This is a genomic window from Gordonia sp. HS-NH1, assembly GCF_001418765.1.
GTDB lineage: Bacteria > Actinomycetota > Actinomycetes > Mycobacteriales > Mycobacteriaceae > Gordonia.
Genome location: NZ_LIYC01000023.1, coordinates 1 through 57,157, shown reverse-complemented (window position 1 = coordinate 57,157; position 57,157 = coordinate 1). Strand labels below are relative to the sequence as shown.

General features: G+C 67.1%; 55 protein-coding genes and 2 pseudogenes (1 of these 57 cut by a window edge). 41 read left to right on the top strand and 16 right to left on the bottom strand.

Translation table 11 applies throughout. The features are described 5' to 3' along the window. The 4 genes from AMD30_RS15875 to AMD30_RS15860 all read left to right on the top strand — a co-directional run. A protein-coding gene (locus tag AMD30_RS15875; RefSeq protein WP_055476283.1) for an aminotransferase class I/II-fold pyridoxal phosphate-dependent enzyme crosses the window boundary here: on the top strand, positions 1 to 1,172 show its 3' portion. It extends 103 nt beyond the left edge of the window; 1,172 of the gene's 1,275 nt are visible here — the last part of the coding sequence; the start codon falls outside the window, past its left edge; it ends in the stop codon at positions 1,170 to 1,172. Positions 1,173 to 1,325: 153 nt separating this feature from the next. After that, positions 1,326 to 2,819 carry a glycosyltransferase 87 family protein gene (locus AMD30_RS15870; protein ID WP_055476282.1) on the top strand — a complete coding sequence of 498 codons (1,494 nt, stop codon included), beginning with the start codon at positions 1,326 to 1,328 and terminating at the stop codon, positions 2,817 to 2,819. Positions 2,820 to 2,862: 43 nt separating this feature from the next. Continuing rightward, positions 2,863 to 5,373, top strand: a complete 2,511-nt coding sequence (locus tag AMD30_RS15865) for a DNA polymerase III subunit gamma and tau (protein WP_055476281.1) — start codon at positions 2,863 to 2,865, stop codon at positions 5,371 to 5,373. A 54-nt stretch (positions 5,374 to 5,427) separates the two neighbouring features. Continuing rightward, the gene (locus AMD30_RS15860) at positions 5,428 to 6,219 is read left to right on the top strand and encodes a M15 family metallopeptidase (protein ID WP_055476280.1); all 792 of its coding nucleotides are present in this window, start codon (positions 5,428 to 5,430) and stop codon (positions 6,217 to 6,219) included. A 246-nt stretch (positions 6,220 to 6,465) separates the two neighbouring features. Here AMD30_RS15860 and AMD30_RS15855 read toward each other — a convergent pair whose 3' ends face one another. Together AMD30_RS15855 and AMD30_RS15850 are read right to left on the bottom strand one after the other, a co-directional pair. Then, entirely contained in the window at positions 6,466 to 7,788 is a 1,323-nt protein-coding gene (locus AMD30_RS15855) for a class I SAM-dependent methyltransferase (protein ID WP_010844075.1), read from the bottom strand. After that, the gene (locus AMD30_RS15850; protein ID WP_055476300.1) at positions 7,785 to 9,167 is read right to left on the bottom strand and encodes an FAD-binding oxidoreductase; all 1,383 of its coding nucleotides are present in this window, start codon (positions 9,165 to 9,167) and stop codon (positions 7,785 to 7,787) included. The genes AMD30_RS15855 and AMD30_RS15850 overlap by 4 nt, the downstream gene beginning before the upstream one ends. 81 nt (positions 9,168 to 9,248) lie before the next feature. On the opposite strand from AMD30_RS15850, the gene AMD30_RS15845 reads away from it, so the two are divergent. From AMD30_RS15845 to AMD30_RS15810, 8 genes are all read left to right on the top strand, one after another. Beyond that, positions 9,249 to 9,686: an SRPBCC family protein gene (locus AMD30_RS15845; RefSeq protein ID WP_010844077.1), complete on the top strand. Its 438-nt coding sequence runs from the start codon at positions 9,249 to 9,251 to the stop codon at positions 9,684 to 9,686. Between the two features lie 18 nt (positions 9,687 to 9,704). Then, positions 9,705 to 10,670, top strand: coding sequence for a pseudouridine synthase (locus AMD30_RS15840; RefSeq protein WP_442902715.1), 966 nt, complete (start codon positions 9,705 to 9,707; stop codon positions 10,668 to 10,670). 26 nt (positions 10,671 to 10,696) lie between these two features. Next, positions 10,697 to 11,026, top strand: a complete 330-nt coding sequence (locus AMD30_RS15835; protein WP_010844079.1) for a hypothetical protein — start codon at positions 10,697 to 10,699, stop codon at positions 11,024 to 11,026. Beyond that, entirely contained in the window at positions 11,004 to 11,420 is a 417-nt protein-coding gene (locus AMD30_RS15830) for a YbaB/EbfC family nucleoid-associated protein (RefSeq protein ID WP_197282795.1), read from the top strand. Before AMD30_RS15835 ends, AMD30_RS15830 begins: the two co-directional genes overlap by 23 nt. Before the next feature lie 66 nt (positions 11,421 to 11,486). Further along, positions 11,487 to 12,098: a recombination mediator RecR gene (gene recR, locus AMD30_RS15825; protein ID WP_010844081.1), complete on the top strand. Its 612-nt coding sequence runs from the start codon at positions 11,487 to 11,489 to the stop codon at positions 12,096 to 12,098. 120 nt (positions 12,099 to 12,218) lie between these two features. Next, positions 12,219 to 13,772, top strand: a complete 1,554-nt coding sequence (locus tag AMD30_RS15820) for an alpha/beta fold hydrolase (protein ID WP_231632747.1) — start codon at positions 12,219 to 12,221, stop codon at positions 13,770 to 13,772. A gap of 14 nt (positions 13,773 to 13,786) precedes the next feature. Further along, positions 13,787 to 14,329 (top strand): uridine kinase family protein, encoded by a 543-nt coding sequence (locus AMD30_RS15815; protein WP_010844083.1) that lies wholly within the window; start codon positions 13,787 to 13,789, stop codon positions 14,327 to 14,329. Between the two features lie 13 nt (positions 14,330 to 14,342). Next, positions 14,343 to 15,065: a uracil-DNA glycosylase gene (locus AMD30_RS15810; protein ID WP_055476278.1), complete on the top strand. Its 723-nt coding sequence runs from the start codon at positions 14,343 to 14,345 to the stop codon at positions 15,063 to 15,065. 86 nt (positions 15,066 to 15,151) lie between these two features. Here the strand turns inward: AMD30_RS15810 and AMD30_RS15805 are convergent, their stop codons facing one another. Continuing rightward, the gene (locus tag AMD30_RS15805) at positions 15,152 to 15,874 is read right to left on the bottom strand and encodes a type 1 glutamine amidotransferase (RefSeq protein WP_010844085.1); all 723 of its coding nucleotides are present in this window, start codon (positions 15,872 to 15,874) and stop codon (positions 15,152 to 15,154) included. Continuing rightward, on the bottom strand, positions 15,871 to 17,172 hold the full coding sequence (locus AMD30_RS15800; protein WP_055476277.1) for a MurT ligase domain-containing protein: 1,302 nt from the start codon (positions 17,170 to 17,172) through the stop codon (positions 15,871 to 15,873). The genes AMD30_RS15805 and AMD30_RS15800 overlap by 4 nt, the downstream gene beginning before the upstream one ends. Before the next feature lie 75 nt (positions 17,173 to 17,247). Here AMD30_RS15800 and AMD30_RS15795 point away from each other — a divergent pair, with 75 nt between their 5' ends. Continuing rightward, positions 17,248 to 18,339 (top strand): alpha/beta hydrolase, encoded by a 1,092-nt coding sequence (locus AMD30_RS15795; protein ID WP_055476276.1) that lies wholly within the window; start codon positions 17,248 to 17,250, stop codon positions 18,337 to 18,339. Here the strand turns inward: AMD30_RS15795 and AMD30_RS15790 are convergent. Both AMD30_RS15790 and trxA read right to left on the bottom strand, forming a co-directional pair. Next, a complete protein-coding gene (locus AMD30_RS15790) occupies positions 18,328 to 19,323 on the bottom strand; it encodes an EamA family transporter (RefSeq protein ID WP_055476275.1) in 996 nt (331 codons plus the stop codon). The two genes, AMD30_RS15795 and AMD30_RS15790, sit on opposite strands and share 12 nt — an antisense overlap. Before the next feature lie 83 nt (positions 19,324 to 19,406). Beyond that, the gene (gene trxA, locus AMD30_RS15785; RefSeq protein ID WP_010844089.1) at positions 19,407 to 19,769 is read right to left on the bottom strand and encodes a thioredoxin; all 363 of its coding nucleotides are present in this window, start codon (positions 19,767 to 19,769) and stop codon (positions 19,407 to 19,409) included. A gap of 71 nt (positions 19,770 to 19,840) precedes the next feature. On the opposite strand from trxA, the gene AMD30_RS15780 reads away from it, so the two are divergent. Further along, positions 19,841 to 20,722 (top strand): LysR family transcriptional regulator, encoded by an 882-nt coding sequence (locus AMD30_RS15780; protein WP_055476274.1) that lies wholly within the window; start codon positions 19,841 to 19,843, stop codon positions 20,720 to 20,722. A gap of 82 nt (positions 20,723 to 20,804) precedes the next feature. Here AMD30_RS15780 and AMD30_RS15775 read toward each other — a convergent pair whose 3' ends face one another. The 4 genes from AMD30_RS15775 to AMD30_RS15760 all read right to left on the bottom strand — a co-directional run bounded on the left by AMD30_RS15775 (position 20,805) and on the right by AMD30_RS15760 (position 24,369). Next, positions 20,805 to 21,956 carry an acyl-CoA dehydrogenase family protein gene (locus AMD30_RS15775; RefSeq protein WP_055476273.1) on the bottom strand — a complete coding sequence of 384 codons (1,152 nt, stop codon included), beginning with the start codon at positions 21,954 to 21,956 and terminating at the stop codon, positions 20,805 to 20,807. Positions 21,957 to 22,003: 47 nt separating this feature from the next. Further along, complete coding sequence (locus tag AMD30_RS15770; protein WP_055476272.1) at positions 22,004 to 22,672, bottom strand: TetR/AcrR family transcriptional regulator; 669 nt, start codon at positions 22,670 to 22,672, stop codon at positions 22,004 to 22,006. Then, complete coding sequence (locus AMD30_RS15765) at positions 22,665 to 23,858, bottom strand: thiolase family protein (protein WP_055476299.1); 1,194 nt, start codon at positions 23,856 to 23,858, stop codon at positions 22,665 to 22,667. Before AMD30_RS15765 ends, AMD30_RS15770 begins: the two co-directional genes overlap by 8 nt. Positions 23,859 to 24,048: 190 nt before the next feature. Then, positions 24,049 to 24,369, bottom strand: coding sequence for a putative quinol monooxygenase (locus AMD30_RS15760; RefSeq protein WP_055476271.1), 321 nt, complete (start codon positions 24,367 to 24,369; stop codon positions 24,049 to 24,051). 467 nt (positions 24,370 to 24,836) lie between these two features. Between AMD30_RS15760 and AMD30_RS15755 the strand changes: the two genes are divergently transcribed. The 5 genes and pseudogenes from AMD30_RS15755 (at position 24,837) to AMD30_RS15740 (ending at position 28,355) form a co-directional block, all read left to right on the top strand. Beyond that, positions 24,837 to 25,658 (top strand): MlaE family ABC transporter permease, encoded by an 822-nt coding sequence (locus AMD30_RS15755; protein ID WP_197282794.1) that lies wholly within the window; start codon positions 24,837 to 24,839, stop codon positions 25,656 to 25,658. Positions 25,659 to 25,714: 56 nt separating this feature from the next. Continuing rightward, positions 25,715 to 26,583: pseudogene (locus tag AMD30_RS15750) on the top strand (ABC transporter permease). Between the two features lie 4 nt (positions 26,584 to 26,587). Then, entirely contained in the window at positions 26,588 to 27,046 is a 459-nt protein-coding gene (locus tag AMD30_RS25495) for an MCE family protein (RefSeq protein WP_231632741.1), read from the top strand. Then, positions 27,025 to 27,603, top strand: a complete 579-nt coding sequence (locus AMD30_RS25490; RefSeq protein ID WP_231632740.1) for a hypothetical protein — start codon at positions 27,025 to 27,027, stop codon at positions 27,601 to 27,603. The genes AMD30_RS25495 and AMD30_RS25490 overlap by 22 nt, the downstream gene beginning before the upstream one ends. Beyond that, positions 27,600 to 28,355: a hypothetical protein gene (locus AMD30_RS15740; protein ID WP_231632739.1), complete on the top strand. Its 756-nt coding sequence runs from the start codon at positions 27,600 to 27,602 to the stop codon at positions 28,353 to 28,355. Before AMD30_RS25490 ends, AMD30_RS15740 begins: the two co-directional genes overlap by 4 nt. A gap of 13 nt (positions 28,356 to 28,368) precedes the next feature. On the opposite strand, the pseudogene AMD30_RS15735 reads toward AMD30_RS15740, so the two are convergent. After that, positions 28,369 to 29,357, bottom strand: a pseudogene (locus AMD30_RS15735) (LLM class flavin-dependent oxidoreductase). A 324-nt stretch (positions 29,358 to 29,681) separates the two neighbouring features. On the opposite strand from AMD30_RS15735, the gene AMD30_RS15730 reads away from it, so the two are divergent. Genes AMD30_RS15730 through AMD30_RS15720 form a run of 3 tightly spaced genes read left to right on the top strand, consistent with a single transcriptional unit; the run spans position 29,682 to position 33,422 of the window. Beyond that, positions 29,682 to 30,623, top strand: coding sequence for a hypothetical protein (locus tag AMD30_RS15730; protein WP_231632738.1), 942 nt, complete (start codon positions 29,682 to 29,684; stop codon positions 30,621 to 30,623). 3 nt (positions 30,624 to 30,626) lie between these two features. Further along, a complete protein-coding gene (locus tag AMD30_RS25715) occupies positions 30,627 to 32,279 on the top strand; it encodes a PEP-utilizing enzyme (RefSeq protein ID WP_269432800.1) in 1,653 nt (550 codons plus the stop codon). Between the two features lie 27 nt (positions 32,280 to 32,306). Next, positions 32,307 to 33,422 (top strand): TIGR03857 family LLM class F420-dependent oxidoreductase, encoded by a 1,116-nt coding sequence (locus tag AMD30_RS15720; protein ID WP_055476269.1) that lies wholly within the window; start codon positions 32,307 to 32,309, stop codon positions 33,420 to 33,422. A 78-nt stretch (positions 33,423 to 33,500) separates the two neighbouring features. On the opposite strand, the gene AMD30_RS15715 is transcribed toward AMD30_RS15720, so the two are convergent. Genes AMD30_RS15715 through AMD30_RS15700 form a run of 4 tightly spaced genes read right to left on the bottom strand, consistent with a single transcriptional unit; the run spans position 33,501 to position 38,168 of the window. Then, positions 33,501 to 35,114, bottom strand: a complete 1,614-nt coding sequence (locus AMD30_RS15715; protein ID WP_231632737.1) for a PEP-utilizing enzyme — start codon at positions 35,112 to 35,114, stop codon at positions 33,501 to 33,503. Continuing rightward, positions 35,111 to 36,643 carry a pyruvate, phosphate dikinase gene (locus AMD30_RS15710; protein ID WP_084817293.1) on the bottom strand — a complete coding sequence of 511 codons (1,533 nt, stop codon included), beginning with the start codon at positions 36,641 to 36,643 and terminating at the stop codon, positions 35,111 to 35,113. The genes AMD30_RS15715 and AMD30_RS15710 overlap by 4 nt, the downstream gene beginning before the upstream one ends. Before the next feature lie 2 nt (positions 36,644 to 36,645). Continuing rightward, positions 36,646 to 37,260: a MarR family winged helix-turn-helix transcriptional regulator gene (locus AMD30_RS15705; RefSeq protein WP_055476267.1), complete on the bottom strand. Its 615-nt coding sequence runs from the start codon at positions 37,258 to 37,260 to the stop codon at positions 36,646 to 36,648. An 8-nt stretch (positions 37,261 to 37,268) separates the two neighbouring features. Next, entirely contained in the window at positions 37,269 to 38,168 is a 900-nt protein-coding gene (locus AMD30_RS15700; protein WP_055476266.1) for a DUF7065 domain-containing protein, read from the bottom strand. Between the two features lie 114 nt (positions 38,169 to 38,282). On the opposite strand from AMD30_RS15700, the gene AMD30_RS25710 reads away from it, so the two are divergent. Next, complete coding sequence (locus tag AMD30_RS25710) at positions 38,283 to 38,939, top strand: TetR/AcrR family transcriptional regulator (protein WP_084817290.1); 657 nt, start codon at positions 38,283 to 38,285, stop codon at positions 38,937 to 38,939. On the opposite strand, the gene AMD30_RS15690 is transcribed toward AMD30_RS25710, so the two are convergent. Further along, positions 38,928 to 39,479 carry a TetR/AcrR family transcriptional regulator gene (locus tag AMD30_RS15690; RefSeq protein WP_055476264.1) on the bottom strand — a complete coding sequence of 184 codons (552 nt, stop codon included), beginning with the start codon at positions 39,477 to 39,479 and terminating at the stop codon, positions 38,928 to 38,930. The two genes, AMD30_RS25710 and AMD30_RS15690, sit on opposite strands and share 12 nt — an antisense overlap. 167 nt (positions 39,480 to 39,646) lie before the next feature. Here AMD30_RS15690 and AMD30_RS15685 point away from each other — a divergent pair, with 167 nt between their 5' ends. The 18 genes from AMD30_RS15685 to AMD30_RS25470 form a co-directional block, all read left to right on the top strand. Continuing rightward, positions 39,647 to 40,051: an SCP2 sterol-binding domain-containing protein gene (locus AMD30_RS15685; protein ID WP_055476263.1), complete on the top strand. Its 405-nt coding sequence runs from the start codon at positions 39,647 to 39,649 to the stop codon at positions 40,049 to 40,051. Between the two features lie 48 nt (positions 40,052 to 40,099). Continuing rightward, positions 40,100 to 41,647, top strand: a complete 1,548-nt coding sequence (locus tag AMD30_RS15680) for an acyl-CoA synthetase (RefSeq protein ID WP_084817289.1) — start codon at positions 40,100 to 40,102, stop codon at positions 41,645 to 41,647. After that, positions 41,644 to 42,903: a cytochrome P450 gene (locus AMD30_RS15675; protein WP_055476262.1), complete on the top strand. Its 1,260-nt coding sequence runs from the start codon at positions 41,644 to 41,646 to the stop codon at positions 42,901 to 42,903. The genes AMD30_RS15680 and AMD30_RS15675 overlap by 4 nt, the downstream gene beginning before the upstream one ends. Positions 42,904 to 42,914: 11 nt before the next feature. Continuing rightward, complete coding sequence (locus AMD30_RS15670; protein WP_055476261.1) at positions 42,915 to 43,706, top strand: coniferyl-alcohol dehydrogenase; 792 nt, start codon at positions 42,915 to 42,917, stop codon at positions 43,704 to 43,706. An 11-nt stretch (positions 43,707 to 43,717) separates the two neighbouring features. Beyond that, positions 43,718 to 45,112: an aldehyde dehydrogenase family protein gene (locus tag AMD30_RS15665; protein WP_084817288.1), complete on the top strand. Its 1,395-nt coding sequence runs from the start codon at positions 43,718 to 43,720 to the stop codon at positions 45,110 to 45,112. A 33-nt stretch (positions 45,113 to 45,145) separates the two neighbouring features. Beyond that, positions 45,146 to 45,346 carry a ferredoxin gene (locus AMD30_RS15660; RefSeq protein WP_055476260.1) on the top strand — a complete coding sequence of 67 codons (201 nt, stop codon included), beginning with the start codon at positions 45,146 to 45,148 and terminating at the stop codon, positions 45,344 to 45,346. Beyond that, positions 45,343 to 46,206 (top strand): SDR family NAD(P)-dependent oxidoreductase, encoded by an 864-nt coding sequence (locus AMD30_RS15655; RefSeq protein ID WP_055476259.1) that lies wholly within the window; start codon positions 45,343 to 45,345, stop codon positions 46,204 to 46,206. The genes AMD30_RS15660 and AMD30_RS15655 overlap by 4 nt, the downstream gene beginning before the upstream one ends. A 67-nt stretch (positions 46,207 to 46,273) precedes the next feature. Next, entirely contained in the window at positions 46,274 to 47,971 is a 1,698-nt protein-coding gene (locus tag AMD30_RS15650; RefSeq protein ID WP_055476258.1) for a phytoene desaturase family protein, read from the top strand. Positions 47,972 to 48,422: 451 nt separating this feature from the next. Further along, complete coding sequence (locus AMD30_RS15645; RefSeq protein WP_223375313.1) at positions 48,423 to 49,175, top strand: ABC transporter permease; 753 nt, start codon at positions 48,423 to 48,425, stop codon at positions 49,173 to 49,175. 3 nt (positions 49,176 to 49,178) lie between these two features. Then, positions 49,179 to 50,045 (top strand): MlaE family ABC transporter permease, encoded by an 867-nt coding sequence (locus tag AMD30_RS15640; protein ID WP_084817286.1) that lies wholly within the window; start codon positions 49,179 to 49,181, stop codon positions 50,043 to 50,045. A gap of 82 nt (positions 50,046 to 50,127) precedes the next feature. After that, a complete protein-coding gene (locus AMD30_RS15635; RefSeq protein ID WP_156354294.1) occupies positions 50,128 to 51,102 on the top strand; it encodes a hypothetical protein in 975 nt (324 codons plus the stop codon). Then, a complete protein-coding gene (locus AMD30_RS15630) occupies positions 51,103 to 52,125 on the top strand; it encodes an MlaD family protein (RefSeq protein ID WP_055476256.1) in 1,023 nt (340 codons plus the stop codon). Next, positions 52,113 to 53,108, top strand: coding sequence for an MlaD family protein (locus tag AMD30_RS15625; RefSeq protein WP_055476255.1), 996 nt, complete (start codon positions 52,113 to 52,115; stop codon positions 53,106 to 53,108). Before AMD30_RS15630 ends, AMD30_RS15625 begins: the two co-directional genes overlap by 13 nt. 1 nt (position 53,109) lies before the next feature. Continuing rightward, on the top strand, positions 53,110 to 54,207 hold the full coding sequence (locus AMD30_RS15620) for an MlaD family protein (protein WP_055476254.1): 1,098 nt from the start codon (positions 53,110 to 53,112) through the stop codon (positions 54,205 to 54,207). Continuing rightward, positions 54,204 to 55,199, top strand: a complete 996-nt coding sequence (locus AMD30_RS15615) for an MlaD family protein (RefSeq protein ID WP_055476253.1) — start codon at positions 54,204 to 54,206, stop codon at positions 55,197 to 55,199. Before AMD30_RS15620 ends, AMD30_RS15615 begins: the two co-directional genes overlap by 4 nt. Continuing rightward, a complete protein-coding gene (locus AMD30_RS15610; RefSeq protein WP_055476252.1) occupies positions 55,196 to 56,203 on the top strand; it encodes an MlaD family protein in 1,008 nt (335 codons plus the stop codon). The genes AMD30_RS15615 and AMD30_RS15610 overlap by 4 nt, the downstream gene beginning before the upstream one ends. Positions 56,204 to 56,262: 59 nt before the next feature. Beyond that, on the top strand, positions 56,263 to 56,925 hold the full coding sequence (locus tag AMD30_RS15605; RefSeq protein WP_231632735.1) for a hypothetical protein: 663 nt from the start codon (positions 56,263 to 56,265) through the stop codon (positions 56,923 to 56,925). Positions 56,926 to 57,022: 97 nt separating this feature from the next. Further along, a partial coding sequence (locus tag AMD30_RS25470) for an ATP-binding cassette domain-containing protein (protein WP_156354292.1) occupies positions 57,023 to 57,157 on the top strand: 135 nt, incomplete at its 3' end.

Sequence of the window (57,157 nt, the reverse complement as noted above, 5' to 3'; positions counted from 1 at the left end):
CCCGCGGCAAGCCGGCCCCCGAGCAGCTCGACCTCTCCAACGGACTGCTGTCCCTGCCCGGCGACGAGTACCGCGACGGCGCGGGCACCGACACCCGCAACTACGGCGGGCTCAACGGACTCCCCGAGCTGCGCGGGATCTTCGGCGAACTCCTCGCCGTCGACCCTGACAACCTCATCGCGCTCGGCAACTCGAGCCTCGAGATCATGCACGACCTCACCGTGTTCGGGATGCTCCACGGCACGGCCGACTCCGACGAGCCGTGGGGACGTCAGCCGATCAAGTTCCTGTGTCCCTCGCCCGGTTACGACCGCCACTTCGCGATCACCGAGAGCCTCGGCGTCGAGATGATCCCGGTGCCGATGCTGCCCGACGGTCCCGACGTGCGGGTGTGCGCCGAACTCGTGGCCGCCGATCCGAGCATCAAGGGCATGTGGGCCGTGCCGACCTACTCCAACCCGACCGGTGTCACCTTCTCCGAGGAGGTCACACGGGGATTGCTCGAGATGTCCGCGGCGCCGGACTTCCGGATCTACTGGGACAATGCCTACGTCGTCCACACCCTGGTGGAGACCCCGCCGACGGCCCTGCCGATCCTCGACATGGCGGCGGAGGCCGGGCACCCGAACCGCGTGTACGTCCTCGGCTCGACGTCGAAGATCACCTTCGCGGGCGCGGGCGTCTCCTTCTTCGGATCGTCGCCGGAGAACCTGGCCTGGTTCAGCAAGTACCTGTCGCTGAAGACCATCGGGCCCGACAAGGTCAATCAGCTGCGTCACCTCAAATTTTTCGGCGACGCCGATGGCGTGCGGGCGCACATGGCCCGCCACCGGGAGATCCTGGCCCCGAAGTTCCAGCTCGTCCTCGACATCCTCGAAGATCGGCTCTCGGAGTCGAAGGTCGCGTCGTGGTCGGAGCCGGAGGGCGGCTACTTCATCAGCCTCGACGTCGTCGACGGCGCTGCACGACGCACCATCGAGCTGGCGAAAGAGGCGGGTATCGCGCTCACCGGTGCCGGCTCGGCATTCCCGTACAAGACCGATCCGCGCGATCAGAACATCCGCCTCGCGCCGACGTTCCCGAACACCGACGACCTGCGTGCCGCCATGGACGGGGTGTCCACCTGCGTCCTGCTGGCCGCCGCGGAGACCCTGCTCGCCCGGTCCAGCTGACCTCTCGCCCGCACCGCGGCCGCCGACATCGCGGCCGCGGGCGGCGCGGACGACGCCGACACACCGGCAACGCGCCGACTGCGGCGTTAGATTGCTCTCATTCTCCGGCGAGTGCGCTGGCGTGCACGCCACTTTGTGACAGGCTTTCAAATCGTGAATCTGCCCAGGCCGGTTCTTCTCGCAACCGGTTTCGCCGTCGTGGGGGTCATCGCACTGGCACTCCAGGATGTCGTCGTACCCTTGGGCGCCCAATTCTGGGGTTTGCTGAACAATCAGATCGACCTCGCCGTGTACCAGGCGGGTGCGCGGTCGGTGACCAACGGCGTCAGCCTGTACGACGTCAAGATGGTCGGCGACCTGGACTACACCTACTCGCCGTTCTCGGCACTGCTCTTCACCCCGCTGGCCTGGATGTCCTTCGACCTCGCGCGGCCGCTGTGGACCGCGGGCGTCGTCGTGGCGCTCTACCTGGTGATCATGCTGAGCTTCCGCAGCCTGGGCCGGCCGGTGACCTGGCCGCTGCGGGTGATCGCGGCGTCGCTGGTGGCGGTGGCGATGCTCTTCGAGCCGGTGCGCACGACCATCTGGTACGGCCAGATCAATGTCTTCCTGATGCTCGTGATCCTGGCCGACCTGACGCGTCCGGACGGTGGACGCCTCAAGGGGTTCTGGACCGGCGTCGCGGCCGGTATCAAGCTCACCCCGCTGATCTTCGCCGGGTATTTCCTCGTGCAGCGGAACTGGCGTGCTCTTGCCGGTGTCGTCGGCGGTTTCGCGACCACCGTGCTCGTCGGGTTCGTGGTGTTGCCGGGGGACTCGTGGTCGTACTGGACGGGCAAACTGTTCGAGTCCGACCGGGTGGGGTCGGCGCAGTTGCGCGGCAACCAGTCCCTCCGGGGCATGCTCGCCAACCATCTCGACACCGACAGTCCGCCGACGCTGCTGTGGCTGGTGGTGGTGCTGGCGGTGCTCGCGGTCGGCTTCGCGGTGGCGACGTACGCACATCGACATGGCCACGAACTCCTGGCCGTCAGCATCGTCGGCATGACCGCGTGCGTGGTGTCGCCGATGTCGTGGGGCCATCACTGGGTCTGGTTCATCCCGATCCTGGTCATCGGGGTCCACCTAATCCTTGACGTACGGCGCCCGCGCGCGCCGAGGCTGTGGGCAGGCGCGGGTGTGGCGGCGCTGGTGCTCCTCGCGTTCCCGTGGCCGACGCATGTGCCCGCCCTGATCCCCGACGGCTACTACACGGGGTTGTACGTCAAGACGCACATCACGTGGCTCAACTGGTTCACCGTCAGCCCGTATCTCTGGGCGTATCTCGGGGTGCTGGTCGCCACGATCGTCGGCCTGCGGATGGTCGGCAGCCGCGAGACGTCGTCGACGTCCTCCGACCCGATCATCCCGGCCGGCGTGGCGGCCGCTGTCATCGCCGACGGGGGCCTGCCGACCGGCGACGCGGGCACCTCCGGGGGCGAGGACCGGCGGCAGGCGGAGGCAGACGGGGACGGGTCCGGACCACGCGAGGCCGAGGGTGCGTCCGACCGAACCGACCACGCCCACGGTATGGCCGATGACCTGGTCGGAACCGATGGCGAACCCGTCAACGAGACACCGGATCAGGGGCCCCCGCCGCCAGTGTGAGGCACACTCATCGAGTGTCACTGGTCGCCGGTAGTCTCGACGCGTGGCTCTGTATCGCACCTATCGCCCGGCTACCTTCGCCGACGTCGTGGGGCAGGAGCATGTCACCGATCCGTTGAGCCGCGCCCTGGATTCCGGACGCATCAATCACGCGTATCTCTTCTCCGGTCCCCGGGGGTGTGGCAAGACGTCGTCGGCGCGAATCCTGGCTCGTTCGCTGAACTGCGTGGAGGGGCCCACCTCCACGCCGTGCGGAACCTGCATCTCGTGCGTGGCCCTCGCGCCGGGCGGCCCGGGCAACCTCGACGTCATCGAACTCGACGCCGCGAGTCACGGCGGTGTCGACGACACCCGCGAGCTCCGCGACCGCGCGTTCTATGCACCCGCCGAGTCGCGCTACCGCGTCTTCATCGTCGACGAGGCGCACATGGTGACGAACGCGGGCTTCAACGCGCTCCTCAAGATCGTCGAGGAGCCGCCCGAGCATCTGATCTTCGTCTTCGCGACCACCGAACCCGAGAAGGTGCTCCCGACCATCAGGTCGCGGACCCACCACTACCCGTTCCGGCTGCTCGCGCCGCCGGTCATGCGCGGCCTGCTGGAGAAGATCTGCGAGCGCGAGGGCGTGACGGTGGCCCCCGAGGTGTACCCGCTCGTCATCCGGGCGGGCGGCGGGTCCCCGCGCGACTCGCTGTCGATCCTCGATCAACTGCTGGCCGGGGCCGACGATCAGGGGGTCGCCTACGAGCGCGCTCTGGCCCTCCTCGGCGTCACCGACGTCGCGCTGATCGACACCGCCGTCGACGCACTCGCCGACGCCGACGGGTCGGCACTGTTCGGCACCGTGGAGAAGGTGGTGGACGCCGGACACGACCCGCGGCGGTTCGCCGTCGACCTGCTCGAGCGTCTCCGCGATCTGATTCTGCTGCAAGCGGTTCCGGATGCCGCGGACCGAGGGCTCGTCGAAGCGCCAGGTGACCAGCTCGCCCGGATGCGCACCCAGATCGAGACCCTCGGCCCGGCGTCGTTGACCAGGTTCGCCGAGATCGTGCACAACGCGCTCGGGGAGATGCGGGGTACCACATCGCCACGACTGCTGCTCGAGGTGATGTGCGCGCGGATGCTGCTACCCGCGGTCTCCGCCGACGACGCGGCGCTGCTGCAGCGACTCGAACGGCTCGAGTCGGGAATCGGTACGACGTCGATCCCGATACCCGCGAAACCGGCTGAGCCGGAACCGGAGCCGAAGTTCGTGCGGCCGTCGCAACGCAAGGCGATGGAAGACGCCAAGGCCGCAGAGAACTCCGACCGCGCGGCTGCCGAGGCAGTGGAGGCCGACACCGCTCAGCCCGCGCCCCGTCGCGAGGAGGACGCGCCGGCTGCGGTAGCCGCTCCTGTCGTCGAGAAGCCCGAGGTCCCGGAATCGGTTGTCCCGGAACCGGTTGCCGCAGAAGCGGTTGTCCCGGAGCCGGTTACAGCGGAGCCTGTTGCATCGGAACCTGAACCATCCGAACCGGTGGCGGACGAGGGAACGTCCCTCGACGGTGCGGTCGTCGACTCGGTTCCCACCGAGGACCTGGCGGTCGGTGAACCGGCCGAAGGCCCTGCCGACGACGAATCGATGTTCGACGAGCTGATCGCGGAACCGCCGTCTGACGAGGCGGTCGAGGTCGATCCGGCGGCGGCCGACGGCACCACGTCGGACGAGGAGGCGCCGACTCTGGTCGAGATCCCGGCCCAGGAGACGCCCGCGCAGCCCCGTTCGCGGGCCGAGCGGACTCCATCCGCCCCCGAGCCACCGTCGCGCCCTCGGGAGGCGCCCTCGCCGGAACCGGCCGCCGAACCCGCGTCGACGTCCCCGTACGACGACATCCCGCTGCCCGACGAGCCCGTCGACGAGTACGAGGTCCCGCCGCCGGACGTGACGCCGGTACGCGCCCGCCCGCCCGAACCCACGCCGGAACCGGAGCCCGAACCCGAACCCGAGGCGCCTGCGGGACTCGACGCCGACTCCGTTCGCAAGCGGTATCAGGAATTCCGGGCCGCGGTGCGGGAACGTTCCAAGAGCCTGGAGCCGATGCTGTCGGCGGCGGTCATCGCCGACGTCGACGGAACGACCGTGGTGCTCTCGCACCCGGTGGAGGTGCTGGTCGGGCGGTTGTCCGCGCCACACGCGGTCACCATCATCCGAGAGGCGCTGACCGAGGTCTTCGGTACCGAACTCGACGTACGGACGGTGCACCAGGCGCCGGGTGCCGCAGCTCCCACGGGTACGGCCACCGCACCGCCGTCGAAGCAGCCGGCCAAGGCGCGGCAGTCGTACTCACGTCCGAGTCGCGCACGAGACCAGTCGGCGACACCGGCGCCCGCGCCGGAACCGGTTGCCGAACCGGAGGAGCCCGAGCCGCCACGTGCCGACGAGGACATCCCGCCCGACGAGCGCGCGGAGATGGTGGCCGATGCGCGTACCGGTAACCCCGAGCAGCGGCTCGACCCGGACCAGGTGGCGCTGGAACTGCTCAAGTCGGAGCTGGGGGCCCGGCCGCTCGAGTGAGCGGACGCTCCGCGCACGACGGTCGTGCACTGCTCATCGTGGTAGAACGCACAGATGCGACGAGTAGCGGTACGCATCGGATTGTCACTGATGTCGGTGACGGCAGCACTCACGATGTCGATGGCGTGCGCGGCGGCGACCCCGACCGGGGCAACGGTGGAAGGTGCGTCGCCCGGCGGCGGCACATCGGGATCGATGGTGGATGCACCCGCGCCCAGGCCCGCCCCGTCGGTACGGATGCCCGTCGACCGGCGGGTCAGCGCGGTCGGTTTCGTCGATGTGCGGACCGCGGTTCCCGATGCCGTTCTCGACCTGCGGTATGCGACGACCGACAACTTCGTCGGTGAGCGGCTGTACCCGCCGAACGCCCGCTGCCTCGTCCACGAATCGATGATCCCGGGTCTCCGGACCGCCGCGCGGATGCTGCGGGCCGGCGGCGAAGTCTTGGTGTTCTGGGACTGCTATCGACCACACTCGGTGCAGGAGAGGATGTTCGAGAAGGTGCCCGATCCGGCGTGGGTGGCCCGGCCGGGGCCGTATTCGACCAGTCACGAGGCCGGGCGTTCGGTCGACGTGACACTGGCCGCGCGCCGCCCGAATTGCCCGCCGCAGCGCATCGTCGGCGATCATTGTCGACTCGACATGGGGACCGACTTCGACTCGTTCACCCCGCGGGCCACCGCGTATGCGACGGACGGGGTGGCGGCGCCGGCGCGGGCCGCGCGAGCCCGCCTGCGCGACGCGATGGCTGCCGGTGGGCTGACGGTCTACGCGGGGGAGTGGTGGCACTTCGACGGCCCCGGCGCCGACGTGCGCCGCCCGGTCATCGACGTGCCGGTCGCCTGAGCGTCGGGACCCTTCGAGGCTCGTCGCTTGCGCTCCTCGCACCTCAGGGAGCGGGGGCTGTCGCTTGCGCTCCTCGCACCTCAGGGAGCGGGGGCGGGCCAGTGGGTCTGTGGTTCCTTCGGACCGGGGCGGGCAAACGCGTGCCACCGGCCCGCTTCGTGACAGGCAGACTTCAACTCGACTCCCAGACTTCGATCGAAGTCCATCGGTCGAGTTGAGGTCTGGGAGTCGCGGGCCGGGTCTCCGTCAGGCGTCCCACCACGGGCGCAGCGGGACCTGATGAGTGCCGTCTTCGTCGAGCTTGGTGGCGAGGACGTGGTGGAGCTGGATGATGTTGCGGTCGAAGCCGATTCGGCAACCGGCCATGTAGAGGCCCCAGAGCAGCGCGGTGCCCTCGCCGACCTCGGCGACTGCTTCGTCCCAGTGCTCGACCAGGTTGACGTTCCAGTCGCGCAGCGTCATCGCGTAGTGCTCGCGGAAGTTCTCCTCGTGGATGACCTCCATGCCGCCGATGTCCTGCAGCTTCGAGATGATCTTGCCCGAGCCGGTGAGCTCGCCGTCGGGGAATACATAGCGGTCGATGAACGATCCCGCCTTGGTGCGGCTCGCGTTGTCGGGCCGGGTGATGCAGTGGTTCAGCAGCATGCCGCCTGGGCGGAGCTTGTCGCGCATGAAACCGAAATACGCCGGGTAGTTGTGGACGCCGATGTGTTCGGTGAGGCCGATGGACGACACTGCGTCGAATCCGCTCTCGGTGACGTCGCGGTAGTCGCTGTGGCGGACCTCGGCGAACTCACCGAGCCCCTCGTCGGCGATGGCCTTCTGTGCCCATTGCGCCTGCTCGGCGGACAGCGTCGCCCCGATCGCGTGGACGCCACGCCGTGCGGCATAACGGACCATTCCGCCCCAACCGCAACCGATGTCGAGGAGACGGTCGCCGGGTTTGAGGCGGAGCTTCTCGAAGATGAGGCGGTACTTGTTCTCCTGCGCGGTCTCCAGCGATGCCTCGCGCTCCGGGTACACCGCGCACGTGTAGGTCATCGACGGCCCGAGAACCCACTCGTAGAACGTGTTCGATACGTCGTAGTGGTGGTGGATGACCTCGGCATCGCGAGACTTGCTGTGCCGCAGGCCCTCCGCGAATCGACGCCAACGCGGCACGGCCTCCTGCGGAGGCGGCGCGATCGGCTTGAAGTGGTCGATGCCGAGTGAGCGGGCGATGTGCGCGAGTGCCAGCGGGGACGGGCGGTGGAACTGCAGATTGCTGGCGATGGCCTTCAGCGCGGGATACGGGTCGCCCGGGTGCGCGCCGATGAGTTCGAGATCGCCTGCGATGTAGGCGCGCGCGAGCCCGAGGTCGCCGGGCGCGGTGACGAGGTAGGTCGTCCCGCGGGGAGTCTTCAGGTTGAGGCCGTACTGTGCGTCGGCAGGTCCGGCGGTGCTGCCGTCATAAGCGGTGACCCGGATCGAGAGATTTCCGCCGAGGAGTGTCTCGAAGATCTCCGCCAGGGTCATCCTGCCGGCGTGTGAGTCCACACTCGACGGCGTGCTGTCCTTGAACGTGGTCATTGGCGTTTCACCGCTTTCGCATAGAGGTCCAGCAGACGGCCGCGCGGGTCGTACCGCTTCTTGAGGAGCCGATAACTCTCTCCGCCGTAGAGTTCGTCGAACTCCTCCGGCGTGTAGAAACTCTCTGAGTACAACGACTTGTGGCCGTCGAGTTCGGCGACCTTGCGTTCGATGATCTTGTTGGTGTGCCCGGGATCGCCCGGGGTGGCCGGCACGGCCGACCAGAAGCCGACGTTGACGTAGGTGCGTTGCGGGGCAAGGGGATACAGCGGCCAGGGGCGTACCGGATCGGCACCCGGAAGCGCCGGCTCCCGAAGTCTCAGTGGGCACAGCCAGATCGGCTCGATGGGAATGTCGGCGAGGAACCACTCCACGTACTCGGCGGTGCGTTCGATGGGCACCTCGATGTCCTGTACGACCCGCTCGCCCGGAGGCAGACCCTTGCGGGCGTTGAGCCGGTCGCCGATGTCGAACCGCTGGTCGAGGCCGATCAGCTTCCAGTAGAAACTGCTGCGCAGGTACCGCTTCGGCCACCAGCGACGGATCTTGGGATTCTGTGCGCCGAATGCGCGCGAGCACCAGAACCAGTCGGTGTCCCAGCGCCAGAGATAGTCGTGGATCGTGAGCCGGTCGGTCGTCTTCTGTTGGATGGATCGGTAGAAGACGTCCATCCCGGTGTAGTCGCTGACCGGGCCCTCGTCGTCGGTCTGGCGACCGAGCGTGAGGTAGGACTCGTTGGCGGAGAACACGACTCCGTCGAGATAGTCGACCGGCTCGCCGTCGTGGTTTCTCGTGGTGACGATCGCGTCCATCGTCGACTGCAGCTCGGCGATCGACGAGAACCGGATGTGACGCAACGCCACGTAGGGCTTCACCGGCTCCAGCTCGATGCGGAGGCGGACCGAATATCCGAGCGTGCCATAGGAATTCGGGAAACCGAAGAAGAGATCAGCGTGTTCGTTGGTCGGCGTCGCGGTCAGGATCTCGCCGTCGCCGGTGAGGATGTCGATCTCGAGTACCGACTCGTGGGGCAGGCCCGAGCGGAACGACGTGCTCTCGATGCCGAGCCCGGTGACCGCGCCGCCGAGGGTGATCGTCTTGAGCTGCGGGACGACCAGGGGTGCGAGACCGTACGGCAGGGTGGCCGCGACGAGGTTCTCGTAGGTGCACATCCCGGCGACATCGGCGGTCCGCGCATCCGGGTTCACCGAGATGACCCGGTCGAGTCCGGAGACGTCCAGTCCGGGATGTGGATTGGCGGCGCGCTTGCGGAAGAGGTTGGACGTCTTCTTCGCAAGGCGCACGGTTGCCTGCGGTGGAATGGCACGATAGCTGGCCAGAAGGTCGGACACCCCCTGGTCGAATGCCGCTCCCCCCATCTCCAGCCGGTTGCTCACCCGGTTAGCCTAGGACTTGATCAGTTCGCCCGCCAATCGTTTCGTACTGAGGAGTGTCCAATCGTGGGTCAGGTTTCCGCATCGCAGTCGCTCGACATCGCCGCCGCCCCGGACGCCGTGGTCGGAGCTCTCGCCGACTACAACGAGGTGCGCCCGGCCATTCTCCCGGAGCAGTACCGCGACTACCGGGTGATCAGCGGCGGCAACGGCGACGGCACCGTCGTGCACTGGATTCTGCAGGCCACGTCGAAGCGGCAACGCGACGTGCAGGCGACCGTCAGTGTCACCCCGGACACCGTCACCGAGCGCGACGCCAACTCGACGATGGTGACCACGTACACCGTCGCCGCGTCGGGAAGCGGTTCGCGCGTCACGACCACCACCACGTGGCAGGGTGCCGGGGGCATCGGCGGCTTCTTCGAAAAGACGTTTGCGCCGAAGGGTCTCAATCGAATTCAGGCCGAGGTGCTCGGCAACCTGAAGAAGCGCCTCGAGAGCTGACGCGTCCCGGCCGGACCGATGAACGATGCGGGGCGCCCGGATCGGGCCCGCCGCCGCCGTGGCCGGGCGCGACAGTCGCCCTTGCCCATCCGCGACGGAGTCGACGCAACGCGCGTGGTCCTGCGGTCGGGCCCGGAGGTGACGGTGGGCCAGGCGCTGCTGGCAGCGCCCAGTCTGGCCGGACTGACCACCGAGGACCTGCGTCGACGGTCCGCCGCCGGTGAGATCGTCGACGCCGACGGCCGCCCCGCGGATCTCGATTCGCCGTCGCGGCCCAACATCTCGCTGTACCTCTACCGTGACCTCGACGACGAGGTGCCGGTTCCGTTCGACCTGCCGGTGCTCTACCGCGACGAGAACATCGTCGTCGTGGACAAACCGCACTTCCTCGCCACGATGCCCCGGGGTCGGCACGTGACCGAGACCGCGCTCGTCCGGCTGCGCCGGGAGTTGGGCTCCGACATCGTGTCGCCGGCCCACCGGCTGGACCGGCTCACCGCCGGAGTGCTGCTGTTCACCCTCCGGCCGGAAGTGCGGGCGGCCTATCAGCACCTGTTCGCAGCCCGGACCGCTCGCAAGGAATACCTCGCGCTCGCACCGGCCGACGAGGCGCTCGCCACGAGCGTGACCGTCCGGGACCGGATCGAGAAGACCGCGGGCGACCTGCGTGCTCTCGTCGTCGACGGGCCCGTCAACGCCATCAGTGACATCACGCTCGTCGACGGCGCAGGCCACCACGGCGTCTACCGTCTGGTGCCGCACACCGGCCGCACGCATCAGCTCCGGCTGCACATGGCGTCGCTCGGAGTACCCATCGTCGACGACCCGCTGTACCCCGACGTGCGTCCGGATCTCGCGGCGCGCCCCGATCACGGGGATTTCTCGCGGCCGTTGCGGCTTCTGGCACGGGTCCTGGAGTTCACCGACCCGCTGACCGGTGAGCACCGCAGGTTCGAGAGCATGCGGACGGTGTCGGAGGGGTAGGAAGCCCCGCGATCTACCCTGGCCGCATGACCATCCGAGCGTCCTACGAGCGGCATCCCGACCTGGGTTGCGAGGCCGTGGTCTTCATCGACGACGAGTCGCTGGCGTGTTTCCAGATCCAGCGCGACCTCGTCGGGGGACCGCGCGCCGACGAGTACTGCGTCACGACGGGGGCGAGTGCGCCGGTCTACGGTGCGATCACGCAGTGGCGCCGCGTCGACGACCGGTTCGAGTTCGCGCTGACGGCGCGAGCGGGTCGGCTGTTCGGCGACGATGTCCTGTCCTTCGAGGTCGCGGCCGCCGACGAGTCGACCGTCGACGACATCGCCGCGCATGTCGATCGGTTGCTGCGCTGACGCGGCGACTACCCTGGGCCGGGTGACGCAACCATTCGATCCCAGCGCGTTGTTCGGCGGCGGTCAGGGCGGGGAGAACCCGATGGCCGGACTACTTGCTCAGGCGCAGCAGATGCAGGAGAAGCTCCTGTCCGCGCAGAACGAGATCGCGGCGACGGAGGTGGTCGGCAGCGCGGGCAACGGACTCGTCACCGTGACCGGCAACGGCACGGGCGAGGTGACCGCGGTGACGATCGATCCGAAGGTCGTCGATCCCGACGACGTGGAAACCCTGCAGGACCTGCTGCTCGGGGCGCTCGCCGACCTGTCGGAGAAACGGGAGCAGCTGGCCAGCGAGAAGATGGGCCCGCTCGCCGGTGGTCTCGGTGGTGGCCTCCCCGGACTCGGCGGCTGAGCACAGCGCACCCGCACGACGCCGACCGACTAGTAGAAACCCCGGACACCGTGGACGCAGATCACCATGTATGAGGGACCGATCCAGGACCTGATCGACCAACTGGCCAAACAGCCGGGGCTCGGTCCGAAGGGCGCGCAGCGGATCGCCTTCCACCTGCTGGCCGGGGAGAAGTCCGACATCGATCGCCTCATCGCCGCGCTCGGCCGGGTCCGCGACGACGTCGTGTTCTGTGCCGAGTGCGGGAACGTGTCGGCGAACCGCCTCTGCCGGATCTGTTCGGATTCGCGTCGCGACGCCAGCAAGATCTGCGTCGTCGAGGAGCCGAAGGACGTGCACGCGATCGAACGGACCAAGGAGTTCACCGGGCGGTATCACGTGCTCGGGGGTGCGCTCGACCCGTTGTCGGGAATCGGACCCGACCAGTTGCGCATCCGCGAACTGCTGCGCCGGCTGGCCAACCAGGAGGACGGGGTCGACGTCTCCGAGGTGATCGTCGCCACCGATCCGAACACCGAGGGCGAAGCGACCGCGACCTACCTCCAGCGCATGCTCAGGGACTTCCCGGGTCTGTCGGTCACCCGGCTCGCGTCGGGACTGCCGATGGGCGGCGACCTCGAGTTCGCCGACGAACTCACCCTCGGCCGTGCATTGTCGGGTCGTCGCATCCTGGCGTGAGGTCCGGCCGTCGGACCCGGCAAACCGGACGGCTACTGTCAGGTGGTGAACTCGCGTAGTCGGTGGCGTCGTCGGATTCGGGGTGTGGCAGCGGGCCTGACGGCGGTGGTCGTGGCCGGGATGGTGACCGCGGGTCACGTCGCGTCGACGCCGGCGGCGTCTGCGGCGCCCGCACTCGAGTGGGGGGCCTGTCCCGCGGTCCACGGCGTCCCGGCGACGGTCCGGTGCGCGACGGTCGAGGTCCCGCTCGACCACCGCAAGCCGGATGGACAGACGATCGAGATCGGCGTCAGCCGTATCCAGGCGCGAGACCAGTCCCGCCGGCGCGGTGTCGTCATGGGCAACCCGGGAGGGCCGGGTGGCGACGGCATCGCGATGTTCAGCCAGGTGCCCCCGCCCGCGGCGATGCTCGACGAATGGGACCTGGTGGCTGTGCAACCGCGCGGTCTGGTGTCGGGCACCCCGCTGCGCTGCGAACCGATCACCGGCGACGAACCCGAACTGATGACGGCGCTCGGCAAGGTGAACCGCGATCGCTGCGAGGCCCGCACACCGGGCCTGGGCGCGACGCTCACCACCGAGAACACCGCCCGCGACATGGAAGTCGTCCGCGGCCTTCTCGGCGAATCGAAGGTCAGTCTCTACGGCATCTCCTACGGCACCCTGTTGATGTCGACCTACGCGACGCTGTTCCCGCAGCGGGTCGACCGCATGGTCCTCGATTCCGGCTTCGACCCCGGGCTGGTGTGGAACAGCCTCCTCTCCGCTCAGACACCCGGATACAAGGCCCGAGTTCACGCGATGATGGCGTGGATCGCGCGCCATGACCGGATCTACCATCTCGGGAAGACACCGCTCGCGGTGTACCGGAAGTGGAGCGACCGGGTCAGCGCGGAGGCGGGCGTGCCGCCCTCGCTCCTGGCGCCGCCCGCCCAGGTGGGGGACGTGCCCCCGGGGCTGCGGGCGTTCGCCGATCTGTACATCGCAGGCACCGACCTCACCGCCGACGCACGGGCGAGGTTCGAGAACTTCGTCGCCACCCTGCTCACTCCCGGGTCACTGCAACTGACTTCGCCGTTACTGGCACTGACCCGCGCCTTCGCCCCCGACCGGAACTCCTGGCCCACGGTCGCGTTGATGACCGCGAAGCCCCGCCTGGCGCTGCCCAAGCCCGCGCCCGCCGTACTCGAAGCCGCGCAGGTCTCACAGGACATGCAGGCCACGATCCTGTGCAACGAGAATCGGGTGCCCGCGCAGCCGTCGCTCGGTTTCCAGGCGTTCATCGCGAACTATGTCACCGGGGATCCGTTCGAGGCGCCCGGTCTCGCCTACGAGTCCGGACTCGCCTGCGCAGGTGCACCGGCTCTGGCCCGTCCGGTCGAGATCCGCAATCGCGGACTGGCGGTGACCCCGTTGCAGATCCAGAGCGTCGGTGACCCGCAGACCCCCTACCGCGGTGCTCTGACGATGCGGTCACTCATGCGCAGTCACCTCATCACGGTCGGCGGCGGCGATCACGCGCAGCTCGGCCGGGGCAACAAACCTCTCGACGACGCGATCGTCGAGTACCTCCGCACCGGCCGGACCAGCGTGCAGCGCGTCGCCGAGGCACCGATCACGGCCCCGCTGACACAGTTGCCGCCGGCGTTGGCGTCTGGTGTGGCCGGTCGGTGACCCATCCTGATGGGGTGAACCCGCAGACCCGCGCCCGAATCACCGAACTGGCCGATCGACTCGACACGGGGATCGTCGCCGTCGACGGACCGTCCGGCGCGGGGAAGTCGACGGTCGCCGACCTCCTGGTCGCGGACCTGCGGGCCCGGGGGGTCGGTGTGACCCTGGTCCGCACCGACGACTTCGCGACGTGGGACGACCCCGTCGCGTGGTGGCCGGAGCTGGAAGCAGATGTGCTGCATCCCTTCACACGACGCCGCGACTACCGGTACCGGCCACGCGTCTGGCAGGACGGCATCCCGACACCCGGGCCCCGCGTGTGGATCGAGTGGCAGCCGCTGCTCATCATCGAAGGGGTGTCCTCGGCACGACGACGCATCGCCGACCGCCTCTCCCACGCGCTCTGGCTCGACGGCGGAACCCCCGGCGAACGGCTCGAGCGGACGGTCGCCCGCGACGGGGAGGACGCGCGGGCACATCTGGAGGCGTGGCAGGAGTTCGAGCGCGGCTGGTTCGGCGTGGATCGCACGCGGGAACGGTGTGTGGTCCTCGACTGATTAGTGTCGAGGTATGGCCACCCGACGACGCTTCCGCGATCTGGCGGAGCTCGACGCGCAGCTGATCGAGTGTCGCGCATGCCCGCGCCTCGTCGAATGGCGCGAACTCGTCGCCCGCGAGAAGCGTCGCGCGTACGCCGACGAGGAGTACTGGGGTCGGCCGGTGGCCGGCATAGGCCCGCCCGACGCGCGACTGCTGATCGTCGGGCTCGCGCCCGCGGCGCATGGCGGCAACCGCACCGGACGCATGTTCACCGGTGACCGCAGCGGCGACGTCCTGTTCTCCGCGCTGTATCTCGCCGGCCTTGCGAGCCAACCTCATTCGGTGGCCATCGGTGACGGCCTGGAGCTCTTCGACACGCGGATCACCGCGCCGGTGCACTGTGCGCCGCCCCAGAACAAACCGACGGTCGCCGAACGCGACACCTGTTCGTACTGGCTGCACGCCGAACTGGAACTCCTCGCACCGACGGTCCGCGCGGTGGTCACACTCGGTGGATTCGGTTGGCAGTCAACGCTTCGAACGTTCGCGAAGCTCGGCTGGACGGTGCCCAGGCCACTGCCGAAGTTCGGGCACGGCGCCTCCACGACGCTCGTCCGCGACGGTGCCGAACTCGAGGTGTTCGGGTGCTACCACGTGAGCCAGCAGAACACCTTCACCGGGCGGCTCACGGTGGACATGGTCGTGGACGTGCTCACGGCGGCGGCGGGGTCGGCGGGGATCGAGAGTGGGTGAGACCCTTCGAGGCTAGTCGCTAGCGCTCCTCGCACCTCAGGGAGCGGAGGCGGCCGTTGCTCCTCGCATTTCAGGGAGCGGAGGGACTACCGCCGGCGACCGGCGGCGAGGCGCTCCCGACGGAGCCGGTCGACCTCGGGAAGATCCAACGGGGCAAGGGATTCCACGCCCAGTGCGGTGGCCAGGAGGTGGTCGGCGAGTTCGGGATTGCGGGCCAGGGCCGGACCGTGCATGTAGGTGCCGAGAACGCTGCCCTGCACGACACCCTCGGTGCCGTCGCCGACTCCGTTGCCGACGCCGTGCCGCACCCGCCCCAGCGGCGCGGCGTCGGAGCCGAGAGTCGTTCCCCCACGGTGGTTCTCGAAGCCGGTGAGGGGTTGTGACAGTCCCGGGAGGGCCGGGTCGACGAGCAGCTCGCCGATGCTCCGCGTCGCCTGGGGGGCCGTGGTGAGGTCGAAGAGGGAGATGCCGTCGACGCGTTCACCCGCCGACGTCTCGTACCAGTGGCCGAGCACCTGGATGGCGGCGCAGATGGCCAGCACCGGACGTCCGGCGGCCGCCGCCTGCTGCAGGCCGGGATAGCGCGTGAGATGCCGGGTGGCGAGTCGCTGCGCGTAATCCTCGGCGCCGCCGAGGGTGTAGACGTCGAGCGAGTCGGGGACCGGGTCGTCGAGCGTGATGTGGACGACCTCGGCGTCGATGCCGCGCATCAGTGCACGACGCTTCAGGACGAGGGCGTTCCCGCCGTCCCCGTAGGTGCCCATCACGTCGGGCAGGACGAGGCCGATCCGCAGGGTCGATTCGCTCACTGCTCTGCCTTCCGCGATCGTGCCGCGCGTTCCAGGGCGGTGCCGAGGTCGCGGAACGCCGTGTAGTTGGCCAGGACCTCCACGCGTCCCGGCGGGCAGGACGCGATGGCGGCCATGGGGTCGGGGACGGTGGTGTGCTCGGCGCCCGCGTAGAGCAGGCGCACGGACAGGTCGGCGGCGCGCTCGCCGGCCGCGACGACCTGCATGGTCTCGAAGGCCTCGAAACGTACGTCCCACAACCAGGACAGGTCCTCGCCGTCGGGAACCTGACCGTTGACCGCGATGACCAGCCCGTCGGCGTCCTGGTCGATCATGGACATCGCCTCTTGCCATCCGGCCGGGTTCTTCGCGAGAAGTGTTCGGACCGAGTGATTGCCGACCTGGTGGATGCCGTAGCGGCCGGCGACCTCGCCGACCGTGCCGACGGCCGCCACCGCATTGCGCGGGTCGGCACCCATCGCGACGGCCGCGGCCACCGCCTGAGTCGCGTTGCCGCGGTTTGCCCTGCCCGGCACCGCGAGCTCCAGGGGAGCGCTGAAATCGTTTGGGCCGTAAATGTTCTCGTCGTCGAACCACCAATCGGGCGTGGGACGGCGGAAGTTGTCGTCACCGGTCGAACGCCACCCGTCCGCGGAACGGACGATGGGCTCGCCGGTCCGCGGACAGCTGACGGAGTCGCCGACCCAACTCGCGCCGGCCGCGACCCAGACGACGTCGGGGGCGTCGAAGGCGGCGGAGGTCACCAGGACGTCGTCGCAGTTGGCAACCACTGTGGTCTCGGGGTGCCGCGCGATGCCCTCGCGGAGCCGGCGTTCGATCATGTTGATCTCGCCGACCCGGTCGAGCTGATCCCGAGAGAGGTTCAGCAGCACGAGGACCTCGGGGTCGACGGCGTCGCTGACGTGCGGGACATGGAGTTCGTCGACCTCGAGCGCGCAGAACGGCGCTGTCCGGCTGAGGGTGAGGGTCGCGATGATCCCGGCGTCCATGTTGGCGCCGTCGGCCTGCGTCGCGACCTCACCGAGTTCGGCCATCGCGGCCGCGGTCATCCGGGTGGTCGTGGACTTGCCGTTGGTTCCGGTGACGATCGCGGTGCGCTTGCCCGCCGCGAGCCGGCCCATGATCTGGGGGTCGATCTTCGCGGCGACCAGACCGCCGATCATCGACCCCTTGCCTCGTCCCGCGGTTCGTGACGCCCACCGGGCGGCCGCGGCAGCGCCCAGGGCGACGGCGGTGCGGGCGGGAACGCGGGTGTTCGTGCGGGTTGCGGAACCGGCGGAAGAGAGTCGGTCGGGCATGCGCACGAGTGTGTCACAGGCCGATCCGGCGGGAGTGGTCGTGCCATCCGCCGGTGCCGCGTAGGCTCTGCGCCTGTGAGCCGCGACACCCAACTGCGTCTGTCCCTGCCCGCTCGAGTGCAACGCGGAGTGCTGCTCGCCGCCGCGCGAATCCCAGCGGGCGCGCTGGCCGTTCTGGGGCGTCGGGCACCGGTCAACTCCGACGGCGAGCGGGTTGCCCCCGAACTCGCGGCGATCGGCTGGGCGAACGACCACGTGCCGGGCCTGAATCCCTTCCAGGGCGAGGTGGAGCAGTCGCGGGCGCAGACCGACGAGAGCGGCGCCTCCATGGCAGAGGTGTTGCCGCCGATGGCAGTGGAGGAGGACCTCGTGATCGACGGGCCCGCCGGCCCGATCCCGGCCACCCGGTACCGCTCCTCGACCGAGTCGGAGGGGCTGCTCGTCTACTACCACGGCGGCGGCTTCGTCACCGGCAGCCGGATCAGCCACGACGCGTTCGTCCGTCGCCTCGCGCACGGCACCGGACTCGACGTCCTGTCCGTCGAGTACCGCCTCGCCCCGGAGGCGCCGTTTCCGGCGGCTGTCGAGGACGCGCTGGCGGCCTGGCGCTTCGCCGTCGAGGTCGCGCCGCGGTGGGGTCTCGATCCCCACCGGATCGTCGTCGCCGGGGACAGCGCGGGCGGGAACCTCGCGACCGTCGTCGCCCGGGAGGTCCGAGACGACTCCGTGACCCCTGTCTTCCAGCTGCTCATCTATCCGGTGACCGACCAGTCCGCCGACACCCCCTCCCGGCGAGAGTTCGCGTCCGGGTACTTCCTCACCGCCGACGGCATCGCCTGGTTCACCGACCGCTACCTGCCCGACGTGGCGCAGCGGAGCGATCCGCGGTGCTCGCCGCTGCTCGCCGACGATCTCTCCGGTCTCCCGCCTGCTCATGTCATGGTCGCCGGCTTCGACCCGCTGCGCGACGAGGGCCTCGCGTACGCGCGCAGGCTCGAGGAGGCCGGCGTTCCGGTCACGGTCCGGCGCGAGGGCGCGATGATCCACGGGTTCGTCAACATGACCCTCATCAGTCCAGGGGCCCGCGCCGCTGTCGATCGCCTGTGCGCGGTGGTGCGCGATGCGCTGGCCGCGACGCCGCCGCCGGGGACGACGTCACCGGCCTGAACGCACCGGGGTCTTCCCGCCGCTGAGTTCAGACACGTCGCCCGGCTCGGAATCGGGTGAGACCGTCGTCGATTGGGCGTCGGCCGCCGAATGTCGGGGACTCCGCGGCCGCGCCATCACCCCGGCGGCGCATCCGGCGACGACGATGATCGCGCCGACGATCTCTCCGACGGTCGGGACCTCGCCAAGGACGAGATAGGCCGCGGTGATCCCGACCACCGGCACGAGCAGCGACATCGGCGACACCCGGCTGGCGTCGTTGCGCCCGAGCAGCGTGGTCCACAGTCCCGCGCCGATGACGGTCCCGAAGATCGCGAGGTAGACCAGACCACCGAGGGCCCGGAGGCCGCTGTCGGTACCGAGTGTGGAGAGCGCCGCGAACCCGGCGGCCGGACCCTCGACGATGAGACTGACCACGTACAGCGGCGGTGTGGCGACAACGGCCATCCACAACGTCATCCGAAGAGAATCGTCGGGACGGGCGAGTCTGCCGCCGATGTTGCCGGCGGCCCAGCTCAGACCGCCGAGGACGGTGAGACCGATCGGGAGCAGCGCGGCCGCACCGAGGTCGCTCCCGCGGACCCGGTCCAGCGCGATCACCGCCATGCCGGCAACCGCGATCGCGAGTCCGAGGACCTGACCGAGGGTCATCCGTTCCCGGAGGAACAGCACGCCGAGCACGACGGTGAACGGCGCCGACGTCTGCAGGACCAGGGACGCGAGGCCGGTGGGCATACCCAGATCCATCGCCAGGAACAGCAGGATGAACTGCATGCTGCCGAAGCCGGCCACGTACAGCAGGAACCACCTGAGACGCACCTTCGGGAACCTGACGAAGAGCATCACCGGTATCGCGAGCACCGCGAAACGCAACGCGGCGAGGAAGAACGGCGGGAAGTGGTCCAGTCCGAGACGGATCGCTATGAAGTTCAGTCCCCAGAGGACGACGACGAACAACGCGAGGAGGCGATCACGAGTGGACATGGCCCCATCGTCGGTCGTGGAGAATTGAAGAACAATCGAATTTAGACGGACGGATTATTCAGTTTTACTGAATGTTCGCCGCGTCACTCCTGCGCGGCGGCGACCTTCGCGCGTACGTCGTCCATGTCGAGACCTTCGACGGCGCCGATCAGTTCCTCGAGTTGGGCCGCGGGGAGTGCGCCGGGCTGGTTGAAGACCAGGATGCCGTCGCGGAACGCCATGAGGGTCGGGATGGACCGGATGCCCAGGCTGCCGGACAGCTGCTGCTCGGCCTCGGTGTCGATCTTGCCGAACACGATGTCGGAATGCGCTTCGGACGCCTTCTCGAAGACGGGCGCGAACTGCCGGCACGGACCGCACCAGCCGGCCCAGAAGTCGAGCAGGACGATGCCGTCCGAGGCGATGGTGTCCTCGAAGGTTTCCAGGGTGATTTCTTGCGATGCCATGCACTCCACAACGGTGGCGGGGTCCCAGACATTCCGGACAGGCTCGAGGTCGGGATGAGTACCGTTGTCCCATGGAGGTCCGGCGTCTACGGCTGCTGCGCGAGTTCGCCGACCGCGAATCGATCGGCGCGGTGGCCGAGACGATGCACATGACCCCGTCGGCGGTGTCGCAGCAACTCAAGGTGCTGGCCGAGGAGGCGGGGGTCGCGCTGTTCGAACCCGACGGCAGGCGTATCCGCCTGACCGAGGCCGGGCGTGCACTCGTGCTGCGCGCCGACGATGTGATCGCGGCGGTGGATCGGGCGCAGGAGGAGATGGCGTCGTACCGGTCCGGCAAGGCGCGTGTCCGGCTGGCGATGTTCCCGTCCGGTGCGACCCTGCTGCTGCCGTCGGTCCTGGAGCGGGCCGCGGCGTCGGGCATCGACGTGCACGCGGTGCATCTCGACGTCGGATATCACGATGCCGCACCGGCTCTCGCGGATCACGACATCGTGGTCACGCACCGTGACGAACGCACCCCGGCGATCGACGAGCCCCGGGTCCGGGTCACCGAGTTGATGCGCGAACCGGTCGACGTGATCGTCGCCGCCGGCAACGAGCTGGCCTTGCGAGACCAGGTCGCCGTCACCGAACTCGCCGACCACGACTGGATCAGTGTCGAAGGCGGGTTCCCGGTCGACGATGTGCTGCTGTCGATCTCGGCGGCGACCGGAGTGGCGCCGCGGGTGACCCAGCGGATGCTGGACTTCACCACGATCGAGGCGCTCGTGGCCCACGGGCACGGCATCGCGCTGATGCCGCGCTTCGCGGTACGCCACCCCGACGTGAAACGGTTGGTGCTCAAGGGGGTTCGCGCCGCCCGGGTGTACGAGGCACTCGCCCGGCCGCGTTCGCGTGGGGCCGTGCAGCAGGTCGTGGACCACCTGCGCGCCGTGGGAGTGGACCAGGGCTGACGGCCGCCGGCCCGCAGACGCCGACAGCCCGGGGCGTGGGCCCCGGGCTGTCGACGGTTGTCGGAGAACGTCGTCGGAGAACTCAGACGCCCAGGCTCTTGCCGACGATGTCCTTCATGATCTCGGTGGTGCCGCCGAAGATCGTCTGGATACGAGAGTCGGTGTAGGCCCGGGCGACCCGGTACTCGTTCATGTAGCCGTAGCCGCCGTGCAGCTGCAGGCAGCTGTCGATGACCCGCTTGGCGAGCTCGGTACACCACCACTTGTTCTTGGAGGCGTCGACGGCGTTCAGTTCGCCGTCGAGAACGCCCTGCAGGCAGCGATCGATGTACACCTCGGCGATGTCGAGTTCGGTCGCCATCTCGGCGAGGGTGAAGCGATTCGCCTGGAAGGTGCCGATGGGACGCCCGAAGGCCTTGCGGTCCTTGGTGTACTGCAGCGTCTCGTCGAAGATCGCGCGTGCGCCGGCGATGGCGCCGATGCCGATCGACAGCCGCTCCGACGGCAGGTTCTGCATGAGGTGGTAGAAGCCCATGCCTTCCTGTCCGAGCAGGTTCTCGACGGGTACGCGCACGTCGTTGAAGTGAAGTTCGGCGGTGTCCTGCGCCTTGAGGCCCATCTTGTCGAGCTTGCGACCACGCTCGAAGCCCTCCATGCCGCGCTCGACGACCAGCAGGGAGAACGCCTTGTGGCCGGCCTCGGGATCCGGATTGGTCCGGCACACCACGACGACGAGGTCGGAGTTGATGCCCGACGAGATGAACGTCTTGTTGCCGTTGAGGACGTAGTGATCGCCCTCCAGCTTCGCCGAGGTCTTGATGCCCGCGAGGTCGGAGCCGGCACCCGGCTCGGTCATCGCGACCGCGAGAATCGTCTCCCCGGTGGCGATCCCGGGCATCCAGCGCTTCTTCTGCTCGTCGTTGGCGAGGTGCACGAAGTACGGTGCGACGACGTCGTTCTGGAGGCTGAGGCCGGGCGCCGCGCCATCGAACTTCGCGAACTCCTCGACCACCACGGCGTTGAACCGGAAGTCGTCCATCGCGCCGCCGCCGCCGTACTCCTCGGGGATGTTGAAGCCGAGAAGGCCTGCGTCGCCGGCCTTCTTGAACGCGATGCGATCGACCTGACCGGCCCGCGTCCACTCCTCGGTGTACGGAGCGCACTCGCGCTGCAGGAACTGGCGTGCGGTCTCCCGCAGGGCCTCGTGCTCGTCTTCGAAGATGGTGCGTTTCATGGCTTCTCCCTTTCGTGAGTGAGTCTGTACTCGATGTCGGTCGATGATCAGTCGTCGTCGGTGTGCCCGTGCGCGCCCACGACGCGCAGCGAGATCAGGGCATACGACGCCGCGACCTCGGCAGGTGTCCGGGCACCCGAGGGTCGATACCAGGTGGTGACCGCCTGGCACGCGCCGAAGAGGTAGCGCAGGACGTCCTTCACGTCCTCCTCGAAGGAGAACTCGCCCGATTCGACGCCGCGTGCGATGACGTCGGCGAGCAGGTCCTCGGTCTCCGTCCGCATCGCGACGTAGGTCTCGCGTCGGGGGTCGTCGGAATCGAGATGGCGGAACTCGCTTGCCACACTGGCCAGCTCGACGTCGCTGGTCATGTGCAGGACGATCGATTCGATGGCATTGGACAACTGCTCGCTCGGAGTCCTGCCCTCCTCGATCGCCGCGCCGACCCAGGCGAGCACCGAGGTCATCGCCGCCTCGAGCAACTCGACGAGGATGCCGAGCTTGTTGTCGTGGTGGTAGTACAGCGTCGGCAGCGACACCCCGGCCCGCGAGGCGATGTCACGTATCGATGTGCCGTGATAGCCCCGCTCATAGAAGGCGTGCTTCGCCGCGACGAGGGTGGTCGGCAGCGGCACCGGTTCACGCCGCCGCCAGTCCAGGCCCTCGGTCTCGATCGTCAGCTTCCTGGTGGGAGCCGTCCGGGCCGGCTCAGACACGTTCGATGATGGTGGCGTTGGCCATGCCCGCGCCCTCGCACATGGTCTGGAGGCCGTAGCGACCGCCGGTCGCCTCCAGATGGTTGACGAGGGTGCCCAGCAGGCGGGTACCCGACGACCCGAGCGCGTGGCCGAGTGCGATCGCGCCGCCGCGTGGGTTCAGCTTGGCTGGATCGGCGCCGAACTCGTGGGCCCAGGCCATCGGCACGGAGGCGAAGGCCTCGTTGACCTCGTAGGCGTCGATGTCGTCGATGGAGAGGCCCGAACGCGAGAGGATCTTGTGCGTGGCCGGGATCGGTGCGGTCAGCATGAAGATCGGGTCGTCACCGGCGACCGAGAACGAATGGAACCGTGCACGCGGGGTCAGTCCGAGCTTCGACGCCATCACGTCGCTCATGATGAGGGCGCCCGATGCGCCATCGGTCAGCGGCGACGAGTTGCCGGGGGTGATGTGCCAGTTGATCTCCGGGAAGCGGTTCGCGAAGTCCTCGCTGTAGAACGAGGACTTCAGGCCGGACAGACCCTCCGGTGTGGTCGTGGCACGGACGGTCTCGTCGGTGTCGTGGGTGAACGTCTTGCCGTCGGCGTCGGCGACGTCGATGGGCAGGATCTCGCGGTCGAAGAAACCCTCGGCGACCGCTGCCGCAGCGCGCTGATGGGACCGGGCGGCGAAGGCGTCGAGCGCCTCGCGGTCGAACTTCCACTTCGCGGCCACGAGTTCGGCCGAGATGCCCTGTCCGACAAGACCGTCCGGGTAGCGCTCGGCGATGCTCGGACCGTAGGGGCTGCGTCCGGCGGTGGTGAAGCCCATCGGGACGCGGCTCATCGATTCGACGCCGGCGGCGATGACCACGTCGTAGGCGCCGGCGATGATGCCCTGCGCGGCGAAGTGGGCGGCCTGCTGGCTCGATCCGCACTGGCGGTCGACGGTGGTGGCGGGCACCGACTCGGGGAAGCCCGCGGACAGCAGGGCGGTCCGCGAGATGTTCAGTGCCTGCTCGCCGGCCTGGCCGACGCAGCCGCCGATCACGTCGTCGACGAGGGCCGGGTCGATGTCGTTACGCTCGACCAGTGAGCGCAGCACGTGAGCGAGCAACTCGACGGGCTTGGTCTCCGACAGCGCGCCGCCGGGCTTGCCCTTTCCGGACGCGAGACGGACTACGTCGACGATGACGGCTTCTAGCATGAACGTTCCTCCCGAGTGTGGTGTCGCGACCGCGTGCGGGAGCAGCATGGCCCACGTCACTTTATCTAACGATCGTTATACCCGTGTAGCACGCGGCGTGCGGGCGAATCAACAGGCTCGGCGAGATTCGCCAGAACGCAGATGCCCTCGCCCGGGTCCATCCGGGCGAGGGCATCGTCGGGTCAGGGCGTCAGATTGCGCCCTTGTCCGTGTCGCCTGCGGGAACGGCAGAGAACGTCTTCACGTCGAGCGGACCGGCCAGCAGCGGGCCGATGGCCTTGCCGAGCTCGGTGAGTGCCGGCGCGCTGCCGTGCGTGGACAGTGCCTCGAACGACTCCCAACGCTCGATCATCACCAGATCGGTCGAATCGCCCGTGGCTTCGTGCAGTGCGTACTTCCCGCAACCAGGCTCGCCGTGCACCTGGGGGATGGCAGCCAGCACCGCATCGCGGACGGCCTGCTCCTCGCCGGGCTTGGGCGAGATGGTGGCGACGACGATCACTTCGGACATGAATGGGCTCCTAGAGGTGGGGGATGTTGTCGTGACGTTAGGGGAGCGTCGTCGGTTCGTGTGGCGGTTTCGCCGACCCCGGTTCCTGTCGATGTCCACTCGCCCGGCCGGCGCCGGGGTTCTCCCGGCCCGCCTGTGGTGAGCCGAGGCGGCCTCTGCCGCGAAATGAGACGGACAACACAGTTGAGGGTTCGATGTGACTACGCATGATGTCGGATTTCGCCCGTGTCGGACGGCCGGCCTTGCCGGAAACGCGCAGGAGGCCGGCGAGAACCGAAAAATGGTGCGGCCAAGGCGGTTCGAACGTGTGGGCGGTCACATCTACTCGGCGGTCAGTTTCCGCAGCCGAATGTTCTGTCACGCGACTTAGCTGGCTTGCTCGGCCGAATCCCCGCTCCCTATGCTTCGTGCGTTCGGTCACATTTCGTGCCGGGGAAGTGTCATAGCGCGGGGTGACGGGGGTGGTCGTGAGCACTGCGAGCATCGGGTTCGGTCGTTCGGGGCCCGTCACCTACGTACTCGGATCGGTCCGGACGTTCGGTCGATTGGTCCGGATGACGACGAGGTCGTCGGCGATCGCCGTCGCGGAGATCGCGACCGGCCGATTCCCGCTGCGCGAGAGCCTGGTTCAGGGTTGGTTCTTCGTCTCGGTCTCGCTCTGGCCGGCGATCCTGATCTCCATCCCGATGGGAGTGGTGATCGCGGTCCAGATCGGCAGCGTCGCGTCGAACGTCGGCGCCAACTCGATGGCGGGCGCCGTCGGCGGCATGGGCGTCATGCAGCAGATCGCGCCGCTGGCCACGGCACTCCTCGTCGGCGGTGCGGGTGGTTCCGCCATCGCCTCGGACCTGGGCGCGAGGACGATCCGCGACGAGATCGATGCTCTTCGCACGATGGGCATCGACCCGCATCAGCGCCTCGTCGCCCCTCGCCTGGTCGCCATGTCCGTGGTCGCGCCGGCGCTCTCGGTGCTCGTGATCCTGATGAGCATCCAGTCGAGCTTCGCCGTCGCCGCCATCGGACAGGGCGTCGCGCCCGGCTCGTACTGGTTGTCGTTCGGCAGCTTCGCGTCGATCACCGACCTGCTCATCTGCCTCGGCAAGGCGGTGATCTTCGGTTTCGTCGTGGCGGCCATCGCCTGTCATCGGGGACTCGAGGCGAAGGGCGGTCCCAAGGGCGTTGCCGACAGCGTGAATGCCGCAGTGGTGCTGGGCATCCTGGCCTGCGTCGTCATCAACCTCGCGCTGACCCAGCTGACCATGATGTTCGTTCCGATCCGGTTCCTCTGAGGGGTGGGGCAAGTGATGCCGCGAAGAAGTGTCGGGGTCGAGGTGACGGATAGTCCATGACCGCCGAGATCAACGAACCCGCCGTATATCGGCGCCGCGGGTTCGGCTGGACACGCTCGCTCAATCGGGCCTGGGACCCGGTCGATGCTCTGGGACGCCAGTTCCATTTCGTGTGGATGGCGCTGCGCGGCGTCGGCCATGCGCTGCGCAAGCACCGTCGTCAGACCACCGAGATCTTCACCGACCGTGGGGCAACGGCCGGGCGCTCATCGTCGGCGGCGGTGTCGCACCCGTCCTCGCTCTCATGGGAGTCGTATCCGATGCCATGATTGGGATCATCGGCTTCGAGGTCCTCGACATGCTCGGGGTCGGGCCGCTCGCCGGTGCGATGTCGGCGCTGGCCAATCCGCGTGAACTCGCGCCGCTGATCGCCGCGGTCGGTTTCGCCGCCCAGGCCGGTTGCCGGATCACCGCCGAGGTCGGCGCGATGCGGATCTCCGAGGAGATCGACGCCCTCGAGGCGCAGGCGATCGATCCGGTGCCGTATGTGGTCTCGACTCGCGTGATCGCCTCGGTGTTGACCGTGATCCCCGCGTACCTGATCGCGCTCGCGCTCGGCTTCGCGACCACCAAACTGACGGTCACCGCGGTGCAGGGACAGCCCACCGGCGCCTACCAGCACTACTTCGACATGTTCGTGCAGCCGGTCGACCTCGTGTACTCACTGATCAAGGTCGCGGTGTTCGTCGTGGTCGTCACCCTCGTGCACGCCTACCAGGGCTTCTACGCGTCCGGCGGGCCGGAGGGCGTCGGCGTCGCGTCGGGCCGTGCGATCCGCGCCAGCCTCGTCGCGATCACCGTGTGCGACATGGTCCTCACCCTCTTGATGTGGGGCCTCGAATCGTCGATCGACTTCGCGGGGTGACCAGGTGAGCTCTCACCGTGAACCCAGCACCCGTGGATATCGCATCCGTGGGCTCGTCGTTCTCGCACTGGTCGCGGTCCTCGGAGTCGTGGTGTGGCAGAAGGTCACTCCCGCTCCTGCCGACGGCGTGCGTTTCGCCCTGGTGGTCTCCGATCTCGGCGACGGAGTCGGGGAGGCCACCCCGGTGCGGTTGCACGGCCTCACGGTCGGCGAGGTCATCGACCATCGTCCGCACGGGCCGGGCCGCCAGCTGATCACCCTCTCCGTCGACGACGACCGATTCCGGGAACTGTCCGACGACCTCGACGTCCGCTTCATCTCCGGCACGGTCTTCGGCTCGACGGCCGTCGAACTGATCCCCACCGAATCCGGTGCGCCACTGCGTCCTCAGGAAGTTCTCGACCTGGCAACAGTGCATCCGACGACACGATCACCACGATCATGCGCGACTCCGGCCGGCTGATGATCGACGTCATCAACCGCGATCTCGCGACCTCCCTCGACGCGGGAGCCGAACTCACCGCGGCGTCGGCGCCGTTGCTGGCGTCGGGTCTCGTCGTACTGCGGACCATGCAGCGGAAGATGAATCTGCCGATGGCGCAGCTACTGCCGAAGATCGCCAACGCTTCCGAGGGCACCGCCGCGTTCACCCCGTCGGGGCTCGGCATCCTCGACTCGCTGGCATCGGTGAAGGACCTCGACGATCCCGCTCAGGTGGAACTCGCGAACCATCGTCGAGGTCTCGAACCTCGTGTTCTCCTTCGCGGGCCGGCTAGTGGGTGCTCTGGCGCCGATGGCGGGCCTGATCTGATGGACGCGATGCTCGACCTGATCATCCCGCTCAACCAGGGTCTCGACGGCATGACCCCGGCGAAGGTGAAGAAAGTGCTCAGCGGTCTCGACGGGGCGCTGCACCAGCGCGGTGGGCGCATGGACCTCGACACCGAGATCCTGCTGCAGGGCTTCCCGGCCTTCGGCCAACCGCTCGCGGCGCTCGCTCCCGTGGGAGGTGAACGGTGAAATCCCCACGCCAGGCCACCATTCGGCTCGCGATCCTCGGTGTCGCCGCCGCGGTCATCATCACGTTGATCGTGCAGGCCATCCAGCGTCCCGTCAGCGGCGAGACCGTCGACTACCGAGCGACTTTCGGAGACGTCTTCGGGCTGACGCAGAAAGCCGACGTCCGGCTGCGCGGAGAAGAAGAGCGGAAAGAGCAAGTCGGGCAAGAAGTCCGAGGCTGCGCCGGCCACACGTCGCCCGCTCATCGCGGTCTCGGCGGTGGCCGCGATCGCCGTCGTTCTCGCAGCCGTCTTCGGAATCCTCTGGACCACCGATGGTTTGCCGACGAACTCGCTGCTGTCAACACCAAGATCGCGACCGACGCCGAAGCGGAGAAGGTGGCCGGCGACTACGCGCTCAACGTGTCGAAGGTCGACTACCAGGACATCGACGCCTGGCGGACTGCGCTCGAGACCGGTGTGACACAGCAGCTCAAGGAGAAGATGAGCACCGCGGTCGATGTCGTCGCGCCCCTCCTCACCCAGATGCAGTACGTGTCGACCGCCGAGAAGCTCGCGGCGACCGTCGCGAGCTCGAACGGGAACCAGTACGTGGTCCGCGTTTTCGTCGACATGGACTCCGAGAGCCGCCAGACGCCGGACGGGGTGACCGCCACCGCGAGTTACACCATCACCCTCGACAAGGCCAGCGGCTGGACCATCACCGACGTCGGTGGTCTCGGCGCCGGTCTGCCCGGTCAGCCGGGTAACTGACCTCGTAGAGCGGTCAGCGCCAGCCGAGAGCGGGCGCGACGTGGGTGAGGATCGACTCGATGACGTGCGCGTTGTAGTCGACGCCGAGCTGGTTGGGGACGGTCAGCAGCAGGGTGTCGGCCGCCGCGATGGCCTCGTCCTCACGCAGCTGCTCGATCAGCTTGTCCGGCTCGTTTGCGTAACTGCGTCCGAACCTCGCGACGGTGTTGTCGATGACACCGACCTGGTCGGATTCTTCGCCGCCGCGCCCGAAGTACGCACGATCGCGATCGTCGACGAGCGCGAAGATGCTGCGGCTCACCGAGACTCGTGGCTCGTGCGGGTGACCGGCGTCGGCCCAGGTCTTGCGGAAGCGGTGTATCTGCTCCGCCTGGAGCTGGTGGAAGGGGACTCCGGTGTCCTCGGTCAGCAGCGTCGACGACATCAGGTTCATACCGTGCTTGGGCAGTCCATTCCGCGGTGGCCCGGGTGCCGGCGCCCCACCAGATGCGGTCACGTAGGCCGGGTGACTGCGGCTCGACCGGCAGCAGCCCGGGCGGATTGGGGAACATCGGGCGCGGGTTGGGGCGGGCGAAACCGCCGCCCTCGATGACTCGGAGGAACACCTCGGTGTGCTGGCGGGCCATGTCGGCGCCCGTGGAACCCTCCGGCGGGACATAACCGAAGTACTGGTAACCGTCGATGACCTGCTCGGGTGATCCCCGGCTGATGCCCAGCTGCAGCCGGCCGCCGGCGATGAGGTCGGCTGCACCGGCGTCCTCGGCCATGTACAGCGGGTTCTCGTAGCGCATGTCGATGACGCCGGTGCCGATCTCGATGCGGCTGGTCTTGGCGCCGATCGCCGACAGCAGCGGGAACGGCGAGGCCAGCTGCCGGGCGAAGTGATGCACGCGGAAGTACGGTGAGGTCGATCGACTGCAGGAGCGTGTCGGAGGCCGAGCGGACCTGGGATCCGGGCGACTCCGACCAGTGACCGAACGACAGGAAACCGATCTTCTTCATGATCGGTAAATGATACTCGGGTCCGTTTTGTTCCCGGGGACGACGACGGTGCCGATCCGCGCCATGCTCGTCCGTGACCCTTGTCACAGCTGGCTATACGCTGCATGGTTCGGCGAGAAATTTAGTCACAATTCAAAAGAAGCCGGAATTCGCGAGCGGATCAGCACCGGGAATCGCCGGCGGACGGGCGGACTGGACCAGATGAACAGCACGGGCACGGCGAACTCGCCGACGCAGTTGTTGCATGGAGACAACCCATTTCGCGTGAATCCCGAAGCGGACCTGCTCCACAGGGTCCCAGATGTGCCGGGGTGGAGCGAGACGATGTTCTTTCGCGTCTGGTCACCCGCGCAGGGGGTGGGCGTCTTCATTCATTGCGGGAGATGGCCCGAGGACCCCGACCTCTGGTGGGCGCAGGTCATCGCGATGCTTCCCGACGGTCAGCTGCTGGTCGACAGATCCTGGGGACGAGCGCCGGATGACCGGGGTCCGGCCACCGGGAATCTGCGCGTCGTCTGCGTCGAACCCCTTCGCCGGTGGCGGCTGACATTCGACGGGGCGGGCGAGAGGACCGATCTGGCGAAGATGACGGCCGGACCATCGGGCGCGGGTCCGGCCCGGGCCTTCGCGTTCGACATCGACATCGAGGCGGCGGCACCGGTGTGGGACATGCACGGTGTGCTCGGCATCCATGACCTCTCCTGGGCGGCGCTGCACCACACCCAGGGATTCCGCGCGGTCGGCTCGCTTCGCGCCGGGGCGGACAGCTGGGACATCCAGGGCGTTGCGGCGCGAGATCACTCCAGCGGACCGCGCGACGTCAGCAGGCTCGGCGGCCTGCATTTCTTCGTGGTCGTATTTCCCGAGTCCGGTCGGGTCGCGAACGGGTTGGTGAACTGGAGGACCGATGGGACCGTGGACCACCGCGTCTTCACCGTGTTCGACGCGACCGGCGCCGAGACAGGTGAGGAGCTCCGCTGCACCGGACTCCAAGATTTCCGAACGCATGAGCCGCAACGGATCTCGCTGCGGATGAACCGGAGAGCGCGACCCTTCGATCTGGAGGCCGAGCGACTCCACGGTTACACGCTGACGTTCCTCTCACCCAACGAGAACATCAACGGCGTCGCGCTCGACTCACAGAACGATGCCCTGGTCATCACCCAGTCGACCGTGCGGGTCACCACGCCCGACGGTGATGTCGGCTACGGGGTGTTCGAACGTGACTACCGCCCGTCCCAACTCCCATCCCCCGAGGAGCGCTGACCCATGACCGAAACGCCTGTGGTCGACACGACGACAGCCAGGCCGATCCCGGACCTCGCGGCGAGCCCCGTCCACGTACCCGGCCGCACATTGCGATGGACAACAGCCAATGTCGATGAGGGTCTGCCCGGGATCGTCACCCCGTTGACCTGGTCGCTGTACTTTCCGCCGACCGAACAGACCATGCGCGACTGCTGGGTTGATCTGGGGGTCATGCCGCGATCGGCCCGCGCGATCCCCGCCGACGTCGACCGACGGTTCCTGTCGGTTGCACATGGCCACGCCATCGCCAACGTCGACAACATGGGTCAGATGGCGGCCCGCGTGCCCGGCGGTTCGGCCGCCATGATGGAGGAACAGCTGTTCGGATCCGTTCAGGCGGGCGGCCTTCCGGAACCACGGGGGTGGACGCAGACGCGCCGCTACCCGATCGTTGCCGTGAAGTTCCCCGTCACGCTGCGGCGAGCGATCAAGGCCTTGGCCACACTCGCGGAAGAGAGCGAGCGAGCAGTGGTGGTTGCGTCGCGCGTTCGCACTCGACGAGGCCGACCTCGACGAGGCCACCACGGCACTCGTGGAGGCTCGCGACATGTTCGAGAAGGGCTCTCGGTGCACATGCCGCTCTCGATGGCGGCGCAGGGCCTCATGGGGCAGGTGCAGAACCTGGCGGAGTCGGCCGGGCTGCAGTCCGGTGGCGAACTGATCAAGAGCGATGAGGGAACCGCCGAGTTCGAACTGGTCCGCGACCTGTGGCGCCTCTCGCGCGACGAGATCGACATCACCGGCTTCGCACGCCGGCACGGATACCACGGGCCGCGCGAGGGTCTCGTCGATTCCGTTGTCTGGCGGGAGGATTCGACGATGGTGACTGCGCTGGCCGCGCGGTACCGGGCGCGGGCCGACGGCGAGGACGTGGACGATCTGGTCGTGCGACGCCGGCGCGAACACGACGAGGCAGTACAGCGCCTGCATGCCGGCCTGAGTCCGGTCAGGCGCCGGCTCGCCTCGGCTCTGATCGGGTTCGCCTCGCAGGTGCCCACCTGGCGCGAGACCGGCCGGGCGAACATCCTGCGCGGCGTCGATGTCACCCGGGCCGCGGCCCGTTCGATCGGGCGGCACCTCGCCGACGCGGGGGTGCTGGCAGACCCTGGGGACGTCTTCTTCCTGACGATCGACGAACTCGCGTCCCGCCGCACCGGCGAGTACGCGGACCTGGTCGCCCGCCGTCGCCTCGACCACGAGGCGTACGGCCGGATCGACCTCCCGCACGTCTGGCACGGCGCGCCCGAGCCGATCGCCTCGACCGCGCCTGTTGACGACTCGCGGTCGATCAGCTCGCTCACCGGCCTCGGCGTCAGTGCCGGAATCGCCGAGGGGCGGGTCCAGGTCATCCGGGATCTCGACGACGCCGAGATCGAGGACGGCACGGTCATGGTCTGCAAGGCAACAGATCCGGGCTGGGCGTCGCTGTTCCCGCTCGCCGAGGCCGTCGTGACCGATGTCGGCAGCGCGATGAGTCACGCAGCGATCCTGTGCCGGGAGCTCGGACTGCCCTGCGTCGCCAATACACCTACCGGCACAACGGATCTCAAGGACGGCATGATCGTCCGCGTCGACGGCACGGCCGGCACGGTCGAGATCTTGGTACAGCAATGAACCCTCACCAGCAGAAAGGTCACGCCGATGACCCAGCTCGACGACCTCAGTGCCTACCTCGTCGCCGGCCGGGTCAGCTCGTCCGCCCCGGAGGGACAGCGCACCGAGACGGAGGTCCGGACCGTACCCCAGGGCATCGCCGACGGCGAGGAGGCCGAGCGTCTCGGCTTCCGCAACGTCTTCCTCTCCGAACGCTGGAATCTCAAGGAGGCCGCGGTGGTGCTCGCCGCGGTGGGGGCGCGGACCGAACGGGTCGGTCTGGCAACCGGTCTCGTCTCCCCGGGCCGCCGTCACGTCCTCCACATGGCGGCGTTCGGGGCCACCATGCACGCGGCGTTCGGTCCACGGTTCATCCTCGGTCTCGGGCGCGGTGACAGCGCCCATCTACGGCACGAAGGACTCCGGACCGCCGGCTTCGACGGCATCTGCGATTACGTGGACATTCTCCGACGACTGTGGCGCGGCGAGAAGGTGTCCTACGACGGTCCGGCCGGCCGATACGAGGGGATCAAGCTCGGCGACGTCTACGACGGCCCGGCCCCGCAGGTCTGGTATGGAACATTCGGTATGCCGCGGGCGGCGGCAGCGGTGGCGCGCGCGTTCGACGGGGTGATCCTGCCGCCGATGATGACCCCGGAAGCCACCTCGGGAAGCGTTGCGCGACTCCGGAAGGCGTGTGAGCAGATCAACCGCGACCCGGCGAGCCTGCGGGTCGTCCAGTGCGTGGTGACCGCGCCGGATCTGGGTGACGAGGAGACCCGGACTCTCGCGCACGCCCGTGCGGTCACCTATCTACAGGCCCAGCAGTACGGCGACGCCCTGACGGCGGTGAACGGATGGGATCCGGGACCGATGCATCGCCTGCGGACCGCACTGGAAGAGGTTCGGCAGCAGGCGGGGGACGAGTTGGTGGACACCGCATTCCACCGCCGCGAGCTGCTGGAACCGGCGCGCCTGGTACCGGATTCGTGGATGGACGACTCCTGCGCCTTCGGGTCGGCGTCGGACTGCGTGACCGCCCTGGGGTCGTATCGGGACGCCGGTGCGGACGAGGTCGCGACCTATGGCAGCACCCCGGGTCAGAACGCGGCACTGGCCCGGCTGTGGGCGGAGACGAAGGAGCCCGCGATCTCCTCGGTGTGACGCCGCACGGTCCGACCATCGACAACGTCCCCGCGACTCACGAGTCGCGGGGACGTTTCATCGTCCAGGTGCCGGTCGTCACCCGATGACGGTCACCCGGCCGGTGTCGCCGTCGACTCGGAGGACCTGCCCGTCGCGGATCTGCCTGCTCCCGGTCTCGGTGCCACAGACGCACGGGATGCCGATCTCGCGGGCCACGATCGGGCCGTGGCTGAGCAGACCGCCGAAATCGGTGACGACGCCCCCGGCGACCATGAACAACGACACCCAACTGGGGTCGGTGGTCTCGCACACCAGGATGTCCCCGTCGTCGAGTTCGGTCTCGGCGGGATCGCTGACCACGCGCGCGCGGCCCTCTACCTGCCCCGCACTGGCGGCGACACCGATGACCACACCGCCCACGTCCAGGGTGACGTCGCTGTCCTCGTCGACCTTGCTCACCGCGGGGTATCCGGCCCAGGCCTGCGGGACCCGGATGCCCTGACGCTGGGCGAACCGGTCGATGCGCTCGGCGACGACCGCACTCTGATCGCCGCTGATGCCCGCTACCAGTGCGTCGTACCGCAGATGGAAGACGTGCTCGCGATCGCTGATGACGCCGCGTTCCACGAGGAGGTCGCCGAGCCTGCGGGCGGCGGCGCGAGCGACGTCGTAGGTGACCAGATAGCCGGCCTTGCCCTGTTCGCGCAGCGCGAGGAAGCGGCCCGCGACGCGGACCATCCACGCGGTGGGCCGACGCCGTAACCGGGGTGTGGCGGCCAGGAGCCGGTGTACGGTGTCGTCGCGCAGCTGTCGTTGCGCCGCGCTGCGGTGTTGTGGGGCGCGCGGGCTGTCCTCGTCGATCGCACGGTAATCCGCGAGCCGGGAACGCACCGGTGCCAGATTCTCCCGCCACGTGATCCCGTGCAGCTGCCCCTCGTTGGGTCCGTGGTAACCGTGCCGGTCGACGAAGTCCTGCTCGGAGATCCTCCCGTGGGCCAGTGCCCACAGGTCGTAGGCGACCTCGTTCTCGTCCGAACCCACCCCGGACAGCAGGTGTTGTTCGAGACCGGGGAACCCGCCCGCAGCGGCGGCCTCGGCCACCTTGTCCGCGAGCGCCGAGCTGATGAACGCGACCCCCATGTGGATGGACATGATGTCCTCGAATCGTGTTCGCGCATCGGCGAGCACGGCGAGGCAACCGACTTCGTCCAGATCGGCGATCCGCGGCAGCTGGGTCAATCGCCAGCGTCGTAGTTCGGCGAACATCGCGTCGTGGCGCTTGGGTACCCCGGTGACCCAGCGCGGTGCCTTCGCCAGGATGGCGGGGTAGCGGCCGACGGTGTTGGCGTCGACCGTGTCGGGGCGCACGTAGCCGAAGAGTTGCTGTTCGATCGCGGTGGCCGACGTCCCCGGAAGCACATTCGCGATCTCCCGGAACTTGTCGATGTTACCGGCGCCCCACCCGGCGAAGAGACTCCAGAAGCAGTCATCGACCCGGCCGGGAATCTTGACCTCGTCCGATGGGAGGGCGCCGAGGTCGTGGAACATCCGCCGGAAGGCGAGTTCCATCGGTCCGAAGACGAAGCTGATGCCGAAGGTGCTGAACACACCGGGGAACGCCTCGGCGACGTTACCGGTGGTCCACGTGGTGGATTCGGGGACGTCCGCGCTGTCCAGCGTGTCCAGCATGGTGTCGACTGTCGTGGTCATGACTCTGAATACTCCTGTTGTGCATGGGTCTCCAGCAGAGACACGAGGTCTGCGGACGGATCCACCCCCGGATCGGTATCGGTCAGCCCGGAATATTCGGTCACCCACCGCCGGATGGTGGCGAGGCCGGGATCGTCGTGGCGTCCGTCGACGATGGGAAGGGCGCCGTCGAAGACGACTCCGGCGCCCGCGTCGACGGTCACCGTACGACCGGCGAGAGTGGTGATGGTGCCGGCCCCGCAACCCACGACGCACGGCACGGCCATCTCGCGACAGACGACCGCGGCGTGGGACGTCGAGCCGCCGAACTCGGTCAGTACCGCCACTGCCACCGACATCGCGGCGACATCGTCGGGATCGGTCGTCTGCCTGCCCAGGATCACGTCGGTACCGTCCTCGGCGAGGTCCTGGGCCTCATCGGGGTCGGTGACGATCACGCCGGTCCGGATACCCGGCGACGCGGGCTTGCCCGTGGCCAGTACCTCGGCGGCGCCCGCTGCGGCAGCGTCGAGGTGCGGTTTCTGCAGTGCCCGAACCTGATCCGCGGTGACGCGACGCAACGCATCGGCCGGCGTGATGAGACCTTCGGCCACCATGTCGACCGCGCACCGGACAGCGGCTTCGGGGGTGCGCTTGGCTGCCCGGGACTGCAGCAGCCACAGCCTGCCCTCCTCGACGGTGAACTCGATGTCCTGGAGGTCGCGTCCCTGCCGCTCCAGTGTCTCGCTCACCGTGAGCAACTCGGCGTGGATGCCGGGCATCGTCTCCGCGAGGACGGACAGCGGTACCGCGTCCATGCGCCCGGAGACCACGTCCTCGCCCTGTCCGCGGGAGAGCCACTCGCCGTATGCGCCCGGCGCGCCGGTCAGCGGATCACGGGAGAACAGCACGCCGGTACCGGAATCGGCACCGAGGTTGCCGAACACCATGGCCTGGACGGTGACCGCCGTACCGCTCGCGTCGTCAAGTCCTCGCGTGGCTCGGTAGGAGACCGCGCGCGGCGACTGCCAGGAGTCGAGCACCGCTCGAATCGCCTCGTGCAGCTGTTCTCTGGGATCCGCCGGCGCCGGCGTGCCCACGACCTTGGCGAACTGTTCGGTGAAGCGGTGTCTGGTGTCGGCAGCGTATTGCGGATCACCCGATTGGCCGGCGAGTGCGGCTTCGATCTCATCGGTCATCCCGAGATTGAGGACGGTGTCCATCATGCCCGGCATGCTCACCGCGGCGCCGGATCTCACCGACACGAGTAGCGGCCTCCGGGAGGATCCGAAGCTGCGACCGGTCTCCGATTCGAGGTGCGCGAGAGCGGAGTCGACCTGGGCCCAGAGTCGTTGCGGCACTGTGCGGCCGTGCTCGTAGTACTCGCGACAGATGGCCGTGGTGATGACGAAGGCGGGTGGCACCGCGATGCCCAGGGCGCGCATGTGCTGGATGCTCCAGGCCTTTCCGCCGATGAGTTCGCGGTGGTGGTCGGTGGTCCCGTCGAGGACCACGACCTCGGTGGTGACATCGTTGCGATGTCCGGCGATGGTCACAGTGCACGTCCTGCAGCTGCTTCGGCGGCGCGGGTACGCCCGGTCAGGCCGATCAGCTCTTCGTGCAACTCGAACCAGACGGTGTGATAGCTGTCGGCGATCGGCCGTGCGAACCACGACGTGTCCCCGGACTCCACCTTCTCGAGTGCCGCGGTGAAACGAGTGGGGTAGCGGGTCAGCCGGGGCGCTTGCTCGACGACGCGCGACAGCAGCGGCGCAAACCTCTCGTGCAGAGCGCGAAGGCCGGTGACGATCGCGGCGTCATAGGCGGCGTCGGAATGATCGTTGGGTGTGGACTCGTCCTTGAGCTGCCAGCGAGTCATCAGGGCCTTGAGGTCGTCGTTGAACGCATCGAACTCCTCGTAGGCGCTGGTGAGGGCGTCGGTATCGAGGGTGGCGCGTTCGGCGTCCAACAGCTCCGCCAGGCGTGTCCGACCTTCCGGCGTGGTCTTGTACCGGCCGTTCGTCTCGGCGGCGAAACCGGCGGCGACCAATGCCTCGAGGTCAGCGGTCATCGTGTTCGAGTCGAGGCCCACGCTGTCGGCGAGGTCGTCGGCCCGCACCCGGCCCTTGAGGCGCAACGCTTGCAGGACGATCAGTTGTTCGGTCATGGGTCTCCTCAGTGAACGCGGTGGACGATGCCCTGCTCGAAGAAGCCGGCACCCGGACTTCCGTCTAGCTCGAGGGTCATGAAGTCGTCATAGGTCCCGAAGGCCGGACCCTCGGTCTCGGCGCCCATGGGGACGAAGAATCCTGCGTCGCGCCGGTGCATGACGCAGGTGAGTTCCTGGCCGTCTTCGAGCGTGAAACGTGCGGCGAGGAACTGGGCTGCGGCGGTCCGGCGGAAGGTCACGTCCTTGATGTGGCGAGAGCCGTCGGCGTCGATCAGGTAGCCGTCGGTCGCGAGCGTTCCGTCCGTGCCGAGGAATTTCATGACCGACAGGAACGAGTCGCCGAAGACGGCCACGAGCCCCGCGTACTCGGCCCACTGGGCGGCCTCGTCGCGGAAACCCCAGGTACGGTCGCGCATTCCGAATCCGTCCACGTCGGCGCGGGTGCCGCGTAGGTCGATCGTGCCGAGCATCGAGCATGCCTGCTGAAAGTGCTGGAGCGGCTTGCCGGGGACCAGCGGCGGGATGAGTTCGTGCAGAGAGAAATCGGCCGGGGTGTGTAGTGGCGTGTTGACGAACTGCGCCCGGAGTTCCGGGTGGTCGACGGTGATGGTGCCGTCGAGGCCGAAGGTCAGCGATTCACTGGCATAGGTTCCCCGGTCCAGCGGCTCGATGATCTCGATCTGGTCGCCGCCGACCAGCAGCGAACACCTGGCCCGCCGCGCGCCGTCGCCGTTGGGGGAGGTGGAGAAGTGGAAGCTGCCGAAGATCCGGTGCTCGACATCCCAGTAGGACAGGTAGGCATTATCCTTCCAGATCGGATCCCCGGGGCCGGCGGCGTCATCGTGTAGTGGTTCGGCCAAGGGGCCCCAAGCGGTTATGCCGGGTGCGGACGTGGTGACGGTCATGTGTGGCCTCCGTGAAGGGTGCTCAATTTTGAACTGGAGATAAAAACTGACCCGGACTCTACAGCGTATAGTCGGACGTGACAAGGATCACTTCTCTATGGATCGGAGACCCGGATGGCACACGGGGTGGGTTTGGATGCCGATCGGATTGTCAAGGCCTGCTTGGCGATAGCTGACGAAGAAGGTATCGGGCAGGTCACCATGCGACGGTTGTCGCGCGACCTGGGTGTCACGCCGATGGCGATCTATCACCACGTCGCGAACAAGGACGAGCTGTTGGATCTGGTGCTGGACGAGTCGCTGCGAGCCGTCGACCCCGTCGATCCGGAAGGTGGGGCGTTCGACGAGCTGATGCGATGGGGCGCCGACTTCCACCGGTTGCTCGTCGATCACCCCTCGCTGGCGCACGAGATGGCCATGCGACGGCTCGAGGGGCCGGTGGCGGTCGGTGTTGCCGGCCGGATACTCGCCCTTCTCCTGCGGACCGGGGTGCCCGATGAACACGCCGACGAGCTGCTGGTCGCGTTGTTCAGCTATGTTCTCGGCTCGGCGCTGTACCGGAACTCCCGGAGTGCGGAATCCATGCGTCGCGGTGGGCGTTCGCTTCCCGCCGACTTCGCCGAGGGGAGGGCGGGCATGCGCGACCGCCTCGCCGACACCTCGATCACCGACCAGCGCTTCGCCGGGATTCTCGCCGTGCTGATCCACGGGTACCTGACGCCGCGAGGTGTCGCGGACGTGTCCGGGGCCCAGGCGCCACTACAGACGTGAGCCACCGTCCTCGAGTACCTGCATCAGCTGAACCATGATCTCGTGCAGAGCTTCCCGATCCTGGGGCAACGACGTCTGCTCGTAGCCGACCAGCAGGAAGACCGACCAGTGCGCGAAATGGTGCGCGAGTTGTCTGTCGTCGACGATTTCCGCGGCAGAGGTGAACACGACGTCGAAACGTTTGCGGTCGACCTCCTCCTGGATGAGGCGAGCGCGCTGATCGAGGTTGCTCCAGGTACGGATCGCTCGTTCGGCACCGTGCGGGAGGCTCAGGCCGATGTCGATGATCGCCGCCAGTCGTTTCCGCGGATCACTGATGGCCGTCAGGAGGTCGATCGCGCGGATGGTGCGGACCTCGAGCCAATAGGCGAGCAAACCGTCGGTGTAGTCCGCCCAGTTCGCGAAGTAGTGGTAGAAGGAGCCCGACGTCACCCGGAGACGCGCGCAGACCTCGGCGAGCTTGAGTCCTCCATAGCCCAGATCGGACAGGACCGTGAGGCCTGCCTCGAAGTACGCATCGCGGGACAGGACGGTGCTCATGGCGTTCTCCTCTCAACGATCTTCGGCTAACGGGTTGACCATAACTATACTTATGCTATCTTCGTTGTGACTCAGCTCATACAGCTCCTCGATATCCGATCTTCGCAGGTGGGCGGGGTTCCATCTTCGAATTGAATCGAAGTTACATTCAGAAAGGAGAATCTTCCATGGGTTTCACTGACGCGGCCGAGGTTCGGAAGTACATCGGAGGCATCTTCGAGACAGCATTCGACGATCCCGAGATCGGCCCAAAGCTCGTCGACAGCGGCCTCGTGTTCGCCTTCGACTTCAGCGGGCCGGAGGCCGTCGTGGTGGTCGACGCGGTCAACAAGCGGATCTACGACGGCTTCGAGGGGAGTCCGGAGCCGATGGCGACGATGGTCATGCCCGCTGATACCGGCAGTGCCTACTGGCAGGGCAAGGTGAATCTCCCACTGGCCATGGCCAAGAAGAAGATCTCGGTGACCGGCAATGTCGCCAGCCTCCTCAAGCTCGCGCCGCTGGGGAAGAAGCTGTTCCCCGTCTACATCAACAACCTCAAGACCGACGGTCGGGAGGACCTGCTGGTCTGACGTCGAGATCCACCCCCACCGCCGCATCTTTCAGAGAAGAGAGCACCCATGTATCCGGGAACCCATGCGCAGACGACACCGGACAAGGCGGCCATCATCATGGCCGGCACTGGTCGGACCGTGACCTATCGCGAACTCGACGATCACTCGGCCGACCTGGCCGCAGCCCTGCACGGCATGGGTTTGCGAAAGGGTGACGCGATCGCGCTGCTGTCCGAGAATGCCCCCGAATGTCTTGAGATCTATTGGGCAGCAGTTCGATCGGGACTGTACGTGACTTCGGTGAACTGGCACCTCGCCGCGTCCGAGGCCGCCTACATCGTGGCCGACAGCGGCGCGCGTGTGCTGTTCGTCTCGGCCGGCGTCGGCGAACTCGCGTCCAAGGTGGTCGCCGAACTCGGTGACACCGATACCCGCACAATAGCTTTCGGCGGAACACTGGAGGGATTCGAGACCTACGGCGATGTGCTCGCCTCGGCCGGCCCCCGACTCACCGATCAGCCACGCGGCTCGGACATGCTCTACTCCTCCGGTACCACCGGGCGACCGAAGGGTGTCAAGCCGGCGCTGCTACCGATCCAGGTGGACCAGCCCGGCGACCCGATCACGGGCCTGGTCCAGCACGTGTTCAAGGTGACCGCTGACGACGTCTACCTCTCACCGGCGCCCATGTATCACGCGGCACCTCTCAAGTGGTGCGGTGCGGTGCAGGCGCTCGGCGGAACCGTCGTGATCCTGGAGAAGTTCGAGGCCGAGAGCGCGTTGGCCGCGATCGAGCGATACCGCGTGACGATCACCCAGATGGTTCCGACGATGTTCGTGCGGATACTCCAGTTGCCCGAGGAGAAGCGCGCCACCTACGACGTGTCCTCGCTGCGCGTGGTCGTGCACGCGGCCGCGCCGTGCCCGCCGGATGTCAAGCAGGCCATGATCGATTGGCTCGGACCGATTCTCGTCGAGTACTACAGCGCCACCGAGCAGCACGGCACCACCATCATCACCTCGCCGGAGTGGCTGACGAAGCGCGGCTCGGTCGGCAAGTCCGCTCTCGGACCGGTGCACGTGTGCGACGACGAGGGCAACGAATTGCCCACGGGCGAGGTGGGACTCATCTACTTCGAGCGTGAGCAGCGGCCGTTCGAATACCACAACGACCCGGAGAAGACGAAGGCCGCCGAACATCCGGCCCATCCGAACTGGACGACGGTGGGTGACCTCGGATATGTCGACTCCGACGGCTACGTCTTCCTCACCGACCGCAAGGCGTTCATGATCATCTCCGGCGGCCTCAACATCTACCCGCAAGAGGTGGAGAATGTCCTCACCCTGCATCCCAAGATCTTCGACGTCGCGGTGATCGGCATTCCCGACGCGGAGATGGGGCAGCAGGTCAAGGCTGTCGTCCAGCTGCGCGACGGGTACGAGGGTTCCGAGGACCTCGCGGAGGAGATCCTCTCCTACACCCGCGAACGTATCGCCCACTTCAAGACCCCGAAGACCGTCGATTTCGTCGACGAACTGCCCCGCACCGCCACCGGAAAGCTCGTCAAGCGCGAGATCGAGAAGAAGTACCTGGCGGCGGGAGCGCAGGCATGACGAGCACGCTGACCACGGTCGTCCGTCCCTACGACCCGCTGAGTATCTCGTCCCTCGATTTCTGGGCGAAGAGTGCGGACGAGCGGGAACAGACCTTCGCCCGGCTGCGCGCCGAGCGCCCGGTCAGCTGGCATCGCCCGCTCGAGGGTGCCCTCATGCCGCCGGAGAACGACGGCGTGTGGGTGGTCACTTCGCACGAACACATCAGCGAGGTCAGCAAGCATCCCGAATTGTTCTGCTCGGGGCAGGGTTTCCAGTTCGAGGAGATCCCCGAGGATCTGCTCTCGGCGGCGGGTTCGTTCCTCGGCATGGACGATCCGCGTCACGCGTCACTGCGCAAGCTGGTCAGTTCGGCCTTCACGCCCAAGCAGGTCGCCAAGATCCACGATCAGATCAAGAACCAGGCGCGGCTGATCGTCGACGGACTCATCGCACACAAGGAGGGCGACTTCGTCGAGGCCGTCTCCAAGAGACTCCCCATGTGGACCATCTACGAGATGATGGGCCTCGAGGACCTCGACCAGCGCGAAGAGGCCGCCCACCATGCCGACGGCATGGTGTCGTGGGCCGACGAGGACGTCGCGGCCGGTCGCGAGCCCGGCGAGGTCCTGAACGAATCCCTCGTGGGCCTGCTCTCGATGGGATTCGAGTTCGCCGAGGAACGGCGTCGCAACCCGAAGTCCGACCTGATGACCGGACTGGTGAACGCCGAGGTCGACGGCGAGAAGCTGACCGACGAGGAGATCGCGTCCTTCTTCGTCCTCCTGTCCGTCGCGGGCAACGACACCACTCGCAACTCGATCAGCCTCACCACCAGGGCATTCCAGGACTTCCCGGCGCAGCGGGAACTGCTGCTCGCCGATTTCGACGGGCGGATCCAGCCGGCCATGGAGGAGTTCGTGCGGTGGGCCTCACCGGTCATGACCTTCCGCCGCACGGCGACCCAGGACACGGTCCTCGGCGGCCAGGAGATCAAGGCCGGTGAATGGGTCGCGATGATCTACTCGTCGGGCAACCGCGACGAGAAGGTCTTCGAGAACCCGAACACGTTCGACATCACCCGGTGGCCCAATCCGCACGTCGGTTTCGGCGGCGGCGGTCCGCACTTCTGCATGGGGAGCTTCGTCGCGAAGATGCAGCTGCGCGAGATCTTCGACCAACTGCTGCATCGCGCTCCGACCCTGCGAGTCGGTGAACCGGAGTACCTCACGGGCAACTTCGTGCGTGCCGTCAAGTCCATGCCCTACACCCTCTGAGCGGAGAAACCATGTCTGAATTCAACGGAAAGCGGTTCGTCGTCACCGGCGCCGCGTCGGGTATCGGCGCGGCGACCGCCTCCAAGATGCTCGGGCTCGGCGCCGAGGTGCACAGCCTCGACCGCAACGTGCCCACCGTCGCGGTCACCTCGCACACCGAGGTCGACCTGGCGAATCCGAACAGCATCGATGCCGCGATCGAATCCCTCGAGGGTTCCTTCGACGGTCTGCTGAACATCGCCGGCGTACCGGGGACCCTCCCGGGTGAGCTGGTCTTCGCGGTGAATTCGCTTGCTGTGCGGCACCTCTCGGAGGCATTCTTCGAACGGTTGAATCCGGGCGGAAGCATCACCATCGTCAGTTCCACCGCCGGGTTCGGTTGGCCGGCGCGTCTCGAACAGATCCGTGACGTGCTCAGCACCGACACCTTCGAGGAAGGGTTGGCGTGGTTCAAGTCGAACCCCCAGGAGGGCAACACCTACAACTTCTCCAAGGAGGTCTCCACCGTCTACACCATGTCGATGGGACTTGCCCTGGCGGAGATGGGGTTCCGGATCAACGCGGTTCTGCCGGGCCCGGTCGAGACGCCCATCCTGACCGACTTCGAGGAATCGATGGGCAAGGACACCCTGGACGGACTCAAGAACCTGCTGGGTCGCCATGCGGAGCCCGACGACATCGCCGGTGTGCTGGTGTTCCTGGCCTCCGACGTGGCGCACTGGGTCAACGGTCAGGCACTGCCCGTGGACGGCGGCGTGACCGGGGCCGTGCTGACGGGCGTCGTCCCGGCGCCCGAGATCTGAGGATCGCCGACATGGCAACGTCGATACAGGGCCTCCAGACGGTCGACCACGAGCGGATGATGGCATCCGTGCGGGAGACCTTCGCATCCGGACGCACCCGTGACATCGAGTGGCGACTCGGGCAACTGGCCGCCATCGAGCGGCTGCTCGCCGAGCGTGAGCGCGAGATCGCCAAGGCCCTGGCCGAGGACCTCGGGCGCAGCGCGTCCGAAGCGTGGTTGGGTGACATCGCGTCGACTGCCGGCGAAGCGGCCTATGCCCGTAAGCATCTGAAGAAGTGGATGAAGCGCAGGCGGGTCCCGTTGCCGCTGAACCAGCTGCCGGGGCGCGGCTGGGTGCAGTACGAGCCGCTCGGCGTCGTGCTCGTCATCGGCCCGTGGAACTACCCGGTCTACCTCACCCTCGGCCCGCTGATCGCGGCGGTCGCGGCCGGCAACTGCGCCGTGGTCAAACCGTCCGAGCTCGCTCCGGCCACATCGGCGCTGCTCACCAGGCTGATCCCGGAGTACCTGGACTCCTCGGCGATCACGGTCGTCGAGGGTGACGGCCTGGTGACACAGGAGCTTCTCGCACTCGGATTCGACCACGCCCTGTTCACCGGCGGAACAGAGATCGGCAAGAAGATCATGGCGGGCGCCGCCGCCACGCTCACACCGGTGACACTGGAACTGGGTGGCAAGAGTCCCGTCATCGTCGCCGCCGACGCCGATCTCGACGTCGCGGCCCGGCGGATCGCCTGGGTGAAGATGCTGAACTCAGGGCAGACCTGTATCGCACCGGATTACGTACTCGCCCATCGCGACATCGTCGACCGGCTGGTCGAGAAGATCGCCGCCACGATTGCCGAATTCCGTTCGGCTGAGGATGATTCGGCGCTTCGGATCGTGAACCGTCGTCAGTTCGACCGCCTCGCGAACTACCTCGCCACCACCACCGGGACGATCGTCACCGGTGGCGCGACCGACGAGGACCGGCTGACCATCGAACCGACGGTCATCCTTGATCCCGCGCCGACCGACGCGGTGATGCACGACGAGATCTTCGGGCCGATCCTTCCGGTGCTGACCGTGGACTCCATCCCCGAGGCCATCGCGTTCGTCAACCAGAGGTCCAAGCCGCTGGCGATGTACGCGTTCACCTCGTCGAGCGCGTTGGGGCGTCATCTGATCGACTCCATCCCGTCCGGGGGAGCGGTGATCAACCACATCGCGATGCACTGCCTGGTACCCGCGTTGCCCTTCGGCGGGGTGGGTGACTCCGGGATCGGTGATTATCACGGACAGTGGGGGTTCGAGCGTCTCAGTCACCGCAAGGCCGTGCTGTCGAAGACCGCCAGGCCCGACATCCGTCTCATCTATCCGCCCTACTCGGTGCGGGATCTGGCAATCATGCGAAAGCTGTTCTGAGGTGGCGTAACCCGCCACCGGTCGGAGGAAGAAATGAAGGTAATGCTCGACAAGGCCCGGTGCACCGGGCTGGGAATCTGCGAATCACTCGCGTCGGACTTCTTCGAGATCGACGACGACGGTTCACTACTCGTTCTCAAGGACGAGGTCACCGACGCCGACCTCATGGAGGTCGAAGAGGCCATCGCCGGTTGCCCGACCGAGGCACTGCGAGTTCTCCGGGATGCCGGATGAGCGGCTTGGACGGCCGGGTCATCGTCATCACCGGTGCCGGCGGCGGACTCGGCCGCGAATACGCACTGTCGTGCGCGGGCGAAGGTGCGCGGATCGTCGTCAACGATCTCGGTGGCAATCGTGACGGCACCGGCGGAGGATCGGCCATGGCCGACGAGGTGGTCGCCGAGATCCGCGACCGAGGCGGTGACGCGGTCGCCAACTACGACGACATCTCCGATGTCTCGGGTGCACTGGCACTCGTGGGCACCGCGATCGACAAATTCGGCCAGATCGACGGCGCGATCCACAACGCGGGCATCCTGCGTGACTCGAGTTTCGCCAAGTTGTCGCCTCAGGACTGGGACGCGGTGATGAAGGTCCACCTCTACGGTGGTTTCAACGTCACCAGCGCGGCGTGGCCGCACTTCCGGGAGCAGAAGCACGGCCGGATCGTGGTCGCCACGTCCACCAGTGGCCTGTACGGCAACTTCGGGCAGGCGAACTACGGCGCCGCGAAGGCGGGGCTGGTCGGTTTGATCAACACCCTGGCCATCGAAGGTGCGAAGTCGGGGATCACCGCCAATGCCGTTGCACCGCTTGCCGCGACTCGGATGACTGCCGACGTCGCCCCTCGCGAGGTCCTCGACAGGCTCCCGCCGGAGTTCGTCGCCCCGGTCGTCACACACCTGGTCAACCCGATCTGTACCGAGACCGGCTCGGTCTTCGTGGTCGGCGGAGGCCTGGTGCAACGCGTCGCCCTCTTCCAGGGCACGGGGACCACCTTCACCGAGCCGCCGACTCCGGCAGATGTCGCCGAGCGGTGGACGCAGATCTGCGACCTGACCGGCGCGACACCCGGTAGCAACCCGCTTGCCTGAAGTTCCACGGCCTGAGCCACCTGGCCGTGACCACCGGACCCAGAAGAGATCAGAAGAGAGAAGAGCAGTGAGCCCAGCACCGAAGAGCACAGCGAAGAACACCGCCGACATCATCGTGGTCGGAGCCGGCCACAACGGACTCGTCTCGGCCGCCTACCTCGCGCAGGCAGGCCTCGACGTCCTCGTCGTGGAAGCGTCGCCGACCGTCGGTGGCATGACGTCAACCAACCCGTTCCTGCCCGAGGCCCCCGGATACACCATCAACGAGGCATCGATGCAGGCCTCGCTGTTCCGTACCACCACGATCGACAAGGAACTGGGACTGTCCAGGAAGTTCGGGCTCAAGCAAACGGTCATCGACCCCGCGCACGTGCAGCTCAACTACGATGGCACGTCCTTGGCCATGTGGCGGGATCCCCAGCGGACCGCCGATGAGCTGCGCTACTTCTCGCCGTCCGACGCCGAGGCGCTTCTGGACCTGTACCGGGTCATCGACGCGGCAGTGGAGATCGGTCTGCCGCTGATGCAGACCAGCCCGGTCAAGCCGGACATCAAGAAGGTTCTGCAGGCCACCAAGGGGATGGTCAAGAACCGCAAGGAGCTCGTGGCGGTCGGGCGCTGGATGGCGTCGTCGCAGGCGGAGGCGATCGAGGACAGCTTCACCAGTGACGCGATCAAGGCGCCGCTGCTGATCGCGTTGCCGTTCATGCCTTTCGACGCGGACATGTCGGGATGGTCGCTGATCTACCTCGGTGTCCTCAGCAAGTACGGGGTGTCGATGTTCCACGGCGGTACCGGTGCACTCCCGGCCGCGCTGGTCAGCAGCCTGCAGTCCAACGGTGGACGTGTCCGCACCAGCGCTCCGGTCGAGGAGCTGGTCATGCACAACGGTCGCGTCACCGGCGTTCGGCTCGTGGGTGGCGAGGAGATCCACGCTCGCCGTGGCGTTCTGACCGCGTGCAGTCCGAAGACGACCCTGACACGTCTGCTCCCGGAGGGCGCGCTCCCGCGTGTGCTCCAGAACAAGGCCGACAAGATCCCGACGCGTCGGCGCGGGATCGCCGACTACAAGCTGAACATCGCGCTCAGCGGCAAGATCTCGATGGCGAAGCACGAGAAGTGGCGCGGCGACGGAATCGACCTCCGACTCGGCTGCAACTCGTTCAACACCTATCAGGAGAGCCTCGACGCGGCCAAGGCCTGCGTCAGAGGCGATGTCCCCGAGCATATCCCGGGGCTGGGCCACGCAACCACCGCGTTCGACAAGGGGTTCGCACCGGACGGATGCGACATCTTCTGGTTCTGGACCGGTCTGACACCGTCGATCCCCCGTGAGCCGTGGGACGTGGTGAAGAAGCAGATCACCGAACGCGTGATCCGCGATGCATCGCACTATTACGAGGGGATCGAGACCCTCGAGGTCGCGCGCCGTGACCTGGCCTTGCCCGACATCGAGGACCGGTTCTGGGCCATCGACGGCAGCGTCTACCACGTGGATCCGGTCATCTCCCGATTCGGCCCGCTCAAGCCGGCCGACAAGTTCGCCGGCTACAACACCCCGATCCCGGGGCTGTACCTCACCGGTGCCGGGACGCACCCCGTCGCCGGTATCTCGGGTATGCCCGGACAGAACGCGGCCCGGGTCATGCTGAAGGAGTTCCGCAAGGAGGACGGCGCGGGTCTCGGTGACCGACTCCGTTCGGGTCTGGTGCGTGAGAAGACGCTCGAGGCACGGTATGAGAAGGCGGTCTCGGCAACCCGATAGATCGCTCGACGCAACCCGCGCGGGTGCCGGTGGCTTCCCGGCCGGCATCCGTCGCGGGTTGCTTGCTGCCCGAAATCGGTGTCATGACGCGGGGTTTGGGCGATTTAGATGGCCTGGGCAAGCGACTTGGTCGAGCGATCCAAACGGGGGTTGACCATAGGTGTGCTTATGGTTAAGGTTCCTTGTGATCCGCGACACAAACAGCATCGATGCGAACCGCTTGCTTAATCAAATATCGATTAAATTCCGGAGCTGGTCTCCGAAGGTCTTCTGAGAGGAAGGTATGCGCGATCTTCAAGTCTCGGCCTCCGAGGCCGAGATTCTCACCGCCCGGGATGAGATCGCCCGTCCCCCGCGCCCTTCCGGCGGCGGACTCGGTGCGATCGCAACCAGGGTGGGTGCCGGCACGGTCAAGTACCTGAGGACCGTTCCGAAGCAATCGGTCGCCACGATGGGGCGGGCCGCCACCCTGACCGCTGACGTGCTGCGATACTCGGTGACCGAGACCCTCCGGATGCGGCTACCGATGGTGGAGACGCTGGAGCAGGCCTGGTTCCTCCTCACGGTGACTGCACTGCCTGCCCTGTTGATCGCGCTGCCGTTCGGCACGGAGATCTCGATCCAGGTCGGCGCCGTCGTCAATCAGGTGGGCGCCAAGTCGCTCGCCGGTGCCGCCAGCGGAATCGGGGTGATCTCCCAGGGCGCGCCGATCGCGGCCGGACTCCTCATGGGCGGCGCAGCGGCGTCGGCGATCGCGGCCGACCTCGGCGCCCGATCAATTCGCGAGGAGATCGACGCGATGCGCGTCATGGGCGTCGATCCTGTTCAGCGACTGGTCCTCCCGCGGTTCCTGGCGATCCTCATCATCTCGCCGATCCTCTGCGTGATCATCGTGGCATCTGCGGTGGCCGCCGGATTCGTTCTCGCAGTGTCGATCAACGGCGTCATCCCGGGTAGCTTCTGGCAGTCCTTCGGTGCGTTCGCGACCCAGACCGACTTCTACTTCGCCATCCTCAAGACGATGCTGTTCGGCATGGAAGTGGTCATCATCGCGAGCCTCCGCGGTCTCGAGGCCAAGGGCGGCCCCCGGGGCGTCGCGGACAGCGTGAACGCATCGGTGGTGCTGGGGTTCGTCGCGGTGTTCATCACCAACCTCATGACGACCCAGCTCCAGACCATGTTCTTTCCGAGTCAGGTGGGCTGATCGATGTCATCTCCGACGAAATATTCTGTCACCCCGGGTCTGTCGCGAACCGGCCGCTGGCTCTCGACGAGCGTCTTCAGCATTCAGGAGGGGATAGGACGGTGGGCGCTGTTCACCTTCCAGACCGTCGTGAACATCCCGTTCGCCATCCGCCACTATCGCAAGCAGACACTCAAGACCATGAACAGCATGGCGTGGGGCCGTGGATCGATCATCGTCGACGGCGGAGTCATCTCGCTGCTGATGATCCTCGGTGTCGCGATCGGTGTCGCCGTTGCCATCGAGGCCTACAACACGTTGAACCTCATCGGGTTCGGACCGCTGACCGGTGTCATCGGCGCCTTCCTGAACATCCGTGAGATGGGTCCGATCATGACGGGCATCGGTTTCGCCGCGCAGGTCGGTTGCCGCATGACCGCTGAGATCGGTTCGATGCGTATCGCCGAGGAGATCGACGCCACCGAGACCCTGGGCATCCGCTCGATCCCCTTTGTCGTCGGTACTCGACTGGTCGGCGGAATGCTCTGCGTGATACCGGGTTATCTGCTCTCGCTGGCGATCGGGTTCATGACCGCGAGTCTGTTCGTCAAAGTCGTGCACGGGGCGCCGGCAGGCACTTACGACCACTACTTCTCGCAGTTTCTCGACCCGGTAGAGGTCATGTACTCACTGATCAAAGCGGTGACATTCTGTGCGGTGATCACGATCATCCACTGTTACTACGGCTTCTTCGCGTCCGGAGGGCCGGAAGGGGTCGGGCGTGCGTCCGGGCGGGCAATCCGCGCGAGCCTCGTCATGACCATCGTGTTGAACCTCGTGATGACCATCCTGTTGTGGGGTCTTCACCCGGACCTGATCTTCAAGGGGTGAACTGATGGTCTCCGGATTTCTGATCGGATCAGACCGACACCGGCAAAAGGTGTTACGGCGATCGGGTGCGATCATCGTGGCGGTGGCGATCATTGCCACGCTGATCGGGGTGTACGCCGTTCCGGCACTGACACCCGACGATCCCGACATCGTGACGGTCACCATCGACACACCGGCGGTCGGACCAGGCGTCGAGGCCGGCACCGAGGTCGTTCTGCATGGTGCGCCCGTCGGAAAGGTGACTTCCCTCGATGTCGACCAGGTCGGCATCACGTCCCTGACCCTCGAACTCGACCGATCCTCGGTCGCCGGCCTCGGACGCGACTTCGTCGTCGACTTCCGGCCGAAGAACTACTTCGGTATCACCGGACTGAACATCGCCGACACCGGTGATGCCGCTTTCGGAGAGGTCCGCGACGGTGATCATCTGACGCGTGATCCGGGGGCGGACTACACGATGGCGACCATGATCGAGCAGGGCTCGGACGTGGCCAACGGCTCGCTCGTGCCCGAGACGATGGACGCGATCAAACGAGTCCTGTTGTACTCCTCGGCCTTCGAGCCGCTGATCCACACCGGTGTGGTCCTCGCCGATGTGGTCGAACGGACTCAGCGCGAGATGCCGGCAGAGCTGATCGCGAAGTACAACGCCATCGTCGATGCACTGCCGCCGTTCGTCGACGGATCGATCTCGGCGCTGTTCCACTTCTACAACAGCGAACTCCGCGCGGCGGGTGACGAGGTGCAGAACAACTTCACCTCGACGCTGAAGGCGATCTCGGACAACTTCTTCTCGATGGTCGGCACGCTGCTGAAGTCGAACCAGGCAAACCTGACCTCGACGGTCCAGATGGCCACCGAAGCCGCGACGGTGCTCCCGGCCATCGGCCAAGGCGTGCTCACGCCGGTCACCGTGCGGGACCTGGTGCAGCGACTCGACGGCGCCTTCACCACGAAGGACGATGGCACAACGGTTCTCAAGGTCAACCTCGCACTCGAGCTGCTCCCTGCGCTCGCCGTGCCGTTGACCTCCATGACAGCTCGCGGGGGACGATAGATGAACGGCCGATTCACCGGCGCGGCCCGGATTCTCCGTCCGCTGTGGAAGCTCATCGCCGCCGCAGCCGTCGCAGTGATCCTGTTCGCAGCCATCACCAACGGGATCAAGAATCCCGTCGAGGGCGACACCGCCCGGTACACAGCAGATTTCACCGACGCCTCGGGCCTGAGGCCGAATGCCGATGTTCGTGTCCGAGGGGTGAAGGTCGGCAAGGTCACCGGTATCGAGATGCGCCAGTCGGAGAGCGGCGGGGCGCATGCGGAGGTGGCCTTCACCCTGCTGGAGCCGCACAAGCTCACCGATCAGACCAAGGCGGCGGTGAAGTATGCCAACCTGTCCGGGGTCCGGTACGTCGACGTGACGGGTGTGGACGGACCAGGTGAGCCGGTGACCCGTTTGCCGGTCGAGCAGACGGTTCCGTCGTTCGACATAACCGAGTTGTTCAACGGATTGCAGCCGGTGCTGCAGACACTCAGCCCCGAGGAGATCAACACCTTCTCGCAGAACGCCCTGACCGTTCTGCAAGGTGACGGCGGCGGACTGGCGCCGATGCTGAAGAGCGTGGACACGCTCAGCCGGTATGCGAGCGATCGGCAGCAGGTGATCTCGGTGCTGGTGTCCAACATGTCGCGGATCTCGGACACACTCGGCGGAAAGTCGCCGCAGATCATGGAGTTTCTCCGCGACATCGAGGGTCCGGTCGATTCGACGCTGACCGTGCTCGACGAGTTCCGCAAGGCCAGTGACTACGGACCCTCGTTCATGGGCGTCTTGAACTCGATCCTGGCCGGGCTCGGCATCCAACCCGACACCGACGTCGACCGCATCCTCACCGAGGCGTTCCCGACGATCGACAATCTGTGGCGCTCACTCGAGATGCTCCCCACGATGTTGGAGGGCCTACAGTCCCCGGTCACCGCGCCCATGCCCGAAAAGCGCTGTTCAAGAGGTGAACTGGCACTTCCTGCGATGGCGAAGGTCCTGATCAACGGAAGTGGAGTGGTCATATGCCGAGCGTGACGCGTGCGTGGAAGCGAGTACGCGCCAACGACTTCCTGACGGGCCTGGTCGCGGTCGGACTGGCCGCCGTGCTGATCGCCGGGGTGAGCTACTTCTACCTGGCACCCCCCGGACGACAGGCGGTCACCTTCACCACGCGCGACGCGGCGTCGTTGAGCGGAGGAGAAGACGTGCGCGTCGCGGGAATCTCGGTGGGCAAGGTCGCCGACGTACGACTGCGCGCCAACGACGTCGAGGTCGAACTGGATGTCACCGATGACGTCGTCGTGGGGGACCGTTCCAGCATCCGTGTACAGCTGTTGACCGCAGTCGGCGGCTACTTCGTGTCGCTGGTCCCGGCCGGCCGCGCCACCGAGGGCAGCCTTGCGATTCCCGCGGACCGGGTGACCGTGCCGTACACCATAGCCGACACACTCCAGGAGTTACCGCGCATCACCGATGAGGTGGACGGTGACCCGATCGAGAGCACGCTCGCCCAGGTCGCCGACGGTCTCGGCGAGAACTCGGCGTCGTTGCGGCACCTCATCGATGGACTTCAGTCGATCTCGACGATCGTCGACAAGCAACGGAGCCAGGTCGATTCGGTGCTGGCGATGGCGAGCAACTACATGACGACGTTCGCCAACAGCCGGGAGTTCGTCTTCGAGCTGATCCGCAAGGTCAATGTCGCGCTGTCGCAGTTCTACACCTACCGGGCGGGATTCTCCGAGGCCTACCGGCAGCTCGGTGGCGTTCTCCAGCGACTCGGGGCGGTCTCGAACTTCTACCTGAACCACTCCGACCAGATCTACGCGGCAGTGGTCGGCGCGCGGAACACCGCGGACCGGCTGCGCAACGGCATGGACGCCATGATCGACAACCTCGGTCCACTCCAGGCAAGGCTGACCTCGTTGGTGGCGCCGGAGGGCGCACCGAACGCGAACTCCGCCTTCGTGCTGGACGCGACCGCGATGTGCCTGCCGGTAGCAGGAAGGAAGTGCTGACGTGAAGCGAAAGGCGATGAGGTCGACCGTGTGCCTGGCCGTGGCGGCGACCGTGGCCGCTGTCGCGACCACCACCTCGGGAGTGGGCACCGCGCAGGCACGGTCGGAGGGTGGCTATTGTGCGATCCTGCCCGACTCGATCGGACTGTATGCGGGCAACAAAGTGACACAGATGGGGTATCCGATCGGCACGATCGAGTCGATACAGCCGCAGGACACCGGTGTCCGCGTGGTGTTCTCCATGGACACCGACCGGTCGATCCCCGCCGACGTCGAGGCCGTGACCCGATCGAAGTCGGTGCTCGCCGATCGCTCGCTGGAACTCGTCGGCAACTACCGCGAGGGGCCGCGGCTGCGTGCCTCCGAGTGCATCCCCCTCGAGCGTGCGCACACTCCGCAGAGCATCTCGCAGATCACCGGTTCGGCGGCCGATCTGATCGATCAACTCGCCCCGGAAGGTGACACCCGGTCGCTGGAGGGATCGATCGAGGAGATGTCGGGTTCCCTGGTCGGCACGGGGCCGCGCGCGGCGAACCTCATGCGCACAGCAGCATCCGCAGCGCAGAGTCCGGAACGCACCATCGCCGACATCGGCTCCATCATCACGATGACCGCGCCCCTGACGAAGGACGCGCTTGCGCGGTGGGGTGACATCTCGTCGATCATCACCAAGCTCCCGGAGGCGACCGACGTCGCGGCGCGGGTCCTCTGGCCCGGAACCGTGAACATGATCTACGGCATGCAGCCCGTGCTCCTGCTGATCTCCGACATCGAGCCGCGCTACGGCGAGTACCTGTACCCGACACTCGATGTGCTGGCCGACGCAATCCACGTCGCCGCGACGCGCGTGGGTGACATCAAGAAGGCGCTGGGCGCGATCCCGACCCTGGCGGAGAACGTCGCCCTGGTCGCCGAACGCGGACGAGGTGCCGGCCTTCGTATCCGGCCTCCGGAGGTACGGGTGCGCGCCGCCGTCGGAAAGGTGTGGTGCGCCCGCGTCAACGCGGTGAAGCCAGGCAGCTGCACGACCGAAGGAGCCGACACACGGATGGTCCGTGTCGGGGTGCTGGACCTACTGGTGGCTGGAGTCCGAGGATGATCACACAAGTGCGCGGACGGCTGGCGACAGTGGCAGCCGCGATCATCGTGACGGTCGTCCTCGGCGGATGCACGATCAATCCCGGCGAGCTCGCCTCGTCGGTCCGTTCGGCAGGCGACGGTGAGACGATCACCGTCCAGTTCGACGACACGCTGAATCTCCCGGAGGGCTCCGACGTCACGTTCAACGGGACCAAGGTGGGATCGGTGACCGGGGTGGCGTTGCGCGGCGATCATGTCGACGTCGCCGCGAAACTGACCGGACAGGTGCGTATTCCGGCCGATGTGACCGCGTCGATCCGCCAGAACACGGTGCTCGGCGATCCCTATGTGGCTCTGTCCGCGACCAGCGGCGGCGCCGGCGTCATCGAACCGGGCGGGCTCATCCCGCTGTCGCAGACGACATCTCCGCCCCCGCTCGAGGACACCCTCGCCGTGGTCGCGAACTTCGTCAACGGCGGCAGCATCCAGAACATGCAGGACGTGATCCGGACGATGAACACGGCTCTGCCCGACATCCGCCAGACCAGGCGCGTCGCGAAGATCTCGGCGATCGATCTGAGCAGTCTGTCCGAACACACACGACAGCTCGACGGGATGATCCGCGGGCTCGATGCCACCGCGCGTACGGTGATTCCCCGCCTGCCCGACATCGAGGCGATGCTCTCTCCCGAGGGCATGCACTACTGGAGTCAGTTGGGAAAGCTGTTCTCCGGCATCGGCATTGTCCTGCCGAGTATCGGCAGCGTATTCGAGGGAGGCTACTGGCTGATGCCGTTACTGCGAGGTGTGGACGGGAGCATCGGCACCGTGCGTCAGGGGATCGAGGCCATCGGTGCGAATCAGGAGTTGTTACAGCAGTTCCTGTCGAAGAGCCTGTTCCCGTTCATCCGGAAAGCAGGGCTCGAGATCGTCTCCGCCTCCACACCCGACGGCAACGAGATCATCGGCGACGTGACCAAGGTCCTCCGGATGCTGGGAGCGGTTCGATGAGGCGCGGCCAGTCGGCACTCAACGGCCGGACCCTGGCGTCGATCGCCGGGCTGCTGGCGCTGATCGTCGCGTCGCTCGCCTACCTGAACTCGCTGGGCCTGTCGGTCACGAACAACGTGAACGTGCGGAACGCCACCATGATGGTGCAGCACACCAATGGTCTCGTCGTCGGCTCCAAAGTGCTGCTCCGAGGTGTACCGATCGGTCGGGTCACCGCCGTGAAACCCTCTGTCGAGGGTGTGCGCATCGAGTGGAACTACAAGGACAAGTACACGATTCCGGTCAACTCGGCCTACCGGGTCGACAACCTCTCGGCACTCGGCGAGACGTATCTGGGGATCACCCCGAAAACCGATTCGGGTCCGGTGCTCTCCAACGACGTCGTACTGACGGCGTCGACGGTGACCGTCCCGACCACCGTCGATGAACTGTCGGCGCGAGTCACCCGCTTCCTCGAACAGATCGACAGCAGGCAGGTCCGTTCGATCGTCGACGAGATCAACGAGGGGCTCCCGGCTGATCAAGAGGTGCTGACCAATATCCAGCACGCGAGCGCGCTCCTCGAGACGACCATCCTGGCAACCCGAGGGTCGCTGACCACCTTGCTGACCGACTTCCAGCCGTTGCTGACCAACGGAGCCGACATCAGCGGCTCGCTCGCGGCATCCGGGGACCCGGTGGAGCGCTTCGCGATCGGCTTGTCGAAGTTCCTCAGTGAGGGCGGCAAGAAGGCGTCGACGAGTGCGGACGGCCAGGACGGGTTCATCGTCACCACCAACGCCCCGACCTCGCTCAACCGGGAGGCCAAGCCGCTGCTCGAACACGTACAGAAATTCCTCGACGAGGCGGCTCCGGACCTGCGGGTCCTCAGCGACGCCGCACTCCCGTCGGTGGCCGCCGGTGCGAGCAGCCTACGCAGCGTTGACCTCGGTGCGCTCGTGCGGACCGCACTCGCCACCGCGGGTACCGGCAACGGTCTGGTCGTCAAAGTGGGTGGTAGGTGACCGCTGACCCGGCAGGACCCGATCCGCATGAACAGACGTCGAAATCAGGAGAAGCACCGATGAGCACCCCCACCGTGAACGCCGAGAAGCGCACAACCGAGACCGATGACGACCCGACCACGCCTGCAACCGAATCGGCGACACAAGCCGGCGTCAACGGCGCGAAGGGTGCAGGCGGTGATTCGATGCTGGCCCGCGCCTCCGGGGTCACCTTGGGGCTCAAGCAGATCGTTGCCGGCGTCGTGGTCCTCGGCATGATCGCGGCGATCGGCATCCTCGGCTTCGTCGTCGCAGACAAGTCGGACACGGTCAGCACCATGCAGGCGGAGGCTGCCTCGGCCGCCACCGCCCAGCAACGCGCACTCGACTACGCCACCGGCGCCGCCGAGATGAACTACCAGGATCTGGCCGCCTGGAACGAACGGTTGACCGCCAACACGTCTCCCGAGCTCACCGCCAAGCTCACCGAGGCGTCGTCGTCGATGGAGCAGGTCATCGTGCCGCTGCAGTGGACGTCGACGGCGCAACCGATCGCCGCGAGCGTCAAGTCCCACGAGGGCGATGTGTACGTCGTTGCCGCATTCGTGAGCGTGATGACGAAGAACGCGCAGGCCCCGGACGGCGTCCAGTCCACGGCCAGTTACACCGTCACCATGGACAGCTCGAAGGACTGGCTGATCACCGATGTCGGCGGCATCGACGGCGCTGTCGCACCGAGATGAACCGCTGTCGCACCGAGACGAACAGCCGATGTCGCACCGAGACGAACGATCAGACCACACGTCGCCGGCCGGCCGACCAGATCAACGGGAGAGCATGATGGGTGTCGAGGTCAGTGTCGAGAATCTGACGAAAACATTTGGTTCGCAGAATATCTGGCGAGATGTGTCGTTGACGTTGCCGGCTGGTGAGGTCTCTGCCCTGCTGGGGCCGTCGGGTACCGGTAAGTCGGTG

Coding starts and splice junctions, on each gene's coding strand:
- AMD30_RS15775 (WP_055476273.1), bottom strand. CDS start 21,956: ATGAAACGCACCATCTTCGAAGACGAGCACGAGGCCCTGCGGGAGACC.
- AMD30_RS25490 (WP_231632740.1), top strand. CDS start 27,025: ATGCGCGACTCCGGCCGGCTGATGATCGACGTCATCAACCGCGATCTC.
- AMD30_RS15660 (WP_055476260.1), top strand. CDS start 45,146: ATGAAGGTAATGCTCGACAAGGCCCGGTGCACCGGGCTGGGAATCTGC.
- AMD30_RS15850 (WP_055476300.1), bottom strand. CDS start 9,167: ATGGGGGGAGCGGCATTCGACCAGGGGGTGTCCGACCTTCTGGCCAGC.
- AMD30_RS15730 (WP_231632738.1), top strand. CDS start 29,682: ATGTTCTTTCGCGTCTGGTCACCCGCGCAGGGGGTGGGCGTCTTCATT.
- AMD30_RS15665 (WP_084817288.1), top strand. CDS start 43,718: ATGGCAACGTCGATACAGGGCCTCCAGACGGTCGACCACGAGCGGATG.
- AMD30_RS25715 (WP_269432800.1), top strand. CDS start 30,627: ATGACCGAAACGCCTGTGGTCGACACGACGACAGCCAGGCCGATCCCG.
- AMD30_RS15700 (WP_055476266.1), bottom strand. CDS start 38,168: ATGACCGTCACCACGTCCGCACCCGGCATAACCGCTTGGGGCCCCTTG.
- AMD30_RS15720 (WP_055476269.1), top strand. CDS start 32,307: ATGACCCAGCTCGACGACCTCAGTGCCTACCTCGTCGCCGGCCGGGTC.
- AMD30_RS15640 (WP_084817286.1), top strand. CDS start 49,179: ATGTCATCTCCGACGAAATATTCTGTCACCCCGGGTCTGTCGCGAACC.
- AMD30_RS15670 (WP_055476261.1), top strand. CDS start 42,915: ATGTCTGAATTCAACGGAAAGCGGTTCGTCGTCACCGGCGCCGCGTCG.
- AMD30_RS15855 (WP_010844075.1), bottom strand. CDS start 7,788: ATGACCACGTTCAAGGACAGCACGCCGTCGAGTGTGGACTCACACGCC.
- AMD30_RS15705 (WP_055476267.1), bottom strand. CDS start 37,260: ATGACCGAACAACTGATCGTCCTGCAAGCGTTGCGCCTCAAGGGCCGG.
- recR (WP_010844081.1), top strand. CDS start 11,487: ATGTATGAGGGACCGATCCAGGACCTGATCGACCAACTGGCCAAACAG.
- AMD30_RS15615 (WP_055476253.1), top strand. CDS start 54,204: ATGATCACACAAGTGCGCGGACGGCTGGCGACAGTGGCAGCCGCGATC.
- AMD30_RS15625 (WP_055476255.1), top strand. CDS start 52,113: ATGCCGAGCGTGACGCGTGCGTGGAAGCGAGTACGCGCCAACGACTTC.
- AMD30_RS15610 (WP_055476252.1), top strand. CDS start 55,196: ATGAGGCGCGGCCAGTCGGCACTCAACGGCCGGACCCTGGCGTCGATC.
- AMD30_RS15680 (WP_084817289.1), top strand. CDS start 40,100: ATGTATCCGGGAACCCATGCGCAGACGACACCGGACAAGGCGGCCATC.
- AMD30_RS15860 (WP_055476280.1), top strand. CDS start 5,428: ATGCGACGAGTAGCGGTACGCATCGGATTGTCACTGATGTCGGTGACG.
- AMD30_RS15835 (WP_010844079.1), top strand. CDS start 10,697: ATGACCATCCGAGCGTCCTACGAGCGGCATCCCGACCTGGGTTGCGAG.
- AMD30_RS15830 (WP_197282795.1), top strand. CDS start 11,004: ATGTCGATCGGTTGCTGCGCTGACGCGGCGACTACCCTGGGCCGGGTG.
- AMD30_RS15780 (WP_055476274.1), top strand. CDS start 19,841: ATGGAGGTCCGGCGTCTACGGCTGCTGCGCGAGTTCGCCGACCGCGAA.
- AMD30_RS15605 (WP_231632735.1), top strand. CDS start 56,263: ATGAGCACCCCCACCGTGAACGCCGAGAAGCGCACAACCGAGACCGAT.
- AMD30_RS15685 (WP_055476263.1), top strand. CDS start 39,647: ATGGGTTTCACTGACGCGGCCGAGGTTCGGAAGTACATCGGAGGCATC.
- AMD30_RS15690 (WP_055476264.1), bottom strand. CDS start 39,479: ATGAGCACCGTCCTGTCCCGCGATGCGTACTTCGAGGCAGGCCTCACG.
- trxA (WP_010844089.1), bottom strand. CDS start 19,769: ATGGCATCGCAAGAAATCACCCTGGAAACCTTCGAGGACACCATCGCC.
- AMD30_RS15630 (WP_055476256.1), top strand. CDS start 51,103: ATGAACGGCCGATTCACCGGCGCGGCCCGGATTCTCCGTCCGCTGTGG.
- AMD30_RS15820 (WP_231632747.1), top strand. CDS start 12,219: ATGGTGACCGCGGGTCACGTCGCGTCGACGCCGGCGGCGTCTGCGGCG.
- AMD30_RS15765 (WP_055476299.1), bottom strand. CDS start 23,858: ATGCTAGAAGCCGTCATCGTCGACGTAGTCCGTCTCGCGTCCGGAAAG.
- AMD30_RS15645 (WP_223375313.1), top strand. CDS start 48,423: ATGGGGCGGGCCGCCACCCTGACCGCTGACGTGCTGCGATACTCGGTG.
- AMD30_RS15790 (WP_055476275.1), bottom strand. CDS start 19,323: ATGTCCACTCGTGATCGCCTCCTCGCGTTGTTCGTCGTCGTCCTCTGG.
- AMD30_RS15800 (WP_055476277.1), bottom strand. CDS start 17,172: ATGCCCGACCGACTCTCTTCCGCCGGTTCCGCAACCCGCACGAACACC.
- AMD30_RS15715 (WP_231632737.1), bottom strand. CDS start 35,114: ATGACCACGACAGTCGACACCATGCTGGACACGCTGGACAGCGCGGAC.
- AMD30_RS25710 (WP_084817290.1), top strand. CDS start 38,283: ATGGCACACGGGGTGGGTTTGGATGCCGATCGGATTGTCAAGGCCTGC.
- AMD30_RS15760 (WP_055476271.1), bottom strand. CDS start 24,369: ATGTCCGAAGTGATCGTCGTCGCCACCATCTCGCCCAAGCCCGGCGAG.
- AMD30_RS15655 (WP_055476259.1), top strand. CDS start 45,343: ATGAGCGGCTTGGACGGCCGGGTCATCGTCATCACCGGTGCCGGCGGC.
- AMD30_RS15810 (WP_055476278.1), top strand. CDS start 14,343: ATGGCCACCCGACGACGCTTCCGCGATCTGGCGGAGCTCGACGCGCAG.
- AMD30_RS15675 (WP_055476262.1), top strand. CDS start 41,644: ATGACGAGCACGCTGACCACGGTCGTCCGTCCCTACGACCCGCTGAGT.
- AMD30_RS15840 (WP_442902715.1), top strand. CDS start 9,705: ATGAACGATGCGGGGCGCCCGGATCGGGCCCGCCGCCGCCGTGGCCGG.